The following is a 57,433-nucleotide window of genomic DNA, read 5'->3' as shown; positions in this document are numbered from 1 at the left end:
GAAACCTGCTCGACCAGCAGGCCGACAAGCTTGCCGCCGATGTCGGTGACGATGATCGCGGAACGCTCGGATGGTTCCGTCATCTTCATGCCGAGGCGGCAGGCCATGTCGATAACCGGTATAACCGCGCCGCGCAGGTTGATGAGGCCGAGGACATAAGGCGGGGTATGCGGCATCGGGGTCACCGGCGCCCAGCCGCGAATTTCGCGGATCGCCATGATGTCGATGCAGAATTCCTGGTCTCCGAGATGAAACGAGACGATCTCGAGATAGGCGCCGGACTGCTTTATCGCATTGCTCATATCAGAACTCTTCCGTTTGGCTGAAAAGCCCGGACATGCGGGGCTTCTGGAATCATGTTGAAATGATCATTGCCGCCCAGAAGTGAAAAACCGGTGAATCTTCTGGTGTAACCGGGTTAATTTCGATCTGCGACATAGGGCAGCAGGCTATCTGTTCAGTCCGTTCCCGTTCGTATAAAACGGCAGCATGCAAACAAGCGCCAGCCATCACTTTGCTCTGCCCGCGACGCTCCTTATCGGGATTGCCGTGCTTGGACTGTCGCTTGCCGGCTTTTGGGGCTGGATCAACTACGGTTCTTCCATCCTCCTTGCGGCGGGGGAGACAGCCCTTTCCTGGTGCCTTTGATCTTGTGGCTCCCTTGCTGGACTACGGGATGTTGAATTGCGCCGGTGAGCGGTTGTGTCTATGCCTGAGGCATTCTTCCTTTGAATTAAGAGACTAACCCATGAAAAGCCTTCGGATTGCCCTCTGGATTGCGGTCTTTGCTCTTGCGGGTGTTCTGGTGTGGTTGACGCTGGAGGTAACACGGCAAAAGCAGGATCTGGCCGAAGGGCCGTTTGGTGTCCCGTTCCGTCTGGTTGCGCAGAATGGCCAGCCGATTACCGAGCAGGCTTTTCGTGAAAAGCCCACCGCTTTGTTTTTCGGCTTTACACATTGCCCGGAAGTCTGCCCCACAACCTTGTTCGAGCTGAACGGCTGGATGCACAAGGTCGATCCCGACGGAACCAAGCTGAACGGCTATTTCGTCAGCGTCGACCCCGAGCGCGATACGCCGGAGGTGCTCGGCCTCTATGTCTCCAATGTTACCGATCGCATCAAGGGTATTTCAGGACCGCCCGCCGACGTTCTTGCTATGATCAAGGGCTACAAGGTCTATGCCAAGAAAGTGCCGGTCGACGCAGCCGATCCCAATGGTGACTACACGATGGATCACACGGCGTCGGTTTTCCTGCTGGATCAGGGGGGCCGGTTTGCGGGCACGATCGCCTATGGTGAAAATGCCGAAACGGCAGAAAAGAAGCTGGCAAATCTGATCAAGGGTTGATTGGCGGCGTTTGGGTGCGTTGCCGGTTGAATGGCGCAGGGCTTCTGTGGCAATGGTCTGCGCAACAATCAGCTGAGAGAGAAGACCGTGAGCGAGATCCGCCTCTACGTGACAGTCAATGAAGTAACGGCAGGCGAAGTTCTCGACCTCCTTTCGGATGTCTTCGGTGAAGAAGACTTCGCGATCGCCACCACGGAGGTGGATGAGAAGCGCGATATCTGGGAAGCCTCGGTCTATATGATGGCCGACGAGGAAGACGCAGTTCGCGAACGGATTGCGGATGCGCTTGCCGAGCCATTTCCCGATTTGTCCATTGCCCGTGAAATTATTCCCGATGTCGACTGGATCGCCAAATCGCTCGAGGGGTTGAAGCCGGTTCGTGCCGGCCGTTTCATCGTTCATGGCTCGCATGATCGCGACAAGGTTCGCGAAAACGATGTCGCAATCGAGATCGATGCGGGGCAGGCTTTCGGCACAGGTCATCACGGCACGACCGCTGGCTGCCTGGAAGTGATCGATAAGGTTCTGCGCGCAAGGCAGGTCAGGAATGCGCTCGATCTGGGAACCGGCAGCGGTGTGCTGGCGATCGCTGTGCGCAAGGTCAGGAAGATCCCGGTTCTTGCAACTGATATCGATCCGGTCGCGGTTCGCGTGGCGCGGGAAAACGTGAAGCGCAACGGTATTGCGTCGGGTATTCGGGTCGAGACTGCACCGGGCTTCCACTCTCCGGCTTTTCGTGAGGATGGGCCGTTCGATCTGATCATTGCCAATATTCTTGCTCGTCCGCTAATGAAAATGGCGCCGGAGCTTGGCCATCATCTGGCGCCGGGCGGATCGGTAATCCTTTCGGGAATTCTGGCCGCACAGCGCTGGAAGGTGATCGCCGCCTATAATGGTGCAGGCATGCGCCATCTCTCCACGATCTGGAAAAACGGCTGGGTGACGATGCATTTCACCAATCGGTGATATTGCGTCTCTGCATTGCGCTGAGCGCATGGCGTCAATCCGATATGCTGCAAAACAAAAGGCGACGCTTGCGCGCCGCCTTTTCAGGCTTTTCGGCCTGGATGCCCACGAGCGCAAGGGAGGAATTGCTGCTCAAGCGGGCTTTATTTTCGTCAGAGCCGTTTAGCTCCTCGCGATCCTCAGATCAAAAGAAGCAGGGGGTTGCGCCCTTGCGGCGAAGCTCTTCGCGGCTTGTGCCGAGGTTCTTCAAGGTTTCGTCATCAAGGCTCATGAGAGCGCCGTTAACGTAGCGGGAAACCTGCTTTTCGCGGGCCTGGGCCATACGGTTCATCGCATTGCGGAACATGGAGTTTGCCATTGATTTCGTCCTTCGCTGTGTTGTCTCATTTGGTATGGCTGGAATATATGCTTCATCGAGTTGCACAGTGAGTAGGCTTCGATCATTGGTGATATGCGCTCAATGCATGGTTGCGCGGTTTGATGCTTCAATATTTGGCATTTCGTTTAAGGCGATCCGCGTGCCGCCAGGAGGTTTCAATCTTCGACCTCTTGTTTTGCCGCATGTGTCTCTCGCAAAACCGCTGCACACTTTCGTTCGACATGCTTTAACGTGGATGTTCAACGGAATCGCAGCATTGGAATGGCAGCCATGTTTCAGTCTTTCGACAATAAGTCCTCTCCCCAATATGGTCGCGAGCGCGTCGCGGCGCTTCGCGCTCGCTTCGCGGATCTCGGTATTGATGGTTTTCTCGTGCCGCGCGCTGACGAATACCAGAGCGAGTATGTTCCTGAATCCGCCGAGCGGCTGTCCTGGCTTACCGGATTTACCGGTTCGGCGGGCATGGCGCTTGTCACGCAGAAAGAAGCAGTTGTTTTTGTCGACGGCCGTTATGTGACGCAGGTTGCCGAGCAGGTCGATGGCAGCGTGTTCACCCCCGGTGATCTCGTCAATGAGCCGCCGCATCTCTGGCTCCGCTCGCATGCTCAGCAAGGTTTTCGTCTCGGTATCGATCCCTGGCTGCATGGCGGCCAGGAGGTGAAGAGGCTTGAGAAGGCGCTGGAGGAGATTGGCGGATCGCTGGTGCTTCTTCCCGAAAACCCACTGGATACCGCCTGGGTCGATCGTCCGGCCGAGCCGCTTGGCGCAGTTGCCGTTCAGCAGGAGGCTCATGCTGGAAAATCGGCGGCGGAGAAGATCGCGGAGATTGCAGCCGGTCTGAAGGCGAAGAATATCGCTGCCGCCCTGATCGCCGATCCGTCTTCGGTCGCCTGGATCTTCAATATTCGCGGTGGCGATGTTGCGCATACGCCGCATCCGCTGTCGCGCGCGCTAATTGCCGCGGATGGCAAGGCAGAACTCTTCATCGATGAACGCAAGCTTGGCGATGAGGCCCGCACCCACCTGCAGCCGCTCACAAGCATCAAGCAGCCTGCAGCGCTGATCGAACGGATTGGCGCTTACGCCGCCGATGGCGGTCGTATCCTTGTCGATCCTGAGCTGACGGCACTCGCTTTGATCACCGCCATAGAGAGCGCGGGTGGCGTCGTGGTCGAGGGGACTGACCCCGCACGCCTGCCGCGCGCCATCAAGAATGCGGTGGAGCTGAAAGGCTCGGCCGACGCGCATGTGCAGGATGGCGTTGCCATGGTGGAGTTTCTTTATTGGCTGGATCAGGCCAAACCCGGATCACTCACCGAAATCCAGGCGGTCGAGGCTCTTGAAGCGGCGCGTGCGCGCGTTGGCCAGAACCTGCAGAACCCTCTGCGTGACGTCTCTTTCGACAGCATTGCAGGAGCCGGTGAACATGCGGCGATCATGCACTATCGCGTCACCCGCCAGAGCGACCGCGAGATTGAAGAAGGCGAACTTTTCCTGATTGATTCAGGTGCGCAGTATATCAACGGCACCACCGATATCACGCGCACGGTGGCGATCGGCAATGTGCCCGAGGACCGCAAGCGTTTCTTCACGCTGGTGCTGAAAGGCATGATCGGTATCAGCACGGCACGTTTTCCCAAGGGCACGCGTGGTTGTGACCTTGATCCTTTGGCGCGCATCGCGTTGTGGAAGGCGGGTGGCGATTTCGCCCATGGCACGGGCCATGGAGTTGGATCCTATCTCTCCGTGCATGAGGGGCCGCAGCGTATTTCGCGGCTTGCCACGCAGGAGTTGTTGCCCGGTATGATCCTATCGAACGAGCCGGGTTATTACCGTCCCGGTCATTACGGCATTCGTATCGAGAACCTGATCTTCGTTCGTGAAGCAGAGGAGATCGTTGGCGGCGACATGCCGATGCGCTCTTTCGAGACGCTGACCTGGTGCCCGATCGATCGTCGCCTGGTTGTCGCTTCGTTGCTGACGGAGGAGGAGCTGGAATGGCTGAACGCGTATCACGTCACTGTGCGCGAAAAGCTGCTGCCGCTGATCACCGATGCGGCGGTGCGGGCATGGCTTGAAGCCGCTACCGCACCGGTTGGTGCCTGATCAGATACCGAGATCGAACCCGTAACGGGCGGCCATCACGGCCGCCCAGCCAATGACCAGGATTGTGAGGCCGGGGAAACGCAGCCCTACGACCAGGGCAACAGCCATGGCAATCTTGATGTCCCAGCCGCCATAAACGAATGGCGGCGCGACCAGCGTCGTCAGTACCGCGGCCGGCACGGCGTTGAGTGCCGATTCCACCCGTGGCGGGATGCGCTTCATGCTACTCATCAGCACATAACCGCCGACACGCGTTAAATAGGTGGCGATTGCCGCGACCACGATCAGCATGGCCGTGCCCGAATTTATGGAAAAGGCGTTCATTTCGCTTTCCATGTCACATCGCCTCCCTTTCTATTTCCGAGACGTCCGGCTCCTCGTGCACTTTTGGTGGTGGCAGGATGGCGGCAATCAGGATGCCGAGTGCTGCGCCGACGCTGATATGCCAGGGCGAACCGACGACGTGGAAGGCGACGACCGAACCGAGAGCGCCGGCCAACATGACGGGAAAGAAGTTGTGACGGCCGCGGAACCCCATGGTCAGTCCGAGGAAATAGATCGGCAGGAGAACATCGATGCCAAGTGCTTTCGGATCACCGATCATGCGGCCGAAAAATGCGCCGATTATCGTTGTCAGTATCCAGGACACCCATACGACCGCGCCCATTGCGAAATACCAGCGAAACGTCGCCGGTTTTCCAGCATCTTCGCGTTTTACCGTCTCTGCGAATTGCGGATCGACGAGCAGGAAAAAAGCAAGCCAGCGCTGGATGTGCGGATAACGGCCGATGACAGAAGCGAGTGCCGCGGAATAGAGGATATGGCGAAAGTTTACTGCCAGAATGGACAATACGATGACCCATGCGGCGACGTGATGGCCAAACAACTCGATGCCGACCAACTGGCTGGCACCACCATAGACAAGACCGCTCATAAGGGCCGCTTCTGCAATGCTAAAACCGTTGTCGACCGCAATGGCGCCAAAAAGGATGCCGAAAGGGGCTGATGAAATCGCCACGACGGCGCCTTTCTTCAGCCCGTTAGTCAGTTGCTCTCGTTTGTCCATACTCTGTTCCGGCTGCATGACGGCTCCCGCATAGCTGACCGAGCAGAATGAGCACTCTCCAGTCTACTCCCTAGATCATGTGCGTGTAGAAGCAGCCGCAGTTACACGCAATTGAATTGCGTTTATTCAATTCATCGATTTTGTTGATAATGTCCGGGCAGGGCCATTCGCCATGCTTAGAGGCGAAAAAGTTACGCCTTAGTCGGCGAGGATAACTTTACTGGTGACGATATCGACGCCGCACTCACGCATTTCGGAGATTGCGTCTTTTATTGCCTGCGGATCGATACCGCGACTTGCGTCAGATATGAACCGGACGTTGACGTTCGGCAGCATATCACGGGCGTCGAGAGCCGAGAACTTGACGCAGTAGTCGGTCGCAAGGCCGCAGATGTCTAATTCGGTTATCTGCTGGGCTTTGAGATAACCGGCGAGCCCGGTCAAGGCGGCATGGTCATTGTCACGAAAGGCAGAATAGCTATCAACGGCCGGGTTTTCACCCTTCTGCTGTATGTAGTCGATCTCGCTTACTTCAAGATCAGGATGGAACTCCGCATCTGGGGTGCCCTGCACGCAATGATCCGGCCACATCACTTGAGGCTGGCCGGAGAGTTCACCCATCTCGAAAGGTTTTTTACCGAGGTGCTGTGAGGCAAAGCTGCCATGATTGGCGGGATGCCAATCCTGGGAGGCCACGACTACGTCATATCCGCCATCGCGAATCAGGCGATTGGCAATGGGGATCACCGAATCGCCGTCTGGTACGGCCAGGTTTCCGCCCGGGCAAAACCCGTTCTGCATGTCTATCAACAGCAGTGCTTTCATGACGCTCTCCCGCGTTTTCCGATAGCAGAATGCCAAGCCACAATTCCATGATCAAGAAAATTGTTCAAGAAATTCATGGTGATCGAATAAGTGTCTATAAGGAAGCTAAATTAGAAATAGCTTATTAAGCATGTTGCGAAATGATTGGTTATCCGAACTGGAGGGGTCGCCATGAAACGCCTTGTCTTTCCCGCAATTGCCTTGCCTATAACGCTTGTCTCAAGCCTCTACAGTACTGCGGCGCATTCCCAGTCGGCACCCCTCGTCAATGTGTGCTCGGGCCTCAGCGTCGATCTTCCGGTGCTTCAGCCAGTGACCACGGGCATACTGGACCCGTTGCTCAATCCGTTGGCATCTCTGATCGATCTCAATATTGCCGGGGCACTGAGTGGCCAGAATATCGGTCTCAGTGTTCTGGATACCAACGGCCAAGCTGTCAGCAGCGCGGACTGCGGTCTGGCTGCCGACTCGATCGATATCGATGACGCGCGGGGCATCTCGATGGGCGGCGGCAGCCTCAGTGGGCTTGGTGGAGCTGGAAATGCGGCATCTGTTGCGGGAGAGGTGAATTCGGTCGCCATCGGTAACGGTGCAACAACTAGTGCGGCTGCGGCGAATGCTATCGCACTCGGCCTGCGGGGCACGGTGACTGCCGCAAACGGCATGGCACTTGGTGCGGATGCGAATGTAAGCGCCGCCGGTGGTGTCGCACTTGGTTCCGGTTCGGTGGCATCACGTGCAGGCATGGGAGGCGCCACCGAACTCTTCTCGGGGACCGCAGTCTCGTCCACCGCCGGTGCCGTTTCTGTCGGTACAGCGGGTGGAGAGCGTCAGATCACCAATCTCGCGGGTGGTACGGCCGACACCGATGCTGTCAACGTTCGGCAGTTGCGCGCCGTGAGCGATACCGTCACCACCGGCCTTGGGGATGTTGCCATCGCTCTTGGTGGCGGATCTACCTACAACAGCAGCACCAATGTCTTTACCGGGCCGAGCTATACGTTGCGCGGCAACACCTATACCGATGTCAATTCGGCGCTCCAGGCGATCAACTCCTTTATCGGCGGCGCGGGCACCAACGGGGCTCTGGCTGCCAACAACACGAGTGGTCTGCCGAATGCAGTTGCAACCGGTGCCGACGCAACGGCCGTAGGCTACGGATCCAGCGCAGCTCATGCCAACAGCACTGCGATCGGACGTGGGGCGACCACCACCCGCGCAGGTCAGGTTATGATCGGAACCTCGACAAATACCTATACGATGCCGGGCGTGACCTCGGTCGCGAGCCGGGCGGCACAAAGTGGGCCGACGCAGGTTCTGACGACCGATGCAGCGGGCAATATCGCGTCGGCCAATATCGACGTTAACCGGATCAGTTCTGACATTTCCAATCTGCGCGGCGATGTGTCCAGCTTACGCCGGGAAACCCGCAAGGGCATCGCGGCTGCGATGTCGATGACGGCTGCACCGAAGCCCTCCGCACCGGGTAAGACATCCTGGTCGACGAATATTGCCGGATATCACGGCGAGATGGCCACCAGCTTTGCTGTCGCCCATATGTTCGACAGCAACTACCCGGTCATCTTTGATGCCTCGGTTGGTTATTCGCCCGGCGGTGGAGCACCCGGCGTCCGCGTCGGTCTTTCCGGCGAGTTTTGACAGCAGTTCTCAGAACCCCTGCCGAACTGGTATTCCCCCCGCCATTCGGCTCGTTCCACCCCGCGATCCCCTCGCGGGGTGGAATGCTTGGTAGTCTGATTTCGACTGCACACTTCGTCTGGTGTGGAAATATATTCTTCAGTGCGAAGCCGCGGTAAAAATGTCTACCTCGTAACATCCTGGCGATGCCGCTACCTACAGCGCAAAATCAGGAGCTTAATTTTATGACGATTTCCTCTTCGATGGGCTCGGGAGCGCCGACGGCGTCGCCTCTTGGAGCGCCAGGTCTCATTTCCCTCGTCGTGCTCGTTGCGGGTACGCTGGCGCTCGGCGCAGTTTATGGGCCGGCTCAGGGCGCGCTGTTTCTCGTCGGTGGCGCTCTGGGAATTTCTCTTTACCATGCCGCTTTCGGTTTTACCTCGGCCTGGCGGGTCTTCATCGCCGAGGGCAGGGGGCGCGGCCTGCGCGTCCAGATGATCCTGCTTGCACTTGCCGTCATTCTGTTCTTTCCGTTTCTGGCGAGCGGAACACTGTTCGGCAATGAAGTGCGCGGCAATATTTCCCCGGCCGGCATCGGTGTTATTGTCGGCGCCTTTATGTTCGGCGTGGGTATGCAGCTTGGCGGCGGTTGCGCTTCCGGCACTTTGTTCACCGCCGGTGGCGGCAATGCGCGCATGCTGGTCACGTTGTTTTTCTTTATCGTCGGTTCGCTGATCGCGACGCTGCATACCGCATGGTGGGCGGCGCTGCCTTCGTTGCCGCCGACAGCGTTATTTCAGACATTCGGTGCCGCCGGCGGTATCGCCGTGTCTCTCATCATTTTCGGCGCAATCGCCGCGATTACCGTGGTGGTGGAGAAGAAGTGGAACGGCGCGCTGGAACAGGCGCCGCCATCACCGCGGCAGGGCTTTGCACGATATCTGCGCGGACCCTGGCCGCTTGTGTTCGGTGCGGTCGCGCTGGTCACCCTCAATTTCGCGACGCTTGCGATCGCAGGGCGGCCCTGGGGTGTTACCTCGGCCTTCGCTCTGTGGGGTGCCAAGGGGGCACAGTTGATCGGTATAGATCCGGCTTCCTGGCCCTATTGGCAGCAGCCGGGTAATGCCAAGGCTCTGGCATCGAGTGTTTTTGCTGATGTCACCTCGGTCATGGATTTCGGCATCATTGCAGGCGCCATGCTGGCTGCAGCTCTTGCAGGCAAGTTTGCACCCAATCTCGATATTCCGTTGCGCTCGGTGCTGGCGGCGGTCATCGGTGGTCTGCTGCTGGGCTACGGTGCCCGGATTGCCTATGGCTGCAATATCGGTGCCTATTTTTCCGGGATCGCCTCTGGGAGCCTGCATGGCTACCTTTGGGCTGTCGCTGCGTTCGCGGGCAATGTTGCCGGCGTAAAGCTCAGGCCCTGGTTCTTTAACGAAGGTCGAGCGATCCGTCGGATCGACGGCTGATAAAATATCGCTGTTTCTGACAAGTGACGGCCACGTATATCGTGGCCGTTTTTCATCACGGGTCTTTTTTATTGTGCCGCTGCACAGCGTCGCATCCCCAGCGATTTATTCCCGTTGCCTTGTATAACCGGGTTTTTGTCGCTAAACAGCAACAGTCGTCAGCTTGACCGCCTTAATCGCCGAGGCCAGAAACACAGCCTTGCCGCATTTTGGCTAAACTTCCGACGGCATGCGCTTTTATGAGCGCCATCGAAACTGATCGGGGCGGCGTAAAGACATTGGTTACCATAATCGTTCATTCTCTCACCCATTCGCAGAGTGGCTTTGCGCGGAATCATTCCTCTTCGGAAGGCCACTCCAGTCTGGCAGGCGAGGCGCTTTTTGCGGCCTTTGCAGTGATGAGTAACGGTTCGGGTAACGAGTGATGGTGCGTAGGGTCGAAGCCTCCACGAAGCGGAACAAGGTCTCGAAGCGTCCGGCGAAGCGCAAGCACGGCCGTTCGATCTTTATGAATATGGCTATTGGCATCGGGCTCACCGCTTCGGCGTTGATCGGTGCTTCGGCGATTACCGTGGCAACTGCGGTAAAGCCTGCCCGGGATATGCATTTTCAAACCGCTCTTCTTTCGCCTGCTGTCGCGGGTGAGCATTTGACGCGTGATCGTGCCGACAGAACGCTTGACGTTGCGAAATTCTCCAGATTGCCCGGCCAGTCACTGGCTGAAGCCAAGGGGAGCCGTCTGGCCGGGGCAGAGGCTGCTGCCTTGGAAGCGCTGCGTCCTGAAGGTTCGACCGTCAGCCAGGCGCTCCATCATGCCATGGCGAAAGCGGCCCGCAAGGTTGAGAACGAGCAGCAATTTGCGGCTCTGACGACCAGGCGTCCGGCTGCCACCGCGATCAGGTCCGCGCTCGCCCAGGCAATGGAAGATACTGTACTGGTCGCACCGCGCGGCGATAGCGCGATGCCCGACATGATTCAGGATGCGGAAAACGTTACCAATGTTGCCGCGCTGAAAGACATGAAGCCCGTCGAAATGGCTTCGCTCGATACTTCGGACAGCGATGACGCCACCGTCAGTTCGCCATCGGTCGAAATCACACAGGACGTCGTGGCGCTCGCTGTTCCACCTGCAGCCGACATTTACGCACTTCCCAAGGCAGGTCCGTTGCCGGTAATCCGGCCTGCGGCTGGCATGCGCGGCGATGACGCCAAGCCTGCCGTTCGGGCTAATGCTCTGGCTGCCATCGCATCCGTTGCACCTCAAAAACCCAGCAAGCCTGCGGGGGATGACAAGCCGACGGTGCTTGCATTCGCCAAGCCCGACAACCCGATGCGCGAGGAGCCGGAAAGCCCAGCCGCGCCTTCGCCCAAATGGCCAGGTCTCGGCACCAAGGTTGCGATCTACGACATCACCAATGGTGTCGTGCACATGCCGAACGGAACCAAGCTTGAGGCGCATTCCGGCATCGGTAGCATGCGCGACAACCCGAAATTCACCCATGTGAAGATGCGCGGCCCAACCCCTCCGGGTACCTACAAGCTTTCGATGCGCGAATCTCTCTTCCATGGCGTCGCCGCAATTCGCCTTACGCCGACGGACGGAAAGCCGCCACAGGGCCGCACCGGGCTTTTGGCACATAGCTTCCTGCTTCGTGTTCGGGGCGATTCGCACGGCTGCGTCGCATTTGCCGACTACGATCGCTTCCTCAAGGCATTCCAGCGCGGTGAGATCACTCACATGATCATCGTGCCCAAATGGGATGGCAAGCGCCCCGGCTCGGGTTCTGGCGGCGGCTTCATGGCCAAGCTGTTCGGCAACAACGACGCATAAAAAACGGAGCCTTTTGGCTCCGTTTTCGTATTTAGCCAAGTGTATCGCGCACGGCACGGAGGAAGATTTTCGCGCCGATCGGGATAAGGTCATCCGGAAAATCATAGTTCGGATTATGCGGCGCGGGGTGATCTTCACCAGCGCCGAGAAACAGCATGGCCGACTTGGATACGCCGCCGAAACGGCCAAAATCTTCCGAAGCACGAAAACCTTCGCCGGGCTCATGGGTGACGCCTTCGGCATCCATTGCCGCACGCAGTATATCGGCAGCATTGGCATCGTTGACACAATGGCCGAACACTTCCTGGTATTCGATTTCAAGCTTCAGTCCTGCCGTCTCGGAAGCCTCACGCGCCATGGTTTCAGCTTTTCCGACAAGCGCCGCCATCTGGTCGTCCGTCGATGTGCGCAACGTTACCCAGATCTCGCCATAGCCCGGAGCGACGCCGACTGTCGGCTCTCCGATCGCCGCATGGGTGACGGTGGCGCGGACGAGATTGCCTTCCGATACCGTGCCCGTCGATAGGGCATTGAGTGCCGGCATCAGGGTTGCAACGGCAGTGACAGGCGAAGTGCCTGTTTCGGGATAGGCGGCATGGGCGGTCTTGCCAGACAGAATGATTTTCATGCCGCGCGAAGCGCAATTGGCCGGGCCGTCCTTCAGCCAGACATGGCCGAAAGGAACACCAGGCATATTATGCTGGGAGAGGCTGAAATCAGGCGTCAATGCGGCGAATTTCTCGTCGGCGATGACGGCTGCAGCACCGGCGCCGTTTTCTTCTGCCGGCTGAAACAGCAGGATGGCGCGGCCGCTTTTGGGGCGTTCACGGCCGAGCACGCGGCCAATGGCGGCAAGCGTCGCCATATGGCCGTCATGGCCGCACATGTGGCTCTTGCCGGGAATTCTCGATCTGTAATCCGGATCGCCGAGTTCCTCGATCGGCAGGGCGTCGAGTTCGGCGCGGATCATCATGGTCTTTCCAGGTTTGCCGCTGTCATAGATTACCGCCACGCCGGTTCCGCCAAGTCCTTCCACAATCGCGTCTGGCTCGGTCTGGCGCATGAAGCGGACGACTTCTCTCGCAGTCTCCACCTCTTCTCCGGAGACTTCCGGCATGGTGTGAAGATGGCGGCGCCAGGCCGTGGTTTCGATTATGTCGTGATTGGTGAGAGACATGAACGTGCTCCGTATTCTCGGCTGGGAAAGAGACCTAGCGAACAGTTTTGAAAGGAGCAATGCGGCGAGAAAACTTCGCGCCTGAAATCTTACAGCAATGATTGGAGCCTCAACTCGTATCTGCTCTATCTGTTTCTGAAGGAATGACATGTGACTGGCTTCGGTTTTTCAAGGTATCTGTCCACCGCCCGTGTGCTGTCGGGGGTGGCCTTGTTTACGGCTGCAATGGCGGCTTCCGCTCACGCACAGCAATTTGGGCGGCAGGTCGGGATGCTAGCGAACGGAGGAGGTGTGGAGCGCGATGTTGCCTATGGCTCCATGGCCGAGCAACGCATGGATGTCTATTTGCCACAGAACGCGCAGAGATCACCGATCATAGTGATGGTGCATGGCGGTGCCTGGGCGTTCGGCTCGAAATCCGCTCCGGGCGTAGTCGACAATAAAGTCGCACACTGGTTGCCGAAGGGATTTATCTTCGTTTCTGTGGAGACAAGGTTGGCCCCTGCCGCTGATCCGGTTGAGCAGGCGACTGACGTCGCGGCTGCAATGGCGATGGTCCAGCGCCGCGCTGCGTCATGGGGTGGCGATCCTTCGAAGATGGTTCTGATGGGACATTCGGCCGGTGCTCATCTTGTCGCACTCGTCTCTGTCGATCGTTCTATCGCCCAGAAGGCGAGCGTGAAGCCATGGGCAGGAACCATAGCGATCGATAGTGCAGCCTACGACGTTTCGTCCATCATGGAGCGGCCGAACCATCCCCGATTTTATGATCAGGCATTCGGAAGCGATCCCCGTTTCTGGAAAATAGCTTCTCCGACGTTTTATGCTGGCTCAAACATGCCGCGCATGTTGCTGGTATGCTCCAGTCTTCGGAGCGATTCTTGTCCTCAGGCAAATGCTTTTGCCAGAAAATCCGGCGGACAGGCGAGGGTTCTTCCGGTTTCCCTGCGCCACATGGCGATCAACCGTACGCTCGGGCTTGAAAGTGATTACACGCGCCAAGTCGATGCGTTCATAAATTCAATCGTCGCGAGATAAGCCTCGCCACTGCTTCACGCTGGCAGCAAGAGTACAAGCGGTAAGAGGCGTGGCGACTGCCGTCACGCTTTTTCCACAAAACCATCCAGAACGCGCTTTTGACCAGCTCGGTCAAATTCGATCGTCAGCTTGTTGCCTTCGATCGCCATGACATTGCCATTGCCGAACTTGATGTGGAAAACCCGATCGCCGATAGTGAATTTCGATGGCGTGTCGGCCACCGACTTGGCCACAAGCTCGCCGTCGATCGTGCGGCCGCGCGGGCCGCTTTCTCCGTAACCGATGCGTTCCACCGCATGGCCGGAGCGGTTGCCCCAATTGTCGCGAGTGGCGTCCGTCTTGTTGGCCTGGGCGCGTTTCCAGCCTGGCGTCGAGTAGTTGTTGGCGAACGGATCGGCCTTGTCGAAACGCGACTGGCCGTAACCGCCACGCCCGCCATACCCGCCGTAATTCGATGAATCGGAAGCTGCCACATCGACGTGGTTCTGCGGCAGTTCTTCCAGGAAGCGGGACGGCATGGTCGATTGCCATAGGCCGTGGATACGCCGGTTGGAGACGAACCAGATATGGCAGCGGTGCTTTGCGCGCGTGATCCCGACATAGGCGAGGCGGCGTTCTTCCTCGAGACCGGATCGACCGCCTTCATCAAGCGCCCGCTGATGCGGAAAGAGGCCTTCCTCCCAACCAGGCAGAAAGACCGTGTCGAATTCCAGCCCCTTGGCCGAATGGAGCGTCATGATCGAGACCGCGTCGAGGTTCTCGTTCTGCTCGGCATCCATGACGAGAGAGACGTGCTCAAGGAAGCCGCGCATGCTGTCGAACTGCTCCATCGAGCGGATCAGTTCCTTCAGGTTGTCGAGACGACCCGGTGCTTCCGCTGACTTGTCGTTCTTCCACATGTCGGTATAGCCCGACTCTTCGAGGATCTGCTCGGCAAGTTCGGTATGTTCCGTTCTTTCAAGCCGTTCCTGCCAGTTCCTGAAGTTCTGCACGACATCGAAAAGCGCCTTGCGCGCCTTCGGCTTCAGCTCATCCGTTTCGACCATCTCGGCCGCGGCCTGCAGCATCGGAATGTCGCGGGCACGGGCGGAATCGTGCAGATAACGCACGGTCGTATCGCCAAGCCCACGCTTCGGCGTATTGATGATACGCTCGAAGGCCAGATCATCCGCCGGCTGGCAGACGAGGCGGAAATAGGCCATGGCATCGCGGATTTCGAGCCGTTCGTAGAAACGTGGACCGCCGACGACGCGATAGTTCAGGCCGAGTGTGACAAAGCGATCTTCGAACTCGCGCATCTGGAAGGAGGCGCGCACGAGGATCGCCATATCGTTGAGTGCATGCTTCTTGCCGTCGCCGTCACCCCGCTGCAGCCGCTCGATCTCCTCGCCGACGGCACGGGCTTCTTCCTCCGAATCCCAGGCTGCATGAACGATGACTTTCTCATCGTCCGGATCGACGCGATCGGTGAACAGCGTCTTGCCGAGCCTGCCTTCATTATGGGCGATCAGGTGGCCGGCAGCGCCGAGAATGTGCTCGGTGGAACGATAATTGCGCTCCAGCTTGATGACCTTGGCGCCCGGAAAATCCTTTTCGAAGCGCAGGATGTTGTCGACTTCCGCACCTCGCCATCCATAGATCGACTGGTCGTCGTCGCCAACGCAGCAGACGTTCTGAGGCACGTTCTTAGGTCGCTGTGCCAGCAGGCGCAGCCACATATATTGTGCGGTATTGGTGTCCTGATACTCGTCGACCAGAATATAGCGGAATTTCTCGTGATATTCCTTCAGCAGGTCCGGCGTCTTGCGAAAGATCGCGATCGGATGCAGCAGAAGGTCGCCAAAGTCGCAGGCGTTGAGCGTTCTCAAGCGCGCCTGATAGGCAGCGTAAAGTTCGCGGCCCTTGCCATTGGCGAAGGCGCGCGCGTCTCCTTCGGGGATATCGTGTGGAAGCAGCCCCTTGTTCTTCCAGCCGTCGATCATGCCGGCGAATTGTTTTGCCGGCCAGCGCTTGTCGTCCAGGCCCTCGGCCTGGATCAGCTGCTTGATCAGTCGAACCACGTCATCGGTATCGAGAATGGTGAAGTCCGAACGAAGTCCGACGAGTTCGGCATGGCGACGCAGGATCTTCACCCCGATCGAGTGGAATGTACCAAGCCACGGCATGCCTTCGACTGCACCGCCGACGAGGACGCCGATACGCTCCTTCATCTCGCGCGCCGCCTTATTGGTAAAGGTGACGGCGAGAATCTGGCTTGGCCAGGCTTTACCGGTCGCCAGAATATGAGCGATACGAGTGGTCAGGACACGCGTCTTTCCGGTACCGGCTCCTGCAAGAACAAGAACCGGGCCGTCCACGGTTTCCACGGCCTCGCGCTGTTCAGGGTTCAGGCCGGATAGATAATCCGCGGCAGGGCGTGCGCCATCGCGCGCTGCCATGGCGCGAGCCGCTATGCCCAATCCACCTGATGCCCCGCTCTGGAGTTGCTGGCGATCAGATGGGGCTTGCTGCCTGCGCGGCGCGGGTTCCGGCTCTTCATCGAAGAACGGAATATCGTCGAAACTGTTACTCATGCGGCCAATGTAGTGATTCGAGCCGGAAAGGCCAGTCGATGTTCTCTTTTCATTCCCGTTTTGGTGGATGAAATAGTCCATCACGGTGCGAATTGAACTACGACACGCGAAAATCGTTCAAGCTGACAAAGCTGTCGATAACGACGTTTTTTGCAACCAAAGGGATGATCTCATTCTGACATAAGCGTGAAATCCCGTGATGTTACAAATCGGTAAGGCAGTGGTGCAGCCATTGCTTGTTAATAGGGAAACGAGGATACTCCTCATACCCATAAGATACTTCACGAGGACATGAATGCGGATCTGGAACCAGCTTCTTCTGTCGGCTGCGGTTTTACTCGGAGGCCTCTGTTTCTGGGTTTATCTGTCGGCGGATGCTGGCCGCACGCTGGTCTCGATGGGAGTGCCTGAGGCAATCGTCTCGACGATCAATCCTAAAGCGAGGGAACCGGCTTCGGCGACCGTGGCCGGAAGCGGCCAACGCTCGACAGGCGCGGGCGGCAACCGGCAGAATTCGTCGGGCGGGCAGGCCGTGCTGGTTGCAACACGTCCGGTCGGAACTGGCATCGTCAACGACAGCCTTTCCGCAATCGGTGATGGTGAGGCGATCCAGTCGGTTATCGTCATGCCGCAGGCGGCGGGCACGATCAACGAGATCCTGGTAAAATCCGGTGATCAGGTGAAGAAGGGGCAGGTTCTCGCCCAGCTAGACGATGACGAACAGATCATCCTGCGCGATCAGGCACAGGTGCTTCTTCGCAGCGCAAAGGAAAAGTCGGAGAGCTACCAAAACCTGAAAAGCTTTTCACGGCTCGAAGTGCTCGATGCGCAAATTGCCGAAGAGACGGCTCAGCTTGCGCTAACCAATGCGCAGCTCTCGCTGAAGCGCCGGTCCGTTGTGGCGCCGATCGATGGCATCGTCGGTATCGTCGCCATCAATATCGGCGATAACGTCACGACGTCGAGCAATGTGGTGACCATCGACAACCGATCCGAACTGCTCGTCGATTTCTGGGCGCCAGAGCGGTTTGCCGTGCAAGTGAAGACTGGCATGCCGGTGGAGGCCGCGTCGATCTCCCGTCCCGGACAGACATTCAAGGGGTCTGTCGAGGCGGTGGATAACCGCGTCGATCCCGCCAGCCGCACGATCCGCATCCGCGCAAAAATTCCGAATGGCGAAGATGAATTGAGGGCTGGGATGTCCTTCGGCGTTACCATGCGTTTCCCCGGCGAAACCTATCCCGCTGTCGATCCACTTGCGATCCAATGGGATACGCAGGGCTCCTTCGTCTGGCGGATCGAAGACCACAAGTCGGTAAAGGCGAGGGTCAGGATCATCCAGCGCAATCCGGACGCCATTCTTGTTGCGGCAGACCTGAACGAAGGCGATGCGATTGCAACGGAAGGCCTGCAGCGGGTTCGCGAAGGTGGTGCAGTGCGCATTGCCGGTGAAAAGCCGCCGGAGGTTGCCAGCCGATGAGCGAGGATAAAGGCGGACAATCGCACGAGGTCGCGCAGGGCGGATCAAACGGCCAATCCGGCAAGCAGGGTTTCACCGCGCTTTTCGTACGGCGTCCTATCCTCGCCGCGGTCATCAACACGTTGCTGGTGGTCGCCGGTCTTGCCGCGCTTGTCGGTGTCGAAGTCCGCGAGCTGCCGGATGTCGATCAGCCGGTGATCAGCGTTCGCACCACCTATGATGGTGCATCGGCGCAGACGATGGACCAGGAGGTGACCGATGTCATCGAGGGTGCCGTTGCGCGAGTCAGCGGCCTGAAAACGATCTCATCGATTTCCGACTTCGGCCAGAGCCGGGTCACACTCGAATTCAGCGATACTGCGGATCTGGCTGTGGCGGCGAACGACGTGCGCGATGCGCTCGGCCGCGTGACCGGGCAATTGCCGGAGGATGCCGACGAGCCACGCATCATCAAGGCGGATAGCGACAGCCAGCCGATCATGCGTCTTGCCGTGACCTCGTTCACGATGTCGATGGAAGAGCTGACGCTTCTCGTCGATAACGAGGTTTCCGACCGGCTGGCCGCCGTCGATGGTGTTGCCGATGTCGAGCTTTACGGCGATCAGGAGAAAATCTTTCGCGTTGACGTGAACCAGACGGCGCTGGCGAGCCGCGGGTTGACGATTGCGGACCTTTCGAATGCATTGTCCACCGCTGCCATGGATGTGCCGGCGGGATCACTGGAATCCTCGACACAGGACATCGTCGTCCGTGCCACGGCCAATCTCACCAAGCCGGAAGACTTCGAAAATATCCTTATCAACGACAATGTCCGGCTTCGCGATGTCGCGACCGTAATGCTCGGGCCGGATGATGGGACGACGGCGCTTCGGTCGAACGGCATCCAGGGCGTCGGTCTCGGCGTGCTCCGACAGGCTCAGTCGAATACGCTCAGTATTTCCGAAGGTGTTCGCGCCGCCGTTGCAGAATTGTCGAAGAGCCTGCCGGAAGGCACGCGGATCGCGATCACCAGCGATGACGCCGTGTTCATTCAGGGCGCGCTGCACGAGGTAGAGATTGCCCTTGCCCTCTCGGGTACGATCGTGGTTCTGGTCATCTTCCTGTTCCTGCGCGACTGGAAGGCGACGCTCATTCCTGCGCTGACCATGCCGGTTGCGCTGATCGGCACGCTGGTCGCGATCTATATGGTCGGGTTCTCCATCAATATTCTCACACTTTTGGCCATCGTTCTGGCGACCGGACTTGTCGTCGATGATGCGATCGTCGTTCTGGAAAATATCGTGCGGCGGAGAGCTGAAGGCATGGGGCCGCGTGCTGCGGCCGTGATCGGGACGCAGGAAGTGTTCTTCGCGGTTCTTGCGACGACGGCCACGCTCGCCGCAGTCTTCATCCCACTTTCCTTCCTGCCCGGCCAGATGGGCGGTCTGTTCCGCGAATTTGGTTTCGTTCTCGCTTTCGCTGTGGCGCTTTCATCGATCACGGCGTTGACGCTCTGCCCGATGCTTGCCTCGCGGATGCTGACCAAGCCGATCAAGGAGAAGCATGACGGGCTGCTCGGTAGATTCGGCACGTTGTTTGCCAATGTCTATCGAACGACGCTCCATGCCTGCCTCAACGTGCCGGCTGCAGTCGTTGTGGTCGCGCTACTGTTTGGTGGTGCTGGCTACATGGCCTTCAAGACGGTCAAGAGCGAACTGACACCGCCGGAAGACCGGGCGATGGTGTTCCTGCGTGCCACCGCGCCGGAGGGCGTCAGCCTGAAATATATGCGGGACAAGCTGCAGCAAGTTGAAGAAAAACTTCAGCCGCTCGTCGACGCGGGAGAGATTCAGAACATCTATTCGATCTCGGGGCAGGGCGGAGCGAAGAACAACGGCTTCATGGTGCTGACGCTCGCTCCCTGGTCGGAGCGCGAGCGCAGCCAGGCGGACATCGTCAAGGATATCAACGCGGCGACGGCGACTGTGCCGGCACTCAGAGCCTTCGCCCAGCAGCAAAATAGCCTGCGTATCCGCGGCGCCGGCAACGGGTTGCAGATGGCGCTGGTCGGTACCAGCCACGAACAATTGACGGCGGCTGCGGCAAAGCTGGTGGATTCGCTGCGTGAGACCAATCTGTTCGATACGCCACGCCTGAACGATGAGCCTAATCAGGCGCAAATTTTCATAACGGTCAATCGCGAACGTGCGTCTGACCTCGGTATCGACATCAAGGCTCTCGGTACGGCGGTGCAATCGCTTCTCGAAGGGCGTTCTGTCGTCGATGTGTTCGTCGATGGCGAGGCGATCCCGGTCAAGCTCAAGTCAACCACGAGGCCGATCGACGATCCAACCGATCTCGAAAGCATCTTCCTGAAGACCAAGGACGGACGAATGGTGCCGATGTCGACCGTCGCGACATTGGAGGAACGCGCGGTGTCTCCGACGTTGCGGCGGGAGCAGCAGCTTGCTTCGGTTTCCTTCTCCGCGGGTCTCAAGGAAGGCGTATCGCTCGGCCAGGCGGTTCAGGTGGCGACCGAACTGGCTCAGCCGCTGTTGCCACAGGGATCGCGTCTGATCCCGCTTGCGGAAGCGGCGACGCTCAAGGAAAATTCCAGCGGCATGGCGCTGACCTTCGGCTTTGCCATCGCCATCATCTTCCTGGTGCTGGCAGCCCAGTTCGAAAGCGTGCTGTCGTCTATCATCATCATGTCGACGGTGCCGCTGGGGCTTGCCTGCGCCGCGTTTGCACTGGTGCTGACGGGGTCCAGCCTGAATGTCTACTCGCAGATCGGTCTCGTCCTGCTTGTCGGGGTGATGGCCAAGAACGGCATTCTGATCGTTGAGTTTGCCAATCACCTGCGAAACGAGGGCGCCAATTGCCGGGAGGCGATCGAACGGGCCTGCAGCCTGCGTCTGCGGCCAGTGATGATGACGATGATCGCAACCGTGATCGGTGGTCTGCCCCTGGTTCTGGCTCAAGGGGCCGGTGCCGAGGCCCGTATCGCGCTTGGTTGGGTGATCGTCGGCGGCCTCGGCTTTGCCACGCTGGTGACGCTCTACATTACGCCGGTTGCCTATCTCCTGCTTGCCCGCTTCGCCAAGCCGCACGCGCATGAGGAAGCCCGTTTCCATGACGAGCTGGAGAATGCGAAAAAGAGCCGGGCGAACGACAGCAAGCAGCCTCCTTTGATGGCAGCCGAATAGGATCTGTCATCACGTACCGGGTCGACCGCCTTTCGGCTGGACAAACAAGGCCCTGTCTCCTAACCAATCTCCTGCTCAGCATGCAGGAGAATTCGACATGGCAATTCGGGACGTTCAGTCTGGCGCGCGCAACGAGGACGGTATCAGCACTGTCCTCGGGATTTTGAAGCAGGCGTTCGGGGATCGTTTCCAGACCGGCCAGTCGTTTCGCGAACAGCATGCCCACACCACCACCTATTTGCCGGCGCAGCTGCCGGATGGCGTCGTCTTCGTTGAGACTAGCGAAGACGTAAAATTGATCGTCGGGATCTGTGCCGAACATCGCGTCCCCGTCATCCCGTTCGGTGTCGGCTCCTCGCTCGAAGGTCAGGTGAATGCGCCGTCCGGCGGCATTTCGGTTGATTTTTCGCGTATGAACAAGGTGCTGAGCATCAGTCCGGAAGACCTCGATGTCACGGTTGAGCCCGGCATTACCCGTGAAGAGCTTAATCGTGAACTGCGCGATACGGGGCTTTTCTTCCCGATCGATCCCGGTGCCAATGCCACCATCGGCGGTATGGCTTCGACCCGCGCTTCGGGCACGAACGCGGTGCGTTACGGCACTATGAAGGACAATGTTCTTGCGCTCACCGTGGTGACTGCCAACGGTGAGGAAATCCGCACCGCGCGCCGTGCCAAGAAGTCTTCGGCGGGTTATGACCTGACCCGACTTTTCGTCGGTGCAGAAGGCACGCTCGGCGTCATCACTTCGGTGACGCTGAAGCTGCAGGGTATCCCTGAAAAGATCGGTGGCGGCGTCTGCGCGTTTCCGACGATCGAAGATGCCTGCAATGCAGTCATCATGACGATCCAGATGGGCATACCTGTTGCGCGCATCGAGCTTCTGGACGACGTGCAGATCAAGGCCTGCAACGCCTATTCCAATCTTTCCTATCCCGAGAAGCCGACGCTTTTTCTGGAATTTCATGGCACCGAGGATACGGTCCGTATCCAGTCGGAGCAGTTTGCCGAGATCGCTGCCGAATGCGGCGGCGACGAATTCCACTGGACTGCCAATGCCGAGGAGCGAACCAAGCTCTGGAATGCGCGGCACAATGCCTATTGGGCGGGGCGCGCGCTCGACCCGTCGCTAAACGGTCTTTCGACGGATGTCTGCGTGCCAATTTCGCGGCTCGCCGAATGCGTTGCCGAAACTCAGGCAGATATCCGCAATTCCGGTCTTCTCGCGCCCATCGTCGGCCATGCAGGAGACGGGAATTTCCATGTTCTGGTGCTCTTCGACGACAAGGACCCAGCATCGGTTGCTAATGTCGAGGCATTCACGGAACGGCTCAGTCGCCGCGCGCTTGCCATGGATGGCACCTGCACCGGCGAGCACGGCGTGGGGCAGGGCAAGATGTCCTATCTCGACGAAGAGTTGGGTGGCGCACTTGATGTCATGCGGTCTGTCAAAAAGGGGCTCGATCCCGAAAATATCTTCAATCCCGGCAAGATCTTCCGTATGGCGCAGGCGTGACTTGAACGCGACTGCCGATCCGGTAGTGTGAGTGAAACAGGAGAATTGGGACGGTGTTTGGACGCGTGATGGTGGCAATCGGCGGCTCGATCGTCGTGGTTCTTTTTGCCGCGCTGCTCGCGCCGTTCGTGCTTGACTGGTCGAGCTTCCGCGTCGAATTCGAGCAGCAGGCGAGCCGTATGCTCGGCAAGAAAGTATCGGTACACGGCGAGGTCGATGCCCGCCTACTCCCGTTTCCATCGATCACCTTGCATGACGTCCGCGTCGGGCAGGATGTTGACGGCAAGCCGTTGGCACAGATCGCCAGCTTTTCCATGGATATGGAGCTGGCACCGTTTCTTTCCGGTGAGGCGCGTATCTTCGATATGCGTATCGAGGATCCAACGGTACGCGTCCGCGTCCTGAAGGATGGGACGCTCGACTGGATGCGCGGAAGCCGGCCGGCCATTCCGACGCGTGTCGTGGTGATCGAGGATGTTCACATCAGCAATGCGGCGGTCGCCGTGATTGATGAGCAGTCCGGGCGGTCCCGAAATATCACCGGGCTGACTGCGGAAATGTCGGCGGCGTCGCTTGCCGGCCCGTGGCGCGGTGAGGGGAATGCTATCCTTGACGGTGAAGAGGGGCGCTTCAGCCTCGTTACCGGCGCCGCAGATGTCGAAACGAAACGTCTGCCGCTCAGGCTGCGGCTCTGGCCTGAGGACGAACCTCTCGAGGTCAATCTCGACGGTGAACTGACCCTGGCTGAAAACGTGCCGACCTATAGCGGCAGCTTTACCGTGAATGTGCTGCAGGAAGAGGACGAGACAGAGCCGGTTAGCGCTCCACTGCCCGGGCCTCGGGTTAAGGGCGGTTTCGAAATAACCAATGACCGGATACGGGTCGCCGACTATCGGCTTGAGGTTGGTGCGCTCAACGAACCTTACGTAGTGACCGGTGAGGCCACGCTCGATACCGGCAGCAGACCCGAATTTCTGCTGACTGCCGAAGGACAGCAGATCGACGTCAATAAGCTCGGACAGCAGGGAATGCGTGGCAAGACGGGCCGCGATGCCGCTGCATCCGCGCAGCGCCGGCTGCAGGCGTTTGTCGAGATGGCCGCATCCATTCCCATTCCGCAGGTTCCCGGTCGCGCCAGCCTCAAGCTGCCGGCCGTTGTTTTGAACGATACGACGATCCGCGATATCCAGCTCGACGTGCGTCCGGCGGATGGCGGCTGGACGGTTGACAAGGCGATTGCGACCTTGCCGGGACGGACCCGGATGGAAGCGACCGGTGCGCTGGTGCTGGAGGGCCTTCCGTCTTTCAAGGGCGACATGCTGCTTGCCTCCACCCAGCCGTCCGGCCTTGCCGACTGGCTTTCCGGCCGCGTCGATCCGGCAATCCGCCAACTCCGCACGGCAGGTTTTTCGGCCAAGGTCGATCTGACCACCAACGTCCAACGTTTCGACGGACTGGAACTGGCGATAGGTCCGGCAACGCTCAAGGGCAGTATGGAGCGGCGGTCTCAGGGCACCCAATCGCCCGGATTGTCTGTGGACCTTGCAGGCGATGAAATTGATCTCGATGCGATGCGGGCGCTTGCCTCGCTGGTCACAGGCGAGGATGCCGGTCACAGCGTGCTGGATCACCGGCTGGAGGCAAAGCTCAAGGCCGAGAAATTGACCGTATCCGGAGTCGTCGCGAAGAATGTCGATACCGCCTTCACCATGGCGGGTGGCGTTCTGGCGCTTGGGCATCTGTCCGCGGGCGATATTGCAGGTGCTCGCGTGTCTGCCGAGGGCGAAGTGCAGGGCTCGCTGCTCGATTATCGCGGGACCGCAAAGGTGCATTTCCAGTCGGCAGACCCGACGGCATTCATGGCGATGCTCAAGCAGCAATTGCCGGCGCATCCGGTTCTTGACCGTCTGAGCGCCAATGCATCCTACTATTCCGAAGCGGACCTGACCGCGGACCTGAGCATCGGAGAGCAGTCGGATGGGGCGTCGGTGAAGGTTGCCGGCTCCATTAACGGCAGTGCGGTCAAGGTGGACATAGAGCTGCCGACTCTGTTCAATCTGACAGGCGGAAACGCAATGGCGATTGCGGCGTCACTGGATAATCCAAAGTCGGAAATCCTGCTCGGTCAGGCCGGCCTTAACATTCTGCCGTTTGGCGGCGATGGGCCGGGCAAGCTGGCGCTAAATGTTGATAAGTCTTCCGATGGACCCGCCCGCGCGACGCTTGCCTTCAATACGGATCGGACATCGCTTGCCGCCAGTGGTGACATATCGCTGATGGCGGATGATTTCGCTGAGGGGCGGGGATATGTCGAGCTGAAGAGCCAAAACATCGAACCCTATCTGCTTCTGACCGGTATCGGAATTCCGCAGTTCGGCGGCGGTTTGCCGGTCGATCTCAAGGCCGATCTGGCGCTGACCGACAAGTCAATCGATGTAACAGCGCTGCGCGGGAATGCGGATGGCAACGCTTTCGATGGGAAGCTTTCAGTCGATCGTGGCTCCGCCAGCCTCAAAGCCGATGGTGCGCTTGCCGTCGATATGCTGGATCTCGCCTGGCTTGGCGATGCTGTCTTCGGTCCGGTGACAAATCCCGAGAATGGAGAGCCGCTGGCAGAACCATTCTCGCTGCCTGTTTTCGGCGACAGTGAAGTTTCGCTGGATGTGAAGGCCAAGGACTTTCATGCGGGCGAGATCGGGCGGGTCGCGAACTTCTCGACGAAGCTTCTGCATCGGGGAGGCGGCATTTCTCTCGATGATGCTTCCGGCGAATGGCAGGGCGGAAAAATTGCAGGCAAGCTTCTGATCTCCAATGGAAACGGCACCGGCATCATGCAGACGAAACTGCATGTGGAAAATGCCGATCTGTCATCCATCGTCTGGCGCAATGGAGATCGCACTGTTGCGGATGGCAGGGTCAGTTTCGATGCCTCGGCCGAGGCAAGCGGCGGCAATATGCGCGATCTTGCTGCTGCTCTGAGCGGATCAGGCGAGGTTCAGCTTTCTGATGTGACTGTTCACGGCATCAATCCGGACCTGCTCAAGACCGTGATGGCGTCGACCGATGCCGCGAAGGGCGAGGTGAAGGAAGCGAGTGTCGGTGGCAAAGTGGCGGCCCTCGTCCATCAGGGCGAAGTGGCTTTTGGGCAGGTGCATATCCCGTTTTCGATCAGTGGCGGTGAATTGCGCGTCCAGGAAATCAGGTTGCCATCGAGAAGTCTCAACCTTGCGGCGGAAGGAACTGCTGGCATTTTCGAGCGCGGCATGAATGCCTCTGTCGCTATCTCCTACAATGCCGGTGACGATGCGGTTGCCGGTGGAGACCCGACTGTGCGCCTGCTTTATTCGGGCGATCGGACGAAGCCCAAGGAACGCATAGATATTGCTGCCCTGACGAACTTCCTGTCGATGCGCGCCTATGAGCAGGAGCGTCGACGGGTGGAAATGCTTCAGTCAAGCGTACTGGAAAAGCAGCGTCTTCGCCGCGAGGTCTCGCTTTACAACTTCAATGCGACGGAGCGTGCGGCAGAAAAAGCCCGTGTTGAGGCCGCGCAGCGGCAGCGTCAAGCGATGGTCGAGGCGGCGAAAGCTGCGGAAGAGGAGCGGCAACGCAAGGCGAACGAACTTCAGCTTACAGTGCCGCCGACCAATGAGAACCTGCAACCCGGCAATCAGGTTGGCAGGCCTTTCGGCGAAGGAAATTTGCCGGGTCTCGGCCAGTAGCGATTCAGGCGCGCGCTTTTGCCGAAGGCAGCGGTTCATTCGCCATGTCGTTACCTATAACCGGGTCAGTTCCCTTCAGATAGCGGAGAACGTAGAGGCGCAAAGAGGATGAGAGGTTGCCTAGGCCACCGCGTTCGTCATCGACTTCGGTGATGAGGCTGGCGAGGCTCATGCCTCTTTCCTTGGCGATCGCCTTCAATTCGCACCAGAATTCGTCCTCCAGGGAAAAGCTCGTTCGGTGACCGTGAAGGGTGGCGGAATGCTTGTGAATCAAGAGTGGCTCCGTGATCGTCATGACCAGAGGCCCCTATAAATTTGGCGGAACGGTGTGGGTCAAGCGACCCAAATGGGCACAGCTAACAGGCCGTTAATGTCCACTTATTCTGGATTTTTTTGAGACTTTTCCAGCTTTCCCTGATTTAGGGATTTCTCAGCCTTGTCGTTTAGCGCTGTCGTCAGTGATTTCTCAGCCTTGGTGCGGCCATGGCTGATACGGCTTTGCTCGGCGTGATTCTCTTTCTCGGAGCGCGCCTTGGTCTTCTTGAATTGCCGGAGATTGACGACGTCACCCATGGAACGATCTCCCGTCGATCTGGCCTACTGCTTCTTCCGGAAGGAATCGAGGGACACGACCGAGCCTTCCTTCTTCTCTTCGCCGTCTTCTTTTGCAGGTTCTGAAGTCTTGGCGATTGCCTCCACCGGAATGGCGGTGATTTCCGCGGAAGTTTCATCTTCCTCGGTCAACGGCACCTCGAATTCCAGTTCGAAATTCACCGAGGGATCGTAGAAGCCGCGAATGGCATTGAACGGGATGACCAGGCGTTCAGGAGTATCGGAGAAAGAAAGACCGATTTCGAACTGCGTATCGGTTACCTTCAGATCCCAGAACTGGTGCTGTACGACAATCGTCATCTGTTCGTTGTACTTCGCCTTCAGGTGCTGCGAGATGCGCACACCGGGCGCGCCTGTAAGGAAGGTAATGAAGAAATGGTGGTCGCCGGGCAGGCGGCCTGTAGCCGCGACCTCTGTCAGAACCTTGCGAATAACGCCACGCAGCGCATCCTGTGCCAGAATATCGTAACGGATATGATCCTGAGCCATGCGGTCCTGTCTTTCCCTGTTAACGTCTTTTAGTAAGACGCGTTATGCCATGCCATTTCAACGGACGGAAGTCCCGAGCCGCCGAGTCAGTTTACGATTGTATTCCAGTGTTAGGGGAAGGTGAAGGCTTCTGTTGCCAGGTGCCTTCGGACCCCGCCTTACGGGGCTAACCGTAAGGACTTAGTTCGGATTTCCCGCACCGCCATTAGGCAGCGAGAGCATAACCCTTAGCGTTGTTGTCATTTGCAACTACACTTGTGACCCGATAACGGCGGTATCATGCCGAGCAAAAGTTCGATCTTTACACCCTTGTCGATCCTATTTCGCCCCCATCATAAAGTGGCCATCGGAGGCCACCTTGTGGTGGAGGCGCCGGGTACTGAAGCATAGGTGAGGGGAACGGTATGGAGTCTACTTAAATTAGACAAATAATATAATAGGTTAGGAAATTTGTAATGTGGACGCTGTGAGTTCACGTTGATCCGGGAGGCGATCGCTTAGATCGTGTTTCTCCCCGGCCGCGACGATAAGCGGGCCCGGTATCAAATACGAGCATAGTGGAAAGTGGAGGTTTCTGTTGCCAGGTACCTCCGAACCCCGCCTTAGAGCGCTAACAATAAGGACTTAGGTCGGATTTCCCGCACCGCCATTAGGCAGCGAGAGCATAACCCTTAGCGTTGTTGTCGTTTGCAACTACACTTTTTGACCCGATAACGGTGGTATCATGCCGAGTACAGCTTTTGTCTTTCAACACCAGTCGATCCCATGTCGCCCCCATAAACCGATGAAACGATCATCAAGTTGGCTGGTGGAGGCGGCGGCGTCGAAGCCGCGTCCTGCATGTCTATTGCACAAAAGGTTTAGCACCATGTCTCCTCGCGGAGCACATCAAAGATAGAATTGCGTGACGAACTTTACAAGATCGGTTTCTGCGATTTCTTGGGGTTGAGATACGTCACCTCTCCCCCTGAGCGAGCCTGGATATTCGCTACAATCCGCTGAAGGTGTCGAATGCGGGTGGCATAGCAGTGAACTCGGTCGGCGAGTCGCGCATTATGCAGCCGCAATTGCGCGATCTCTTCTTTGAGGGCGGGTGTTAGATCTTTGATTGGCGTGGGGAGGATCTCGGCACTCTTCGAGAGGTCCATGCGCCATTGCTCTACCGTCTTTTTAGTTTCTTTATGGTTTTTGCCGTCCAGAAACCTCTCACCAAGGTCCGCTCTCTCTTTAAGAAGCAGCTTCAACGTAACCTCGTTGGCCGACAGCACTCCTGCAGCCACCTCGGCTTCTATCGAACGTTGTGCTTCCTTAAGCTTCTTAAGCGCTTCCAATGTTCTGTTTGAAGAAGCTTTTCTCAGCCCAATCGGAATTCTTCCTCTTGAAAGGCTTTTAGCCATTGCCGTAATCTCTCGTTTTGACTAAATTTCTCTAGCAAGATAGGCTTGAGGTCAGGCCAAGCGGCGACTTGATCAACAAGCTGGTTGATCCAATACGATATTTGGAGACTCGACGCGCCGGGCTTAGACAGTCGTTGGTCGATGTATTCAATCTCCCACAACAATGTCTCTTTCGCGGTGTCCAGTTGGATCTGATAGCTGCACCTGCCAGTACATTTCGAAGTGTCGGGCAGGCTATCCCCGGAGGACACCGAGCATAGTCCGGCAGTATTTTTGCCTTTTACGCAGAACACGCCCGGTCGTACCACGATCGGCGTCACGCCTTGTTTCAGCATGTCCTCGATAAATTCGTCCACTGACATTCGCAGGTCGCGCTCGGTAAGGTCCCGTGGAAAAAAATCCTGGAGGTTTTGCTCTAGCATAAGCCCTTGTTTTCCGCCCAAGCCTGGTCCCCCAAAGAAGGTCGCGCCTTCAAATATCGTTTGGAATCGTGAACGAATGACGCGCGTGTACTCCTCTTCAAAATCTTGCATCACGAAAGGTGACGATTGGGCGTAGCCAAACGAGGTCCTTCGGCTCTTGTGGTTGACCAGAGCTCCAACCTCTGTAGCCGGGTTAGTAAAGACTTTCACCATCACGCCAATTAACGTTTTCCGCCACGAAGCACCAGTGAAGTTGAATTCGAGTTGGTGCAGCTCGCAGAATCGCGCTAGGCGATAATTCCAATTATTCACACTTAGTTCGTGGTCCGACGACGGCTCAGCGAACAAAAACTCTGATGGCCATTCAATTGTGTCCAGCAGTTCCTCGAATCCTTTAATGATCTCGGCGAGGATGCTGGAAATCCCTAGAGTGCGTTTTTCTCCGCCAATGGCGTCTATGGCCTTGAATGTCTGGAAATCTATAGTCATCCTTGACAGATCAAGCTTCGGTTCCGTCTGATTGGAATGCAGGAGATTGCGCTTCATAGAAAGCAATTCCGAGGGACGAACCCCTAGATGATATGAGATCAGGTTTCCGACGGAGACTTGTACTAGCGCAATCAATGTGAATTCAACTGAAGTGCTTGGCCCGAGTAAAAGCGAAGGAAATGTTTGGCTAGCCCAGAACCTCGCCAACGATTGAGAAAATTTGGCATCTCTCAGGTCGATTATGACAGCGGCGATTGTCTTGAATTCTCCGTAGTAGTTCAGAGAGATTGCGAGTGTCTGGGCGATCTGATCATCGTTTAAGACCTTCGCCCCAGCGGCCGTGGTTGTATCGACCTCGACCGGTGGATGGCTCAGATCGGGGCTTTGCATTTCTGTCTTGGTAGAAATGAGCTTCCGATCGGCAAGCAGCTTGAGGTAGTCAATATGCTGGATAAAATTTACCCGGCCTGATTCACCGAGGTCCAAAATTCGAAGCATCTCTTCGAGTTCAGAATCTAAGATTTGCGATACGCAGATCAAACTCAGGCTGGACGAGGCGGCGAAAATCCGCCGGAAGTTTTGATGGTGCTCTAGCCACGTGATGGGTTTGATCACCTTGAATGGATGCCTCAATTCGAGAGCATAGCGATGAAATTTGACCCCGACCATCGCCTCCTTGAATTGGCGTATAAGGTTCCCGTTTTCTGGTGACATTTGGATGTTGCCTAAAGGAGTCTTTACGTCGCCGAAAAAGTTGTACTTCCCGCGTCCTTTGTAGCCAGAAGGGAGGTGGTCAGGGTTTTCGACCCACTCGTTGTCTCCAAAACGAGACAATTCGGTTACGGCCATATCTCGGGGATAAGGCGGACCATTTGCAGTCTCGACCTTCAGCGATAGGTACGCAATCCGATAATTGGTTCTTTGAGCGTGGCTTGTCACCATCAGTTTATACCGAGTGACAGGGTGACTTCTTCAACCTTATCCGCAGGCCAAAGCGCGACGAGAGTCTTCAGTCGCTTAATCCGGCTGGGCAACGTACTGAGCAAATGGCTGTCTGGCGGAGTGTTTGCTAATTGCTCTTCCGACCTTTTCAACTCCGTGATGATGGATGGTAGCGAAGCCTCGAACCATCGCGCACTGGGGCATCCATCTATGCAGTTTTGTGACCAGCAGGGACTTCCATGCAAATTCCCATCGTCGAAGCCCTCAGGAGGGGCCGTTGGGGTGGCGCAGCCATTCCCATACCGCGTCGTATTGTCCTCGCTCAATAGGCTTTCTGTCTCGTCGCCGTTAAAACCCTGAGCGGTCAACTCTGCTCTCAGCGCCGCCGACGAAAAATTGCGGCTACGAATTAGAGCGACGGAGTTTTCGAAACATGATGAAGCCATTGCCTCTTGCTTCAGGATTAGCTTCTGCCTTCTCGCGTATATTTCAGCAGAAGATCTGTTCGTGTGTTGCGCCACTAAGCGCATCATGAGGAGGTCGATTCCCGAGCCACTGAACGCAGCATTGGCGAGACCAACGTCCCTCAAGTACCGCGTATCTGTTGGCAGACCGTAACGTTCTAATGCGTCCCGGATCGGCTTTGGCATTTTCCCGGCGTTGGTCATCCTTGCCAGAGATGTAATCTGTTGTTCGGTCTTGAAGATGAATAAGTCGTCCTTGATTTCTACCAGCGTCGAAAGTTCTGCTTCATCTACCTCGCTGAGACGCGACATCCCTTGCAGTTCGCGTATGCGACGTCGGATCTCTGACCTAAGTGGTTGCGTCAGCACTTTGAGAAATTCGAGTAACTGGAATGGATGCGACCAATTCGTCTTGGAAGATATTATTCGGATCACCTTTGGACGTTTCTTTGCTTTTTGCCTGCCTCTTGTCTTGTTGAACAGGATGTAGACAAACTCATCTGAAGCATTGGCCCCAAGGTTGAGAGGGCAGGGAACATGCCAGGGTTTCGATACCACCAGGCTAGCTAGTGTCGAGGCATTGATTGTTCCGCGAAGGAGTATTGCTATGAAGAAGGGAGCGATATCGCCCGCAAACGGGTACCGCCAGCGCAGGTGACCGAGCCATCCGGTCTGGCGGGTCACTGAACCATCGGCTTTGGTTATTTCAGCCGCTGGCTGGTTTTCGAGGCGGCGCAACTCGCTATTTAACCCGCGTTCGAAGCGCAGCTCGTCATAATTTCGAATCTCAAAGCGAAAAACGTTCTCCATAATCCAGTAGCGACAAACAGGTTTCTGCCAATCTCCAAGTTTTCCTCCACTATCACGCCTCGGATCGTGTCCCGTTTTGCTAAGCGTTGCTGCTTCCTTCAACCGGCGATGAATCACACGGATCTCATTTTTCGCAGCTGACATCGCCTTCCTTGCGATAGCGGGGTCAATCAGTTCCCGTGCATCTGGCTGCTGTTCATCCCATGGGACTATTGGAAGTAATTTTTGATCAACTCCGATCGATCGCATAAGCCTTCGAAATCCACGGAGGCGATTTACCCGACCGCGTTTCCCTTCAAAAAAATCGACTGCTAGATGACAGAAGATCAACTCGATTTGCTTCGCAGAGCTTACGTAGGAACCGGTCAAGGCATGGTAGTAATTAATATAGTCGGAAAGATCGCGCAGGTGACTTGATGCCGCCTTGAGAGTTAAAGGCGTTTTCGATTGGAGTAGATCTCGCCAGATTTGAGTGGTACTCTCCATTATCAGTGGCACGTCTTCAAACGGCTGGAACGAAAACTTCCGTTCGGACGTCCGCTTCTCACCGTGTTGCGCAACAATGGAGAGTTCGGAAGTTTTGATTTCGCGCAACATTGCTGGCGGCTTAGCCGATAGCCGTGCTGTTCCGAGCTTCGCGTTGCGCCGCATCAATCTAAATCCGCGTCAAGAATTGAGTTCCACTCCAATTGATGACGGTACCCAGCTAGGCTCAATTTAAGCTGTTCAACGTAAATCATTGTGGTTTCAAAATGCCGATGCCCCAGTCGCATCTGTAAAACGGCAGCGCAGAATTCGCCGTGCCTCTCGATCAGATCCAAATTCAATTTTCTCTGGTCCGAACCGTCAAATAGCTTAGCTCTCGCTAGGATAGCTGAATGGAGGTAGTCGCACGCGAACGCATGGCGTAGGGCGTGAGGCGTAAAGCTGTAACCACATTTCAAACGGTCGCTTGTAACTCTAAAGGCTTCCTGAATTGCGTGGACAGAGATTGGGGCACCGTACTTGTTCAGAAAAAGCTGCGCTGGCGCATCATTCGGTCTGATCCCATTTCGACGAAGAATGGCGGCTCGGGTACCGTCGTGATAGTGCCAAAGCGATTGCAATAGCCTACGCGGTAAATCCACACGGCGAATCACAAGGAATTTTCCTACAACTCGGTAGGCGCAATCGGCTTGTTCATTGGCTTCCAACCTCCATGCATGGTCTCGGGGAGGTAAGACTCCGATCATCCTGGAATCGTTAGCTGACCATTCCAGCTGGTAAGGACTTGTTGGGAAACTGCTGAGATGAAATGCTGCTGATGGGCTCCGTCGATGGACGGATCCTGGAACAAGCGTCCCATCGACCAGCTCGCTAACCCGTAGGCCCGTTTCGTATAAAAACATAGCGATGGGACGATAGGTATTAGATTGAAGTGCGGCAAAGAACGAGCGTTTTTGATCTAGCGTAGGCGGGATCAAAGACCCTGGCGTTTGTCGAACTCTGTAGGCTGGACTTACGATCTCATCGGCTGCTTTTTGTACGGAAAGCTTTCTACCCAAGCTTATTGGACGATAGGCGTGTTCCATCGCAGAGATTGGTGGTTCTTCGTTAAAGTTCGAAATGTACCCCTCTTGCTCAAGCCAGCCGTAACAAAGCAGCACTTCGTTTACTCTTGCCTCGATAGTTTCAGCAGCGAGGGGTGACGGAGACCCTGTGGCGTAAAACTCTTGCGTCCAAACTCCAGTCCTGAGCGCATTTTCATAGAGATGCCGCACGTGCCACTCTTTCGAATGTTTCCAATCCAGCCCCGGCAAAGTGGGATGGGCATCGTCTGTCTCTACAAAAGTCAAATAATTGCACAAGCGTTCTGCGGCCGCAGCTTCTGTTTTTGGCCGCAACCGCCTCCGTGACCGCCGGCGGCTGAAGCCTCCGTTGCGTCGATGCTGTAAGAAAGCGTTGATCCCCTCCGGATACTCACCACTGTCGAGCAAGATGTATTTCGAACCGAAGATGTCACTATAGCGACTTGACTGGTTAGGCAGGTGCTTAAGTGTTCGAACCTGTGCCACGCGGACCCCTTGCGAAATCTCACCCAGCCTTGATGGGAAGATCTCTCATGAAAAAATAATGCTACAGCATGTTCCTTTCTCGGCATTGTTTTGTCAAACTTCGATAAAAAGGAAAATATATTCTATACTAGAGGTGTCTCGCAGGAGGCGTCCAAAGGCTGGACAATTAAGCGCCTGAAACTTCCTAGCTTGACGAGAGCAAAAGTTTCGTTGCAATAATTAGTACATTTTCTTTTACAATAGCCGACAACCATACATTACATGTACTATCCTAAAATTTTTTTCTACATTTAAGATGAATTTAGATTTCAAAATAAATACGTATATTATAGAATAAATAATTATCTTTTTCATATTATATTTCATTTTGCGAAATTTTACCTAAAGTTCTCGTTGGCTCACGCCAGTCCGTTCGGCACGGGTCAGAGCTGTTAGGTAGCGGAATCCGCAAACTGAACATTGCTGAAATTTTGTTCCAACTTATTCATTCCCTGATCGTGATCTGCACTTCCTGTGTAGAGGTTCCCGGTTGAGAGCGCCCGCGGCATTGGGCGGAGCGTCTGCGCGGTAACGACCGGACGCCCTCGTGCACAAATGGGTCGACTATCGTTTGATCGTGGGAGCTAGAGAGAGGAGAGCCGGGCGTAACCTGATGCCTCCAAGTCCGTACGCCAGCACTAGCCAGGCACGGGGATTTGGACGCATCGACTCCGTCTACTTCTAATCGTCGAAGCCGACAGCAATGAGCTTGCCGCTGGCATCTTTCATGAAACGTACGCCTGCTCGCTCGAGACCAAGCCGGACACGGTCGATTGAATCCAGGCTGACGGATGCCTCATTTCTTTCAAGACGCGCGATGACAGATCGGCTCACGCCGACCTTCGTTGCAAGCTCGTCTTGGCTCAAATTGAGCAAAGCCCGCCCAGCCCGAATTAAAGGGATTATTTCGTCGCGCGGATACATGATCTCGCATGAGTTGCCATCTCGCGCCAGAGTCAAGGGCAAGGATAATCGAGATTTTTAAAAAATCAAATTGACTTTCTGATGCGTCAAAATGTATTCGTTTGTTACGCGAAGCCATCAGCGGCTTTTTCCGGTGTTTTCCTGAGTCGCGTGCGCTTGGACCGGAATATTGATGCGCTGACATCCATGACGATCGGAGTTTATGGCGTGATTATCATCGGCAAAGGTCGAGACGATTTTCCATCGCAAGATGATCTGCACGAAATCTCAAAATACGATCGTCTCGTTGACGATCTGAAATTCGTGATTTCCAATCCTCTGTCCACGGTAGGTGACAGCGGACAATTCCCGCTGCTCGAGGATTGGTCGATATCTACACGCCAAGCTCCTTGCCTTCAGGGTGCCGCGTACGGACATCCAGGATTTCCTGGGCGTGAGTTCCCGTTTACGAGTTCAGAGCTCGTGCTCTTTGCTCCTGACGTCGGATTGGCCAGGACGAGATCGCGCTGGTTTCGCTTGGGCACTCAGTTGAAGACTGGTGACGTCTGATGACGACCTCAGCGAGATCACAGCCATCTGTCGGACAGAAGCTTTCCGAGCACTTCCTCAGGCGTCTCCGTCACGCGCATGCTGCGGACCTGATCGCAGCTTCGATCGAAAACGGCTTCATCGACGCGACCCGATTTGAGTTCGGGGCCAAATCGTGTGTTCGGTTGCGATCCACGGAGTCCGCGTCGGCCAAGACGAAGCAGGAGCTCCTCCGAGCTATTCGTGACTTCGAGCAATTGGGTCTGGGGCTGGGGCCGCGTCACCGTTTCATCTATTCAGACGGTGAGATTGTCGTCGATGAATTTTTCCAGCCGACAAAAATCAAGAGGAGCGGGGCTCGAGAAATATCTATCGGCCAGAAGCCGAAGTGCGATAAAATCGGAGCCGAAGACGTGTCGCCCCGACCGACGTCACCCCCGGTCGATCTCCTCCACCTCATCCATAGAGACGTGGTCAGGCTTCTTCCAAGCGACGTTGCGGCCGTACTTCTTCTATCTGACGGCCTTGACGACACGGGGCTGTCCCTGGCAGAAATCTTAGACCGCATTACCAAGCCGCGATCAATTTCCACGATCCTCTGCGAAGTCGATGGGTTCGAGGAGCGTATTGTGCAACTTCTGGAGCGCGGTCTTCTCCTGCCAGGTGAATCCGTCATCACAAAAGTTGGCCAAACCAGCTCGCGTGGCGAAGTTCGGTCGGCAGCCAAGCGTGGGGTTCGGCGTAACATCCTGACGATTGTCGGATCTCTTTACGGGGCAGATACTGACAGAGAATGGATTGCCGAGGCCACCAGAGGCCATCTACCCATGCTGGCCATCTCCGAGTTCAAGACCGGTATCCCGAAGCCATTTCGAGAAGTTGCGGACCTGAAGAGTACGTGCCCAGGACTGAGCCCGGATCTTTTAAACCGGACGATTGAGATAATCACTGGCGAGGTCCTGAGGGCGTCATTCGATGACATCGATCTCCGTTACGTTTGTCTCGACGATCTGGACCTCGCTGTCCGCCACGGAAACTCAGCCGCCCTGGCGGCAGACCGTCTCGCCGCGATCGCTAAGGAACGAGCCGCAGCGTTTCCCACTGTGAGCCGCGCCGAGCGGGAAGCTGGGACAGTAAAATCCAAGGGGGCGACTGCAGTTTTGCGCTCGGCATCGCATGAAATATCATCCGCGCTTGAGGTCAACGCCATCACTGGCTATCCGGAGCAGCTTTACGAGTGGACGGAAGATCTGAAGAGCGACCTTAAGCTATGGCGAGAAGGACGTCTTCAATGGGAAGACGTTGGGGCCACATTGTTGCTTTCCGGTCAGCCCGGAACTGGAAAAACAATCTTCGCTTGCAGCTTGGCAAAAACGCTCGATCTCCCGCTGCTCCAGACATCCGTTTCTAGTTGGCTCCAGCCTTCGTACCTTGGGTCGGTTTTGAAGGCCATGAGGAAATCCTTCACAGAAATAGCCGCCCACCTGCCTGCGATAATTTTTGTCGATGAGATCGACTCCATCGGCAGCCGAGCAAACTCGGAGCATGAATACTCTGACTACTGGAAGAGCGTCGTAAACAACATGCTTGAGATGCTTAATCCTGCACTGCGGCCGGAAGGTTTGGTTTTTGTGGGCGCTACGAATCGACCCGACGACATCGACCCAGCTTTAAGGCGAGCTGGGCGTTTAAAGCCGCACATTGAGGTAGGGCTGCCTGATGCAAACGCGCTTGAAGGCATATTTCGGCAATATCTGAGCACCGATCTTGCGAGCGTTGTCAAAACCGCACCCTCAACATTCTCCAGCCAATCGTAAACGAGCGAGTTAGTGATGGTCTTGATGATACCAACGGTGCACCCGCAGACAGCGGAGAAGCGCATTCTTGCGAGCTTTGCTCAGAGGGCTAGGGGAATGACTGGTGCAGACGTTGAGGCTGTAGTCCGGCAGGCCAAAAGGACTGCGAGAAGGGAAGGGCGGCCGCTTGCGCACGCAGATGTCGAAAGAGCCCTTGATTCTATTCGGCCAATGCCTCCAGAAGCGTTTCGATGGCGATTTGCTCATCATGAGGCTGGACACGTAATTATAGGGATGGTTTTCGGCTTCACGGACTTTGATCAGATCACGTTGAACGACGGTAATGGCAATCCGTCGGTCACGGCCGCGTTCTTTGTTGATGGCGTAGCAACGGAAGAACGCATCAAGCACCTAATAATTGTCGGGCTCGCAGGAAGAGCGGCTGAAGAGCTCATATTTGGCGATCCTTCTGTGTATGCTGGTGGTGGGCGGAGCAGCGATTTGGCTAGGGTAACGAAGTTGGCCTACTTGCTTGAGACGTCTTTTGGTTTCGGCAAAGAGCACAAACTGGTCTACCGAGAGTGCGATGATTTTGTCGCCGGGATTGCGGCGGAACCTGGACTGATTGACCGGATCAGCCGGAGGCTTGAGCTAAGCTTTCCGGTGGCCTTTCATCTCCTTGACCTCCACCGAGATGCCGTCGAATACCTGGCGAAGGAGCTGATGAAAGCTGGAACTCTCGACGGTGCTCATTTGAAAAGCGTTCTCAACGAAGTGCAAGCCATCATCGATCGGAAAATCGCCGCCCGTCTGCAGGTGCAAGACTGACATCACCAACCGGGTTCACCCTTCGGCGGCAGATCAGCTGGAGCCGAGCCAAATCGCTCCACGACATCCTTTCGAAGGGCTTCCTTCCATTCGTCGAGCGGGATGCCGCAATAGTCGGCCTGAGTTTCCGTAGATGGTTGGGCTGAACCTTGCTTCTTATGTTTCGCGTCACTATCGGCTGCCCTTTCAACCATCTTACTCTCCCCGATATGCTTGATCCGTTTCTATGGTCGCCATCGCCATCGCAATCGATCCGAGCTGAGACGGGATTCCACGGACGCCATTGGAAGCTTTGTCAGAAGGGGGCAAACTTTGACGGCCCTTACAATGTTGACGGGGGGACTAATCCGGTCAACCCTGATGTTAGGGATCGATAAATAAAGGCGTCTATGTCCATCAGAGCACCAGAATTTTTAGCAGAAGATTTCGAAGCTATGCTTGTCACCGAATGGCGACCTGGTGGACTTTGTGCCGATGTCAAAGATAGCGAGAATGGTGCCTACGCTTTGGATCTACTGCGAGAGCACGTTTCCTGGCTCGCGACAGATGAGAGGACGCTGGGTCCATCTTCAGCTCTGAGAGACTATGGACGCGTTTTCGAACCAGCGAAAGCGGATCCGGGTTGGCTTATCAGAGGGCCGATTAAGAGCTGCTACGAGAACTCAACCGCCTATGCGGTAGTGCGAACGGACATCTACTACGCTGAGGGCTATGCAATTGATCCGAGCTTGCCGATACCTATCGAACATGCCTGGTTGGTCAACCACGCTGGAGAGGTGATTGATCCGACGTGGTACTGTGTCGGAGACCGAGTTTATTTTGGAATTGCCTTCCAGAGTGTCTCGCTAAGACAAATACTGGCGGCTAATGGCAGCGAGGCGGGCATCTTGACCAATTGGCATCGGTTCCGGTCGCCGGATAGAAGGCACTCCGCGATTGCGCTTTGCCCGTTGTAGGGTAGGACATGTCGCAGTCCTGAATATCTCATTTTAGAATGGTGCCACTGAGGAGGAACCTCGAGGGTCGCTTCGGTCAAGGCGGTGATGCGTCCGTTACGAGTTGGAGCATCGGTCCGGATTTCTTTCTTTTGCGGCCATTATGACTTTTCCCCCAGATATCTCAGATCTTCAACGACGTTTCGTATCAGCCTACCCACGGCGGTCACCTTGGCATCCTGGATGCTGCTTCGTATTGCAATGTAAAGACGGCCGTTCTCGATTGGTGGCACTGAGGAGATCAATCGCATTCGGCCTTGCTCAATATACCGTTCCGCCATTCTGACTGGCAGAACGGCGGCCCCCAATCCTCCTGTGACAAGTTCCGCTATGACGCCGACACTCGTGCAGACGCTCAGTTGGCTCGGTGACAGGCCGTCGGCAGCAAACCAGCCCGTTACCTGACGGTACATCGCTGACGGTGCAGGGTTCGACACCACAGGTTTGAGCCAGAGATCCTTAGGCGTGATCGGCTCCGGCAAGTTCCAGGTCGACGGGATGACCCATGTGGTCGGTTGGGTGCCCAGAGCCTCCAGCGTCATCTTTTCGTGACCGACCGGATTTAGGATCACTGCCATGTCGAGGTGGTCGTCCAAGATAGCAGCTTCCAGGTTGGCACTCGTCGATACATTCCATTCGGGTTGGAGATGTGGGTGCTGGTTTCGAAGCGCTTCGAGCAGTGGGGGCAGGCAGTTCACGGCGAACCCTTCTGCCAAGCCTAGCGGCAACGATCCGAACCCATGTGGACCAGTCCGGTAATCCAATAGAGCGCTGCACCGTTATAGTGAGACCGCGCAGTGCCATTCCTTGGGACATGCCAGATAGTCGCTGGCCCTCCGCCGCTGGCGCTGCGAAATTGCTAGCGCTCGGTGCGTTGGCAGAGCAGAGGTTTCTCGGCAGCCATGTATTCCACGGGCATATGAATTCGACGATGTTCCGGCCCGTGAACCATGTCGCGATGGCCGCATCGCCATATTTTTCGATGCTATACTCACGCAGGGGCAGCAGCTTAAGGGTCGGTGGACGTAAAGTGACCGAAACCGTGTTTCAGCAGCCCTACCAGATCGAGGCTACTCGTTGCGATGTCGTCAACACCGGTCTGATAAAAGCGGTCATAAAGGCAAAGAGGAAGTCTCCAGAGCTATGGTCGGCTATCGGTGCCGCTCTGGACATGTTCCTACTCGGACATAGCGAAGCGCCTGAACTGGACGACCAAACTTGTATCATGCTGTCGGCAATGGCGTTCGAACGGCTGCTCGGATCGTCGCAGACAAGTGGCATTGCTGTTCAACTATCCAAGGCGTTGGTTGAACTCTTCTTGGAATTTCCCTGCCGCCGGATGTCGCAGTCGTTGTGGCTCAAGTGCGATGCCAAATGGCAATCGGAACAAGGCAGGTGGCCGATACGCCAGAAGTGGATGAAGGAGCTGTACGAGGCGAGATCGGCACAAGCCCATAGGGGAACTCGAGACCAATTCAGTTCTAACTTCGAGCCAGAGAAACATATGGTGATCTCGGCCTTCGTCTTCCCATTGGCGATAAAGCTCAAACTCGCGCACGCTGATCTCTACAGGTTGTCGTGTGACGATGTTGCGTCCTGTGAGGTGCTAGACGAGCTCATCGACAGCAATTGGGGAGGGGGCTTCGAAGATCCGCCCGAGTGGCCAACAATTCTCGATACGGCTCAGGCTATGCGTGGACGGAGAGATGCCATCGTAAAGGCGATACGGAAGGTTGGACTGTAACCTCGGTGGGGTGCCTCACTTAGGTTGAGAAAGCCGCCATGCTCGCGTCGAAAGCTCAAGCTCTACAAGCCTCATGCTACGCATTCGGACAAGGGCGTCGTGTAAGATCAGGCTGAATCAGCTACAGCGTTATGGGGGAACGCGCTGCTTCAGCCTGATCTACGAGATGTCGAGATGACTGTGGACTCACTCAGGTCGCGCCTCACCTATCGCCCCCGGGTCCAATAGGTTTATTACACCGACCGTTTATCGCCATATCCGAACCGAAGTCCGGCACGGCTGATATAGGTGTTTGCGTGACCGTTGAAAAGAGGTCTTGTCATATTGGTGTGACGATAGTGAAAAGCCGGGGAAAGCGGATTTGCGTCACCGGCAGGTGATTGGTGTGCGGCCGGCATGCTATTATGTAAGTCCTGAAACTCAGGAATCGGCTAGACACCCATGAAACAGTATCTCGACTTTCTCCGGCATGTGATGGAAACCGGAAGCGATCGTGGTGACCGCACCGGCACCGGCACGCGCTCCGTCTTCGGATACCAGATGCGTTTTGATCTGTCGGACGGCTTTCCGGTTCTGACGACGAAGAAACTGCATCTGAAGTCGATCATCCATGAACTTCTGTGGTTCCTGCAGGGTGACACGAATATTGCCTACCTGAAGGAAAACGGCGTTCGAATCTGGGACGAATGGGCTGATGAGAACGGCGATCTCGGCCCGGTCTATGGATATCAATGGCGTTCCTGGCCCAAGCCTGATGGCGGGCATGTGGATCAGATCGCTCAATTGATCGAGGGGTTGAAGACCAATCCCAATTCCCGCCGCCATATCGTCTCAGCATGGAACCCGGCTCAGGTGGACGACATGGCGCTGCCGCCGTGCCATTGCCTGTTCCAGTTTTATGTCGCCGACGGCAAGCTCTCCTGCCAGCTCTACCAGCGATCTGCCGATATTTTTCTGGGCGTACCCTTCAACATTGCCTCCTACGCACTGCTGACGATGATGGTGGCACAGGTCGTGGGGCTGAAGCCTGGCGAATTCATCCATACGTTCGGTGATGCACATATCTATGCCAATCATATGGAACAGGCGCGGCTGCAGATGACGCGTGATCCCAAGCCGCTGCCGACAATGAAGATCAATCCTGACATCAAGGATATCTTCGGGTTCAGGTTCGAGGATTTCGAACTCGAGAATTATGTCGCCGACGCGCATATCAAGGCCGTGGTAGCAGTGTAATGGCGAAAGCTCCGCTTTCCATAGTCGTTGCCGTTTCCCGCAACGGCGTGATCGGTCGCGATGGCGATATGCCATGGAAGCTTTCGACCGACCTCAAACGTTTCAAGGCCATGACGCTTGGAAAGCCGATAATCGTCGGGCGCAAGACGCTCGATTCGTTCGGCGGCAAGCCTTTGCCCGGCCGCCCACATATCGTGGTAACGCGTGACGTGTCGCGTATCATCGAAGGCGTGCAGTTGGCCGGCTCCGTAGAAGAGGCGGTAAATACCGCGCAGGCGATCGCCGCTGCGACCGGTGCCGACGAAATCGGCATTATCGGGGGAGGCGAAATATACCGACAGTCTATGAATTTCGTTGATCGGCTTTATGTGACGCATGTCGAAGCAGATATTCCGGATGGCGACACGTTCTTCCCTGACATTGATCCCGATATCTTCGAGAAAGTGTCCGAAGAGGCAATTCCTGCCGGAGACAAGGACAATTATCCCACGCGTTTTTCCGTCTACCGGCGGAAAAACGCGGCAAACTGAAACATTTCGTTACCGTTGACTTGGAAGTTATTGAAGTCGCGTTGAAAGCTGAGCTTCTGATACCTATAACGGGCAGGAACCCTTGCTGCTCTTCGATCAGTTGCGGCGCGAGGGAAGGGAGACACTTACAAAGAGGTTTTGATGCCCTGGAGCAATCAGAATGGCGGCGGCGGCCCATGGGGCGGCGGCGGCGGTGGCGGTAACAATCAAGGTCCATGGGGACAAGGACCAAACCGTCCGCGCGGTAATGGCGGCGGTGGCAATGGCGGTCCGCCCGATATCGAGGACATCATACGCCGCAGTCAGGATCGGCTGAAGGGGATCGTACCCGGCGGCTTCAACGGCGGTGCGGTGGTTATCGTGCTGCTCGTGGTTGCAGCATTCCTGGTTTTCCAGTCGATCTACACGGTGCAGCCGGACGAGCGAGGCGTCGAACTGCGGTTCGGAAAGCCCAAGGAAGAAGTTTCCATGCCGGGCCTGCATTTCCACATGTGGCCGTTTGAAACTGTCGAAATCGTCAAGGTTACCGAGCAGCAGCAGAATATCGGTGCAGCCAGGGGATCGAGCTCGAATGCCGGCTGGATGCTGACGGGCGATCAGAACATCGTCAACGTTCAATTCTCAGTTCTGTTTACGGTCACTGACCCCAAGTCCTATCTTTTCAACCTTGAGACGCCGGCTGCGACGCTTCAGCAGGTTGCCGATAGCGCGATGCGCGAAGTGGTTGGACGCCGCCCGGCGCAGGATATCTTCCGCGGCGGTCGTGAATCCATGTCGACCCAGGTGCGCGACATCATTCAAGGGACCATGGACCGCTACGGTTCGGGTATTGCGATCAATGCCGTGTCCATCGAGGATGCTTCGCCGCCACGTGAAGTTGCTGATGCTTTCGAGGAAGTTCAGCGCGCAACGCAGGATGAGGACCGAGCGAAGGAGGAAGCGAACCGATACGCCAACCAGAAGCTTGGTGGAGCACGCGGTCAAGCGGCCCAGGTACGCGAAGAGGCTTCCGCTTATCGCGACCGTGTCGTGAACGAAGCACAGGGTGAGGCTCAGCGTTTCATTTCCATCTACGACCAGTATGCCAATGCACCGGAAGTGACGCGTCGCCGTATTTTCATCGAAACGATGGAAGCGGTGCTGAAATCCTCGAACAAGATCATCATGGATGGTCAGCAGCAGGGAGCAGTTCCTTATCTTCCGCTCAACGAGATGATGCGTAATCCGGCCGCACAGCCGCAGGGAGGAAGCCGATGAATTCCAACCGTCTTCCAGCCTTCCTCGTTGGATTGGCCGTTATTCTGTTTCTCGCTTATTCGTCGCTTTTTGTCGTCAACGAGCGCGAGCAGGCACTTGTCATCCGGTTCGGTGAAATCCAGTCGGTCAAGAGCGAACCCGGCCTCTATTTCAAGCTGCCCTTTGCTTTCATGGATGCAGATCGTGTTCAGTATGTCGAGAAGCGCGCGTTGCGACTTGATCTGGACAATATTCGTGTTCAGGTGAATGACGGCAAATTCTACGATGTGGATGCATTCGTCGTATACCGCATCGCTGATCCGAGACTTTTCCGTGAGACCGTCTCGGGCGATAGGGAATCCGCTGAATCGCGTCTCAGGACGCGTCTCGATTCCGGTCTTCGCCGTGTCTACGGTCTTCGCGGTTTTGAAGCAGCGTTGTCGGAAGAACGGGCATCGATGATGACCGAGGTCCATCGCGATCTTAATACTGCGGCTGAAACGCTGGGCGTCAGGATCGAGGATGTTCGCATCCGCCGTACCGATCTTACGCCGGACGTTTCCGAACAGACTTTCAAGCTCATGGAGTCCGAGCGTCTGGCCGAGGCCGAACTGATCCGTGCTCGCGGTAACGAAGAAGGTCAGCGACGCCGAGCGATAGCTGATCGTCAGGTCGTCGAGCTGGTTTCCGAGGCTCAGAGGGATTCTGAAATCCTACGCGGTCAGGGCGATGCAGAGCGTAACCGGATCTTTGCCGAAGCGTTTCAGCGTGATCCGAGCTTCTTCGAGTTCTATCGCTCGATGCGGGCTTATGTTTCGGCCCTCGGTGACAATAACACGACGATGGTTCTTTCGCCGGATTCGGATTTCTTCAAATACTTCGAGACACCGGATGGAAACCGCACTCCGCGGGCGGGAACTACGGCTCCTGCTCCGGCAAACTGAACTGGTAGAGAAGGGCGGCTTTGGCCGCCCTTTTCACGTTTTATGTGCAGAGTGGCCGCTTCCTCACGAAAAGGTAATTTCCTGCCGGGCCATTCCACCCTATTCTTTGCCGAAACTCTGCCCGATTCAGTCGTTCCTATAAGCGGATCGATAAAGCCCACATTCCTGAGGGCAATGCAGACAGTCCACAATGTGAGGAGGCCAGATGGCTCAGCAGGTTCGATCGTCCTGGAAGCGCTTTGCCGCGGGAGGTATTGCTCTGGCCGTCGCCGTCGCGCCCATACCCGGCTGGGCACAGACGCAGCCCGATGCTCCGGCTCCAGCCCAGGCACCTTCGACGCCTTCGCAGTCGCGGCCGGGCGCGCCTGGCGCGATGCTGCCCGCGCCTGCGCCGCCGTCGACATCTTTCAATCCGCCACCTTCGCCGCCGGCCAACATGACCCCGGGGGGACCTGCATCGATTGCGGATCTTTCCGAAGGCTTGCTCGATGCTGTGGTCAATATTTCGACCTCGCAGAGTGTAAAGAGCTCCGGTAACGGCCCTCAGCCGCCGCAAATCCAGGAGGGATCACCGTTTCAGGAGTTCTTCGACGATTTTTTTGATGGTGAGGGCGGACAGCGCGGCAACCGGAAAGTCTCTTCGCTTGGTTCCGGCTTCGTCATCGATCCCGCTGGATATGTGGTGACGAACAATCACGTCATCGAAGGCGCAGACGATATCGAGGTTGTCTTTGCCAATGGCTCCAAGCTCAAGGCAACCCTGATCGGAACCGACACCAAGACTGACCTATCCGTATTGAAGGTCGAACCCAAAACGCCTCTGAAGGCGGTTCCCTTTGGAAATTCGCACCGTATGCGTATTGGCGATTGGGTCATGGCGATCGGCAACCCGTTCGGGCTTGGCGGGTCTGTGACGCTGGGTATCATTTCGGCGCGTGGCCGCAATATCAATGCAGGCCCTTATGACAACTTCATTCAGACGGATGCGGCAATCAACAAGGGTAATTCCGGTGGTCCGCTGTTCAACATGCGTGGCGAAGTCATAGGGATCAACACGGCTATCATTTCGCCTTCGGGCGGTTCGATCGGCATCGGTTTCGCCGTGCCGACGGAGATCGCCGAGAATGTGGTGCGTCAGCTTATCGAATTCGGCGAGACAAGACGCGGATGGCTCGGTGTGCGTATTCAGCCGGTGACAGATGAAGTCTCCGAGAGTCTCGGTCTCGACCGGGCGAGAGGTGCGCTGGTTTCCGGCATCATCAATGATGGACCGATCAAGAACGGCGAGATCAAGGCCGGCGATGTGATCGTCAGCTTTGATGGCGAGCCGATCAACGAGATGCGGGATCTGCCCCGTATTGTTGCTGAAAGCCCTGTCGGCAAGGAGGTTGATGTCGTCATCCTTCGCGATGGCAAGCAGCAGACCGTCAAGGTAACACCGGGTCGGCTGGAAGACAGCGTTCAATCTGCAGATGCTGACGGCGAGGATCCCCAGGCCGACGATGCGCCGGAAACGAATGACGGCAGCGATCAGGGCGCAGAGCAGAGCAAGGAGCCGGTAAAAGCCTATGGCATGACGATTGCCGTGCTCGATGAAGAGCGCCGCAAGAGCTTCGATATCGCTGAAAGCGTTGAGGGCGTGGTGGTGACTGAAGTTGCCGCCGGCTCGCTTGCTGCCGATAAAGGCGTGAAGCCGGGCGAGGTCATTGTCGAGGTGGCGCAGGATTTCGTCGAGCAGCCAAGTGATGTCACCAGCCGGATGGATGCGCTGAAGGCGGAGGGACGCAGAAACGCTCACATCATGATCGCGGACAAGGCGGGTAATCTGCGTTTCGTCGCGATCCCTCTCGATTGAGATCGAAATCAGGCAGGCCTTCGGGCCTGCCATTCGTCTTTTGAAATGGTGTAAACGACATGCCGTTTCAGGTGGGGATATGTATCGGGAATACGCGGATGGCTGAAGTCCATCTCCTGGCGTCTGCGCATTCCAAGGCGTTTCATCACGTTGGTCGAGCGATGGTTCTTCTCAACCGCGAAGGAGACGACGCAATCTACATTTCGGCGAGCGAAGGTTTGATCCAAAAGCGCGCTTGCCGCTTCGGTGACGTAACCGTTTCCCCAAAACCGTGTCGCGAGACGCCAACCGATCTCGATTGTATCATCTGAGAATATCCCTGGAAGATTGGGATGAGACAGGCCACAGAAACCAACCGGTTCCTGTGTCTCCTTCAGTACGACGGCAAAGAACCCCCGTCCATCTTCAGTTATCATCCCGTTGAGCTTGTCCAGGAACGCGTCGGCTTCCTCGTAGCTTCGCCGGAACGGAAAAAACTCCATGACCTTAGGATCGGCGTTGATTTCACGGAAAAGGTCGCGATCGGCTTTGATCCAGGTGCCCAGGATCAGACGGGGCGTCTCGATGATGGCGACCCGCCGGCTCATTCGGTGACGAAGTCGCTTTTCCGATAACCCTGGATATAGAGCAGGGCCGTCAGGTCGCCGTGGTGGATGCGCATCTTTGCCTGTGCGGCGACGGTGGGCTTGGCGTGGAGTGCGACGCCGGAACCGGCAATGCTCAGCATGCCGAGGTCGTTAGCGCCATCGCCAACCGCGATTACGTCATCGGGCGAGATGCCAAGTCTGGCTGAAATCTCCTCCAGTGCATCGACCTTGGCCTGCTTGCCGAGGATGGGTTCGGCAACCTCGCCAGTAAGAATGCCGTCCTTTTCGATCAGGACGTTGGCGCGGTTCTCGTCGAAGCCGAGCGTGGCCGCGATCCGGCTGGTAAATACCGTGAAGCCGCCAGACACAAGGGCAGCGTAATATCCCTTCGATTTCATCGTCGCAATCAGCTCGCGGCCACCGGATGTCAGTGTGATGCGTTTGGCAATTACGTCATCGACCACCGTGATCGGAAGGCCCTTGAGCAGGGCGACACGCTCGCGTAGGGCAGGTTCGAAGGCGATTTCGCCGTTCATGGCACGGGCGGTAATCGTTGCTACCTTGTCTTTCAGGCCGACGACGTCGGCGAGTTCGTCGATACATTCCTGGCCGATCATGGTGGAATCCATGTCGGCGATCAGAAACTGCTTGCGTCGTGTTTCCGCTTGCTGGACGACGACATCGACCGGTGCATCTGCTATCAGCTTGCGCAACCTGGATTCCGCGGTCGTTACGTCTTCGTCGTCATGCAGGGCAATGTCGCAGGCTATGCCGTCCGCAAGCCAGTAAAGACCCGAAGTCCTGACGGCTCCGGCTGCCTGCTCTGCAAGAGCCGAGTTGAGAACCGGATTTGACGGATGGGCAATGAGCGTGGCAACGAAAGCCATATGGAAAACCTTGTGCAAGACATCGACGCGATCCTGATAACCGGGCCGACGGCCAGCGGCAAGTCGGCACTGGCCGTCCGGCTGGCCGAGAAGCAAAATGGTGTGGTCATCAATACCGACAGCATGCAGGTCTATGATACGCTACGTATGCTGACCGCACGGCCATTGGACGAGGAGATGGAGGGAATAACTCATCATCTCTATGGTCATGTCGCTGCGACAAAGGCTTATTCGACAGGGGAATGGCTGCGCGACGTAGCCTCTCTTCTGCCAGACATTCGCGCTCGCGGTCAGCTGCCCATCTTCGTCGGCGGCACCGGTCTCTACTTCAAGGCGCTGACCGGCGGTCTTTCGGACATGCCGGAAATTCCCCAGGAGATACGTTGCGAGGTTCGGCTGAGGCTGAAGCATGAAGGGCCGGAGGCGCTTCACTCGGAGCTGGCGCAGAAAGATGCGGCGGTGGCCGATGCTCTGGACGTTCGGGATGGACAGAGGATTGTCAGAGCGCTTGAGGTCCTGCAGACCACAGGGCGGTCGATCGTGGAGTTTCAGGGCAAGCAAGGGCCGGTGATTATCGATCCTGCCCGCGCACAGAAATTTGTCGTACTGCCGGATCGTGCCGTTCTTCACGATCGCATCAATCGCCGTTTCGAGAAGATGCTTGATCAAGGAGCGATCGATGAAGTTAAAGCGCTTCTTGCGCAAAATCCGTCTGACGAACTGCCTGCAATGAAAGCAATCGGAGTGCGCGAGATCGCCGGAATGCTCAATGGCGAGATGTCGAGAGCAGGCGTGATCGAACGCAGTTCGGCCCTGACACGGCAATATGCAAAACGGCAGATGACTTGGTTCCGCAATCAGATGGATGAAGACTGGCGCCGTATTGAAGGTTTGCCCGCGTCGGTTCAGTCCTTGTCGTAAAGACTGCTCAAAGGCTTCTTCAGCAGGCTATCCCGGAAGGAACCTTCCCGTTTCAGGAACGGATTGGGTCGTGCAACCGGATCGGGCGAGGGTGCCAGCGTGCGGCCACGCCCGCCGCTCCGGTTATCCAGTGGCGTTGCTTGCTCGACCCTTGCCGGCCTCGGTAACATGTCCGGGCGATAGGGTTCTGTAGACTGGCTGGATCTGGTTTCTGCAGCGCTGTGAGACCCGATCTCCCGCTTCCAGCGATCAAGTTCGGCATCACTTGCCGGGGGGAAGTCGACGTTGGTTTCGGGGATGAAGGGAGCAGCAGGCATTGCGCCAGCCGCTTCGGCGGCGAGATAACTTTGCTGGAAAGTGCTGATATCAGGCCCGCTGACAGAGCGCATACGCGAGACAATGGCACGCAAGTCGACCGTGTCGGGTGTTTCCTCGTGATTCTTGTCAGCGATTCCGTGAGCCTTGGGCAGGTGCTGAGAATCGACGTGGGTGAACCTCATTCTCATCGGGACGGCAATTGCTTCGCCAAATGCGATCGCCTCGCCATTGCCGATCGAGGAGAGAAAGCTCGTGGTAGAGACCGATGAATTCGGAATGGCCGACTTGATGATCTCCTGATCCCGGTCGTTGGAGAGCCGCATGGCAAACAGCGTCGAACACTGTGAGAGAATGGTCTGATCGAGTTCGCCCGGACGCTGGGTGATCACGCCGAGGGAGACGCCGTATTTGCGGCCTTCCTTGGCAATTCGCGCAATTGCCTGGCGGGTCGGAATGAAACCGAGAGTGGGATCGGCCGGCACGTAGCGATGTGCTTCTTCGCAGACCACCAGCATGTGGATGGCGCCATTGCTCCACAGGGCAAGCTCGAAGGCCATACGGCAGAGGATCGACGCGACGGAGTTGACCACTTCCGACGGTATGCCGGCGAGCTGGAAGGTCGAGATCGGACGGTCGTTGCCGGGAATGCGGAATATGTGCGCGATCGTCTCCATGATCGTGTCGTGGATCGTGTTGTTGGAGAACATGAAATGATAGCGCGGATCGTTGATGGCGGAAACGATCCGCATTTTCAGCGACCGGAGGAATGGTTTTTCAGCGCGGCCTTCGAGGCGGCCGATGCGGTCATCGATCAGTGCGAGAAGATCGGCCATGCGGTAGGGAACCGGCGTGTCCGCCGTAACGGAGCTTTTCTCTGCGGATCTTTTGGTCAGGCTGGATTCGCTGCCGCGGAAAGCTCGCTTGGCTTCCGGGATGAGGTCGCGAAGCATATCCAGTTCTTCGGGAACCCCCGGGCGTCCGCGAAACACCACTTCGGCAAATTCTTCAAGCCGCATGAGCCAAAAAGGCAGATCCAGCGTGTCGGTGTCGATTGTTACCGCGTGTTCGGGAAAGGCTGCCGCGAACTCGTTGTGCGGATCGAGGATAAGAACCCTGAGTTTCGGGTCTGACTCGATAGCCTTGTGTAACAGCAGAGAAACCGCAGTCGACTTGCCGACGCCGGTTGAGCCGACGATAGCGAAATGTTTCGACAACATCGTCGGCACATGGATCGCAGCATCGATGCTTTCGTCCTGGGTCAATTTGCCGACGACACATGTTTCGCTCTTGCCGGGGTCGTAGATCTTTACGAGATCCGACGAGCGTATCCGGTGGGCAATAGCTCCAAGATAGGGGTATCGCGATATGCCTCTGGAAAACTGCTCTCGTCCATCCGGCCCAACACGAACCTCGCCGAGAAGCTCGACTTCGATCTGAAATTTGGTGTCATCGGTTTCCGACCACTCGCGTATGCCGGTCTGCATCGAATAGGCCAATGCCACGACGCGGTTCTTGCCAACGGTAATCGAAATGAGGCGCCCTACAGACCAAAGCTCGGTGAGCTCGGTTTCGCCAGCCTCTGCTACGGCTGCGATGGTTGCGTGCGCTCCATTGCAAGAAACAACCCTTCCCAGGAAGCGGTTTCCCGGCTTCATAGGATCCCGGCGATCTTGCTCTCCTGGTGTGGGAGAGCGATGGGATTCGTCATTCAGCAAAAGGCGCCCCTGTCATTGGGGTGGAAACTCAAGCAGTGTCCGGGCGGCGTACTGGAAATGCAAATTATGGCGTGCCGCTTAACAACTGGTGTAGGTTCTGCCAACGAAATGATCAGGTTGATTGAAAACAGGGCCTCCGAGAGGCTTTTTGATTAATCGCCGCGTTGACGAATGTGTATTATGCGGCTAACACTCCCGGCCATGAAGATTTCGAAGGCACTTATTGTGGTGGGAACGCGCATGGGCAGGACGGTGTAACCGTCCGGCGTTAGCCACCCATGCGCGGAAAGACAGGCTCCTAAGGGGCCTTTTTTTATGCCTTGTTTCCGGTCGATCATCTCAATCCAAAGGACCAGAAACAAATCTCCAGCAGCAATCCAGGCCATTGCAGATAAAAGGCCAGACATCAGGAGGACAGGACATGACGGACACGGCGGATAACGGCAACCGGATGACAGGCGCCGAAATCGTGCTTCGCGCTTTGAAGGACAATGGCGTCGAACATCTCTTCGGTTACCCAGGCGGCGCCGTTCTTCCGATCTATGACGAGATTTTCCAGCAGGATGACATCCAGCATATTCTCGTCCGTCATGAACAGGGCGCCGGCCATGCGGCCGAAGGTTACGCTCGCTCCACCGGCAAGGTTGGCGTCATGCTGGTGACCTCCGGTCCGGGTGCAACAAATGCGGTCACGCCGCTGCAGGACGCGCTGATGGATTCGATCCCGCTGGTCTGCCTGACCGGCCAGGTTCCGACCACGCTGATCGGTTCGGATGCGTTTCAGGAAGCCGATACCGTGGGCATCACGCGCCCCTGCACCAAGCACAACTGGCTGGTGAAGGATGTCAACGAACTGGCAGGCATCATCCATGAGGCGTTCCGTATCGCACAGACTGGTCGCCCCGGCCCGGTCGTTGTCGATATCCCAAAGGACGTACAGTTCGCCACCGGCACCTATGTTCCGCCTTCGGAAGCGTCGGCAAGCAAGAGCTACAAGCCGAAGGTCAATGGTGATCTGAAGGCGATCCAGGCTGCAGTCGAACTGATGGCAACAGCTCGTCGTCCGATCCTCTATACCGGCGGCGGCGTCATCAATGCCGGCCCGGAAGCCTCCAAGCTGCTGCGCGAACTGGTCGAATTGACCGATTTCCCGATCACCTCGACGCTGATGGGCCTGGGCGCCTATCCGGCTTCGGGCAAGAACTGGCTCGGCATGCTCGGCATGCACGGTTCCTACGAAGCCAACATGGCGATGCATGACTGTGACGTCATGGTCTGTATCGGCGCCCGTTTCGACGACCGTATCACCGGCCGCCTGAACGCGTTTTCGCCGAATTCGCGCAAGGTCCATGTCGATATCGATCCGTCGTCGATCAACAAGAACGTTCGGGTCGATATTCCGATCATCGGCGATGTCGGTCATGTTCTGGAAGACATGGTCCGCCTATGGCGGGCGCTGCCGAAGAAGCCGGAAAAGGCCCAGGCTGCCGAATGGCGCTCTTCAATCGAGACCTGGCGCGCACGCAAGTCGTTCTCCTACAAGAACTCCAACGACGTCATCATGCCGCAATATGCGCTGGAGCGTCTTGCTGAAGCGACAAAGGGCCGGGAGACCTTCATCACCACCGAAGTCGGCCAGCACCAGATGTGGGCAGCCCAGTTCTTCGGCTTCGAGGAGCCAAATCACTGGATGACATCAGGCGGTCTCGGCACGATGGGATACGGCCTGCCGGCAGCGCTCGGCGTTCAGGTTGCACATCCGGATGCGCTTGTTATCGATATTGCCGGTGACGCGTCTATCCAGATGTGCATCCAGGAAATGTCCTGCGCCATCCAGCATAACCTGCCGGTGAAGATCTTCATTCTGAACAACCAGTATATGGGCATGGTGCGCCAGTGGCAGCAGCTGCTGCACGGCAACCGCCTGTCGAATTCCTACACCGAAGCCATGCCCGATTTCGTCAAGCTGGCGGAAGCCTATGGCGCTGTCGGCATGTATTGCGACGATCCCAAGGAACTGGATGGCAAGATTGCCGAGATGATCGCGGTAAAGGCGCCGGTTATCTTTGATTGCCGGGTTGCCAATCTCGCCAACTGCTTCCCGATGATCCCATCTGGCAAGGCACATAACGAGATGCTGTTGCCGGATGAGGCTTCGGACGAAGCTGTTGCGACGGCCATCGATGCAAAGGGCCGCCAGCTCGTTTGATACGAGTTGGCATTCCTGACAAGATTTTAAGGAACGGACCCAGATCATGAACGCACATCAGCAGCCGACCGGTTCTGCCTATTTCATCAGCCCGGAAACCGCCAAGGTCGAGAGCCATACGCTATCGGTTCTTGTCACCAACGAACCGGGCGTGCTTGCCCGCGTCATCGGCCTTTTCTCCGGCCGTGGCTACAATATCGAAAGTCTCACCGTCTCGGAGACTGAACACGAATCCCACCTATCGCGAATTACGATCGTGACCAACGGTACGCCGACCGTTCTTGAGCAGATCAAGGCGCAGCTTGAGCGGATCGTTCCGGTGCATCGGGTCGTCGACCTGACAGTGCGTGCGGGCCAGCTTGGTCAGGAACGCCCGATCGAGCGCGAAGTGGCGCTGATCAAGGTGGCCGGAACCGGTGAAAGCCGGGCCGAAGTTTTGCGCCTTGCCGATGCCTTCCAGGCGAAGGTTGTGGATGCGACGGTCGGTCACTTCATTTTCGAGATCACCGGAAAATCCTCGAAGATCGACCAGTTCGTGGCGGTGGTGAAGCCGCTCGGACTGATTGAAGTCTGCCGCACGGGCATCGCGGCGATGAATCGCGGCCCACAGGGCATGTAACGCGATTGGACAAAGCCGACCGTCCGGAGTAGGCGATAACAATTCGCCTCAAACGTGGACGGTCGTTGCCTTGAAATATGATGATCCCGGCAGGATCGGGGGAAAGCCCTGGCTCCCCCCGGTCGGAACGTCGCTCGGAGCCATGCGGTGGCTTCGCAAAGACATGCCGTGGGTGAAGGATTATCTCGGATTGCCTGAGGTCCGGACCTGCCTTGCTCCTGGCATTGGCGGAACCATCGCCTGGGGTGGCCGCATCGTCGCGAAGATGACGGAGACGATAGCAGCGGCGCGCAATCTGCCGCATTGGCGGCTTGAGGATGGATTTCTCCGTTCCGTTCAACTCGGAAAATCCGGCGTTTTGCCATTTTCTATCGTCGCGGACGATCTGGCCTTGTCAACGGATGCGTCGAAGGCGTCGCGCCTGGAGCGAATTATCGCTGAAATGTCAGACGATGGCGGGCAGGAGGCGAGGGACGTGCGCGACGCGATCGTTCGGCATGGCCTTTCCAAATACAACCATCTTCCGCATCAGGAACCGAAGTTCGAGCCAAGCGGCAAACGCAGAATTCTTCTGATCGACCAAGTAAAGGGAGACGTCTCCGTTCCGCTTTCGCTCGGCTCATCGGCATCCTTCGTCGCCATGCTCGACGATGCGCTGGCGAGTGGTGCCCAGTGTATCGTTCGTACTCATCCGGACGTTATTGCCGGCTACAGGAAGGGCTATCTTACCGAGATGGCGGCAGGCAGGGCGGGGGTCACGCTGTCGGCTGAACCTGTCTCGGCTGCGTCGATCCTGAAGGTGGTCGACGAGGTCTGGACGGTTGCCAGCCAGTTCGGTTTCGACGCCCTTTTGCGCGGTGTGCCGGTACGCTGTTACGCCGCGCCCTTCTATAGCAGTTGGGGCCTGACCGATGACCACATGAGCGAGCATGCCCGAGCGATCGTCTCGAAGCGCCGAGGCGTAACGCGCAGCATCGACCAGCTTACCGCTGCTGCCTTCATCGATTATCCGATCTATCGAGATTCCGAGACCCGGCGGGCGTCGAATGTGTTTAAAGCGATCGATGCGATCGTTGCCGGGCGGGCGCACCTTTAGCTCACAGCATTTCCAGCGGCTGTTTCCTGAACGGCGGCGGGAAGACTGTGTCGAGTGCCGCCCAATCCTCCCTGCTGATCTCCAGCCCTGCCGCGCCAGCATTTTCCTCAACGCGGTGAGGATCGCTGGATTTCGGGATGGCGATCGTGTTTCGCGCTCGCATGACAAAGGCCAGCGCCAGTTGGGCTGGTGTTGCCTGATAGGCCTTGGCGATGCGGATCAATTCAGTGTTGCGCAATATCCGGCCCTGTTCGATGGGCGAATAGGCCATGATAGGAATGCCGCGTTCCTGACACCAGGGCAGGAGGTCGTGTTCGATACCCCGGCGGGAGAGATTGTAGAGGACCTGATTGGCGGCGCAGTTTTCTCCGTCTTCCACCTCCATCAGGTCTTCCATGTCCTCGACATCGAAATTCGAGACGCCCCATTCGCGGATCTTGCCTGCTCTGCGCAGCTCCTCAAAACCGGCCACGGTTTCCTCAAGATCATGCTCGCCACGCCAATGAAGAAGATAGAGGTCCAGCTGATCGGTTTTCAACCTTTGAAGGCTTCTCTCACAGGCGTCTATGACGCCCTGGCGGCTGGCATTGAAGGGATAGACCTTGCTGACGAGGAAGACCTCGTCACGCCGCCCCTCGATTGCCTTTCCTGTAATAAGTTCGGCTCCGCCTTCGCCATACATTTCAGCCGTATCGATCAGCGTCATGCCGAGATTGAGGCCGCGTTTCAGGCTCTCGACCTCCTGACTGGCGGTCCGGGCATTCTCGCCCAACTTCCATGTTCCGAGTCCGAGCGAGGGCAAAAGCGTTCCTGAGGGAAGAGTGGCGGCGGCAATATCGTGCATGATGCAAAACCTCGGTTCGGCCTTTAAAGGGCTAACCTAAGACTTTCTTTTCCGATGCCAAGCGTCGGTCAGGATGGAAACTGGCGATAACATTCCTCCGCGACTTTCTGCAGCGTTGCGCGCGAGATTTCGCCGGTGACGGCATAACCCAGGTCACCGTCGATCCAGTAGAACGTCTCGATATCGCCGGCAGAGGCAAAGCGGAAGCTTGTAGTCTGGTTTTGCGGATTGCGCCCGACGATCACGGTCAGGCGCTGACCGCCTGCATCCTCATACATGAACATGGCGCCCGCCGTACCAACGACTGGCAGCAATCTTCCTCCGACAAGGCGAAAGCCAAGCGATTGCAGGTTGGGCACCTTGAGGTCGGGGATCGACAGCCGTTTGCCGAGCCATGTGGCAAGATGTGCTTCCTGATCGGCAAAAACCTCGACCGGGTGGCGGACTTCGCTTGCATAGACGAGGAAGGCGTTGTGGGCCTCCTGCGGAAGCGCATCGGCATAGGCCTGCGCGAGTTCGGATTTCTCAAACAGGGCAGGGGCGTAATGCCCGCCCAGCGCGCCAAGCGCGAAGATCGCAACCGAGGCTGCGACGAGCGACAGGCGGCTTGCACGCAGGCTCCTCGTCCGGTTGCCGCTCATGGTAACCAGTTGAAGGTCTGCGGCTGACGATTTCCGGTAACCGGCAAAGGCTGAGCGGAGGCCGTCGTTTTGCGACTGCCAGTCGGCGATCATTTCTGCCGCCTCGGGATTTTCACTGAGAAATTCTTCCACGCGCCGGCGATCCGCTTCGTCGAGGAGATCATCGACATAGGCGTGCAGCTGTTCCTCGGAGATGGAGCGGCGCTCTGTCATCGGGGTCTCCGCAGTGGAATGATCTTGGCTTCGCGCATCTTTTCCCTGAGGGCATGGCGTGCGCGCGATAGCCGCGACATGACCGTCCCGATGGGAATGTCCAGCATGTCGGCTACCTCCTGATAGGTATACCCCTCGACGACAACCAATGTCAGAACGACCCGAAATTCAGCCGGAAGGCTCGCCAGTGACTGCATGAGCTTTCGGCTTTCGAGCGGATCTGCGGATGTCATGACGAGATCCTCGATCTCGCTGCCATCGGTTGTCGCCGATGGGTGACGTATGCGAAATCGGTGCGCGTTGAGATGAAGATTAGTCATGATCCGGTAGGCCCATGCCTTGAAATTTGTGCCGCGCCACTGGCTGCGGCTGACGAGGGCCTTTTCGACACAGTCCTGCAGCAAATCCTCACTCTCCGTGTCCGATCGCGTCAGGCTGCGTGAATAGCGCCTGAGCTGCGGCAGGAGAGCGAGGATTCTTGCTTCAAAGGCAACCGGTGCGAGGTCTTCGGTCTCGCCTCCGGTCGCCCTTTCCGAGTTGGGAAGATCAGGGCTTGGCGACATCCCAGACACCGTTCATGCCATCACCGGTCGTGTCGCCCTGCTTGGTGTCCTTCACCCAGTAATAGAGCGGCATGCCGTCCTTGGCCCATTGTTTTGCCCCGTCCTTGCGGGTGACGAGCGAGTATGCACCATCAGGCTTGGCATCGGAAGCGGCCATGACCGGCGGC

49 protein-coding genes and 2 other RNA genes (2 of these 51 cut by a window edge) are annotated in these 57,433 nt (G+C 56.9%); 25 read left to right on the top strand and 26 right to left on the bottom strand.

Annotated elements, in window-relative coordinates:
• Positions 1-302 carry the 5' portion of a chemotaxis protein CheW gene (locus tag ACI3K0_RS01615; RefSeq protein ID WP_112503741.1) on the bottom strand. It extends 166 nt beyond the left edge of the window, so 302 of the gene's 468 nt are visible here — the first part of the coding sequence; its start codon is at positions 300-302; the stop codon falls past the left edge of the window.
• Between the two features lie 187 nt (positions 303-489).
• Between ACI3K0_RS01615 and ACI3K0_RS01610 the strand changes: the two genes are divergently transcribed.
• The 3 genes from ACI3K0_RS01610 (at position 490) to ACI3K0_RS01600 (ending at position 2,314) form a co-directional block, all read left to right on the top strand.
• Positions 490-648 carry a hypothetical protein gene (locus tag ACI3K0_RS01610; RefSeq protein ID WP_183685872.1) on the top strand — a complete coding sequence of 53 codons (159 nt, stop codon included), beginning with the start codon at positions 490-492 and terminating at the stop codon, positions 646-648.
• Positions 649-748: 100 nt separating this feature from the next.
• Positions 749-1,348 (top strand): SCO family protein, encoded by a 600-nt coding sequence (locus ACI3K0_RS01605; RefSeq protein ID WP_148147628.1) that lies wholly within the window; start codon positions 749-751, stop codon positions 1,346-1,348.
• Between the two features lie 87 nt (positions 1,349-1,435).
• Positions 1,436-2,314, top strand: a complete 879-nt coding sequence (locus tag ACI3K0_RS01600) for a 50S ribosomal protein L11 methyltransferase (RefSeq protein ID WP_183821489.1) — start codon at positions 1,436-1,438, stop codon at positions 2,312-2,314.
• Positions 2,315-2,498: 184 nt separating this feature from the next.
• On the opposite strand, the gene ACI3K0_RS01595 is transcribed toward ACI3K0_RS01600, so the two are convergent.
• Entirely contained in the window at positions 2,499-2,672 is a 174-nt protein-coding gene (locus ACI3K0_RS01595; RefSeq protein ID WP_183821490.1) for a hypothetical protein, read from the bottom strand.
• Positions 2,673-2,963: 291 nt separating this feature from the next.
• Here ACI3K0_RS01595 and ACI3K0_RS01590 point away from each other — a divergent pair, with 291 nt between their 5' ends.
• On the top strand, positions 2,964-4,799 hold the full coding sequence (locus ACI3K0_RS01590; protein ID WP_183821491.1) for an aminopeptidase P family protein: 1,836 nt from the start codon (positions 2,964-2,966) through the stop codon (positions 4,797-4,799).
• Here the strand turns inward: ACI3K0_RS01590 and ACI3K0_RS01585 are convergent, their stop codons facing one another.
• From ACI3K0_RS01585 to pncA, 3 genes are all read right to left on the bottom strand, one after another.
• Positions 4,800-5,123 (bottom strand): AzlD family protein, encoded by a 324-nt coding sequence (locus tag ACI3K0_RS01585; protein ID WP_183821492.1) that lies wholly within the window; start codon positions 5,121-5,123, stop codon positions 4,800-4,802.
• Between the two features lie 13 nt (positions 5,124-5,136).
• A complete protein-coding gene (locus ACI3K0_RS01580) occupies positions 5,137-5,865 on the bottom strand; it encodes an AzlC family ABC transporter permease (protein ID WP_148147632.1) in 729 nt (242 codons plus the stop codon).
• Between the two features lie 198 nt (positions 5,866-6,063).
• Positions 6,064-6,690: a bifunctional nicotinamidase/pyrazinamidase gene (pncA, locus tag ACI3K0_RS01575; RefSeq protein ID WP_183821493.1), complete on the bottom strand. Its 627-nt coding sequence runs from the start codon at positions 6,688-6,690 to the stop codon at positions 6,064-6,066.
• A 171-nt stretch (positions 6,691-6,861) separates the two neighbouring features.
• On the opposite strand from pncA, the gene ACI3K0_RS01570 reads away from it, so the two are divergent.
• From ACI3K0_RS01570 to ACI3K0_RS01560, 3 genes are all read left to right on the top strand, one after another.
• Positions 6,862-8,349 (top strand): hypothetical protein, encoded by a 1,488-nt coding sequence (locus ACI3K0_RS01570; protein ID WP_183821494.1) that lies wholly within the window; start codon positions 6,862-6,864, stop codon positions 8,347-8,349.
• A 224-nt stretch (positions 8,350-8,573) separates the two neighbouring features.
• The gene (locus tag ACI3K0_RS01565) at positions 8,574-9,797 is read left to right on the top strand and encodes a YeeE/YedE family protein (protein WP_404944832.1); all 1,224 of its coding nucleotides are present in this window, start codon (positions 8,574-8,576) and stop codon (positions 9,795-9,797) included.
• 424 nt (positions 9,798-10,221) lie between these two features.
• Positions 10,222-11,628, top strand: a complete 1,407-nt coding sequence (locus tag ACI3K0_RS01560; RefSeq protein WP_246435741.1) for a DUF2778 domain-containing protein — start codon at positions 10,222-10,224, stop codon at positions 11,626-11,628.
• 31 nt (positions 11,629-11,659) lie between these two features.
• Here ACI3K0_RS01560 and ACI3K0_RS01555 read toward each other — a convergent pair whose 3' ends face one another.
• A complete protein-coding gene (locus ACI3K0_RS01555) occupies positions 11,660-12,805 on the bottom strand; it encodes an amidohydrolase (RefSeq protein WP_183821496.1) in 1,146 nt (381 codons plus the stop codon).
• Between the two features lie 291 nt (positions 12,806-13,096).
• Here ACI3K0_RS01555 and ACI3K0_RS01550 point away from each other — a divergent pair, with 291 nt between their 5' ends.
• Positions 13,097-13,843: an alpha/beta hydrolase gene (locus ACI3K0_RS01550; protein WP_183821497.1), complete on the top strand. Its 747-nt coding sequence runs from the start codon at positions 13,097-13,099 to the stop codon at positions 13,841-13,843.
• A gap of 62 nt (positions 13,844-13,905) precedes the next feature.
• Here ACI3K0_RS01550 and ACI3K0_RS01545 read toward each other — a convergent pair whose 3' ends face one another.
• Complete coding sequence (locus ACI3K0_RS01545) at positions 13,906-16,416, bottom strand: ATP-dependent helicase (RefSeq protein WP_183685877.1); 2,511 nt, start codon at positions 16,414-16,416, stop codon at positions 13,906-13,908.
• Between the two features lie 295 nt (positions 16,417-16,711).
• Here ACI3K0_RS01545 and ACI3K0_RS01540 point away from each other — a divergent pair, with 295 nt between their 5' ends.
• The 4 genes from ACI3K0_RS01540 to ACI3K0_RS01525 all read left to right on the top strand — a co-directional run bounded on the left by ACI3K0_RS01540 (position 16,712) and on the right by ACI3K0_RS01525 (position 26,319).
• Positions 16,712-17,896, top strand: a complete 1,185-nt coding sequence (locus tag ACI3K0_RS01540; protein WP_183821498.1) for an efflux RND transporter periplasmic adaptor subunit — start codon at positions 16,712-16,714, stop codon at positions 17,894-17,896.
• The gene (locus ACI3K0_RS01535; protein ID WP_404944831.1) at positions 17,893-21,081 is read left to right on the top strand and encodes an efflux RND transporter permease subunit; all 3,189 of its coding nucleotides are present in this window, start codon (positions 17,893-17,895) and stop codon (positions 21,079-21,081) included. Before ACI3K0_RS01540 ends, ACI3K0_RS01535 begins: the two co-directional genes overlap by 4 nt.
• Before the next feature lie 97 nt (positions 21,082-21,178).
• Entirely contained in the window at positions 21,179-22,597 is a 1,419-nt protein-coding gene (locus ACI3K0_RS01530; RefSeq protein ID WP_183821500.1) for an FAD-binding oxidoreductase, read from the top strand.
• Between the two features lie 53 nt (positions 22,598-22,650).
• On the top strand, positions 22,651-26,319 hold the full coding sequence (locus ACI3K0_RS01525) for an AsmA-like C-terminal region-containing protein (RefSeq protein WP_183821501.1): 3,669 nt from the start codon (positions 22,651-22,653) through the stop codon (positions 26,317-26,319).
• Between the two features lie 4 nt (positions 26,320-26,323).
• Here ACI3K0_RS01525 and ACI3K0_RS01520 read toward each other — a convergent pair whose 3' ends face one another.
• The 10 genes from ACI3K0_RS01520 to ACI3K0_RS01475 all read right to left on the bottom strand — a co-directional run bounded on the left by ACI3K0_RS01520 (position 26,324) and on the right by ACI3K0_RS01475 (position 34,961).
• Positions 26,324-26,593 (bottom strand): ribbon-helix-helix domain-containing protein, encoded by a 270-nt coding sequence (locus ACI3K0_RS01520; protein WP_148147643.1) that lies wholly within the window; start codon positions 26,591-26,593, stop codon positions 26,324-26,326.
• A 104-nt stretch (positions 26,594-26,697) separates the two neighbouring features.
• On the bottom strand, positions 26,698-26,892 hold the full coding sequence (locus ACI3K0_RS01515; protein ID WP_404944830.1) for a DUF4169 family protein: 195 nt from the start codon (positions 26,890-26,892) through the stop codon (positions 26,698-26,700).
• A gap of 24 nt (positions 26,893-26,916) precedes the next feature.
• The gene (locus tag ACI3K0_RS01510) at positions 26,917-27,420 is read right to left on the bottom strand and encodes an SspB family protein (RefSeq protein ID WP_148147645.1); all 504 of its coding nucleotides are present in this window, start codon (positions 27,418-27,420) and stop codon (positions 26,917-26,919) included.
• A 119-nt stretch (positions 27,421-27,539) separates the two neighbouring features.
• Positions 27,540-27,886: a transfer-messenger RNA gene (gene ssrA, locus ACI3K0_RS01505) on the bottom strand.
• A 97-nt stretch (positions 27,887-27,983) separates the two neighbouring features.
• Positions 27,984-28,344: a transfer-messenger RNA gene (gene ssrA / locus ACI3K0_RS01500) on the bottom strand.
• The gene (locus tag ACI3K0_RS01495) at positions 28,335-28,817 is read right to left on the bottom strand and encodes a hypothetical protein (protein ID WP_404944829.1); all 483 of its coding nucleotides are present in this window, start codon (positions 28,815-28,817) and stop codon (positions 28,335-28,337) included. Before ACI3K0_RS01495 ends, ssrA (ACI3K0_RS01500) begins: the two co-directional genes overlap by 10 nt.
• The gene (locus tag ACI3K0_RS01490) at positions 28,775-30,670 is read right to left on the bottom strand and encodes a hypothetical protein (RefSeq protein ID WP_404944828.1); all 1,896 of its coding nucleotides are present in this window, start codon (positions 30,668-30,670) and stop codon (positions 28,775-28,777) included. Before ACI3K0_RS01490 ends, ACI3K0_RS01495 begins: the two co-directional genes overlap by 43 nt.
• Positions 30,670-32,595 carry a hypothetical protein gene (locus tag ACI3K0_RS01485; protein ID WP_404944827.1) on the bottom strand — a complete coding sequence of 642 codons (1,926 nt, stop codon included), beginning with the start codon at positions 32,593-32,595 and terminating at the stop codon, positions 30,670-30,672. Before ACI3K0_RS01485 ends, ACI3K0_RS01490 begins: the two co-directional genes overlap by 1 nt.
• Positions 32,595-33,998 (bottom strand): hypothetical protein, encoded by a 1,404-nt coding sequence (locus ACI3K0_RS01480; RefSeq protein ID WP_404944826.1) that lies wholly within the window; start codon positions 33,996-33,998, stop codon positions 32,595-32,597. Before ACI3K0_RS01480 ends, ACI3K0_RS01485 begins: the two co-directional genes overlap by 1 nt.
• A gap of 720 nt (positions 33,999-34,718) precedes the next feature.
• Positions 34,719-34,961: a helix-turn-helix domain-containing protein gene (locus ACI3K0_RS01475; RefSeq protein ID WP_404944825.1), complete on the bottom strand. Its 243-nt coding sequence runs from the start codon at positions 34,959-34,961 to the stop codon at positions 34,719-34,721.
• Positions 34,962-35,042: 81 nt separating this feature from the next.
• On the opposite strand from ACI3K0_RS01475, the gene ACI3K0_RS01470 reads away from it, so the two are divergent.
• Genes ACI3K0_RS01470 through ACI3K0_RS01460 form a run of 3 tightly spaced genes read left to right on the top strand, consistent with a single transcriptional unit; the run spans position 35,043 to position 38,113 of the window.
• Positions 35,043-35,510 (top strand): hypothetical protein, encoded by a 468-nt coding sequence (locus ACI3K0_RS01470; RefSeq protein ID WP_404944824.1) that lies wholly within the window; start codon positions 35,043-35,045, stop codon positions 35,508-35,510.
• Positions 35,510-37,306 (top strand): ATP-binding protein, encoded by a 1,797-nt coding sequence (locus ACI3K0_RS01465; protein ID WP_404944823.1) that lies wholly within the window; start codon positions 35,510-35,512, stop codon positions 37,304-37,306. The genes ACI3K0_RS01470 and ACI3K0_RS01465 overlap by 1 nt, the downstream gene beginning before the upstream one ends.
• A gap of 15 nt (positions 37,307-37,321) precedes the next feature.
• Complete coding sequence (locus ACI3K0_RS01460) at positions 37,322-38,113, top strand: hypothetical protein (protein WP_404944822.1); 792 nt, start codon at positions 37,322-37,324, stop codon at positions 38,111-38,113.
• 2 nt (positions 38,114-38,115) lie between these two features.
• Here ACI3K0_RS01460 and ACI3K0_RS01455 read toward each other — a convergent pair whose 3' ends face one another.
• Both ACI3K0_RS01455 and ACI3K0_RS01450 read right to left on the bottom strand, forming a co-directional pair.
• Positions 38,116-38,307 (bottom strand): hypothetical protein, encoded by a 192-nt coding sequence (locus ACI3K0_RS01455; RefSeq protein ID WP_404944821.1) that lies wholly within the window; start codon positions 38,305-38,307, stop codon positions 38,116-38,118.
• Positions 38,308-39,209: 902 nt separating this feature from the next.
• The gene (locus ACI3K0_RS01450) at positions 39,210-39,836 is read right to left on the bottom strand and encodes a substrate-binding domain-containing protein (protein WP_404945106.1); all 627 of its coding nucleotides are present in this window, start codon (positions 39,834-39,836) and stop codon (positions 39,210-39,212) included.
• 302 nt (positions 39,837-40,138) lie between these two features.
• On the opposite strand from ACI3K0_RS01450, the gene ACI3K0_RS01445 reads away from it, so the two are divergent.
• The 6 genes from ACI3K0_RS01445 to ACI3K0_RS01420 all read left to right on the top strand — a co-directional run bounded on the left by ACI3K0_RS01445 (position 40,139) and on the right by ACI3K0_RS01420 (position 46,653).
• A complete protein-coding gene (locus ACI3K0_RS01445) occupies positions 40,139-40,852 on the top strand; it encodes a hypothetical protein (RefSeq protein ID WP_404944820.1) in 714 nt (237 codons plus the stop codon).
• 441 nt (positions 40,853-41,293) lie between these two features.
• A complete protein-coding gene (locus tag ACI3K0_RS01440; protein WP_183821502.1) occupies positions 41,294-42,088 on the top strand; it encodes a thymidylate synthase in 795 nt (264 codons plus the stop codon).
• The gene (locus tag ACI3K0_RS01435) at positions 42,088-42,618 is read left to right on the top strand and encodes a dihydrofolate reductase (protein WP_183821503.1); all 531 of its coding nucleotides are present in this window, start codon (positions 42,088-42,090) and stop codon (positions 42,616-42,618) included. The genes ACI3K0_RS01440 and ACI3K0_RS01435 overlap by 1 nt, the downstream gene beginning before the upstream one ends.
• A gap of 141 nt (positions 42,619-42,759) precedes the next feature.
• A complete protein-coding gene (hflK, locus tag ACI3K0_RS01430; protein ID WP_148147648.1) occupies positions 42,760-43,875 on the top strand; it encodes an FtsH protease activity modulator HflK in 1,116 nt (371 codons plus the stop codon).
• Positions 43,872-44,798, top strand: coding sequence for a protease modulator HflC (gene hflC, locus ACI3K0_RS01425; protein ID WP_148147649.1), 927 nt, complete (start codon positions 43,872-43,874; stop codon positions 44,796-44,798). Before hflK ends, hflC begins: the two co-directional genes overlap by 4 nt.
• 205 nt (positions 44,799-45,003) lie before the next feature.
• Positions 45,004-46,653 carry a Do family serine endopeptidase gene (locus ACI3K0_RS01420; RefSeq protein WP_183821504.1) on the top strand — a complete coding sequence of 550 codons (1,650 nt, stop codon included), beginning with the start codon at positions 45,004-45,006 and terminating at the stop codon, positions 46,651-46,653.
• Positions 46,654-46,661: 8 nt separating this feature from the next.
• Here the strand turns inward: ACI3K0_RS01420 and ACI3K0_RS01415 are convergent, their stop codons facing one another.
• On the bottom strand, positions 46,662-47,240 hold the full coding sequence (locus ACI3K0_RS01415) for a GNAT family N-acetyltransferase (protein WP_183821505.1): 579 nt from the start codon (positions 47,238-47,240) through the stop codon (positions 46,662-46,664).
• On the bottom strand, positions 47,237-48,127 hold the full coding sequence (gene serB / locus ACI3K0_RS01410; protein WP_183821506.1) for a phosphoserine phosphatase SerB: 891 nt from the start codon (positions 48,125-48,127) through the stop codon (positions 47,237-47,239). The genes ACI3K0_RS01415 and serB overlap by 4 nt, the downstream gene beginning before the upstream one ends.
• Here serB and miaA point away from each other — a divergent pair, their 5' ends adjacent.
• Positions 48,128-49,048 carry a tRNA (adenosine(37)-N6)-dimethylallyltransferase MiaA gene (gene miaA / locus ACI3K0_RS01405; protein WP_183821507.1) on the top strand — a complete coding sequence of 307 codons (921 nt, stop codon included), beginning with the start codon at positions 48,128-48,130 and terminating at the stop codon, positions 49,046-49,048. It begins immediately after the preceding gene.
• Here miaA and ACI3K0_RS01400 read toward each other — a convergent pair.
• Positions 49,033-51,081 carry an ATP-binding protein gene (locus ACI3K0_RS01400; protein ID WP_404944819.1) on the bottom strand — a complete coding sequence of 683 codons (2,049 nt, stop codon included), beginning with the start codon at positions 51,079-51,081 and terminating at the stop codon, positions 49,033-49,035. The genes miaA and ACI3K0_RS01400 overlap by 16 nt on opposite strands.
• 421 nt (positions 51,082-51,502) lie before the next feature.
• Between ACI3K0_RS01400 and ACI3K0_RS01395 the strand changes: the two genes are divergently transcribed.
• The 3 genes from ACI3K0_RS01395 (at position 51,503) to ACI3K0_RS01385 (ending at position 55,005) form a co-directional block, all read left to right on the top strand.
• Positions 51,503-53,290, top strand: coding sequence for an acetolactate synthase 3 large subunit (locus ACI3K0_RS01395; RefSeq protein ID WP_148147655.1), 1,788 nt, complete (start codon positions 51,503-51,505; stop codon positions 53,288-53,290).
• Positions 53,291-53,336: 46 nt separating this feature from the next.
• Positions 53,337-53,909: an acetolactate synthase small subunit gene (ilvN, locus tag ACI3K0_RS01390; protein WP_112503697.1), complete on the top strand. Its 573-nt coding sequence runs from the start codon at positions 53,337-53,339 to the stop codon at positions 53,907-53,909.
• Positions 53,910-53,979: 70 nt separating this feature from the next.
• Complete coding sequence (locus tag ACI3K0_RS01385; protein ID WP_404944818.1) at positions 53,980-55,005, top strand: capsular biosynthesis protein; 1,026 nt, start codon at positions 53,980-53,982, stop codon at positions 55,003-55,005.
• A gap of 1 nt (position 55,006) precedes the next feature.
• Here the strand turns inward: ACI3K0_RS01385 and ACI3K0_RS01380 are convergent, their stop codons facing one another.
• The 4 genes from ACI3K0_RS01380 to ACI3K0_RS01365 form a co-directional block, all read right to left on the bottom strand.
• Complete coding sequence (locus ACI3K0_RS01380) at positions 55,007-55,849, bottom strand: aldo/keto reductase (RefSeq protein ID WP_404944817.1); 843 nt, start codon at positions 55,847-55,849, stop codon at positions 55,007-55,009.
• A gap of 68 nt (positions 55,850-55,917) precedes the next feature.
• Positions 55,918-56,703, bottom strand: coding sequence for an anti-sigma factor (locus tag ACI3K0_RS01375; protein WP_183821511.1), 786 nt, complete (start codon positions 56,701-56,703; stop codon positions 55,918-55,920).
• Complete coding sequence (locus tag ACI3K0_RS01370) at positions 56,700-57,266, bottom strand: RNA polymerase sigma factor (protein ID WP_404944816.1); 567 nt, start codon at positions 57,264-57,266, stop codon at positions 56,700-56,702. Before ACI3K0_RS01370 ends, ACI3K0_RS01375 begins: the two co-directional genes overlap by 4 nt.
• On the bottom strand, positions 57,250-57,433 hold the 3' portion of the coding sequence (locus ACI3K0_RS01365) for a hypothetical protein (protein WP_404944815.1). It continues 191 nt past the right edge of the window; 184 of the gene's 375 nt are visible here — the last part of the coding sequence; its start codon lies off the right edge, out of view; it ends in the stop codon at positions 57,250-57,252. The genes ACI3K0_RS01370 and ACI3K0_RS01365 overlap by 17 nt, the downstream gene beginning before the upstream one ends.

Origin of the sequence: Rhizobium sp. ZW T2_16 (assembly GCF_044987325.1) — a bacterium.
In the GTDB taxonomy this organism is placed as follows: domain Bacteria; phylum Pseudomonadota; class Alphaproteobacteria; order Rhizobiales; family Rhizobiaceae; genus Neorhizobium; species Neorhizobium cellulosilyticum.
This window is presented reverse-complemented; position numbering and strand designations above follow the sequence as displayed.

What these genes read in the sequence shown, in the direction of transcription:
- ACI3K0_RS01565 (WP_404944832.1), top strand. Translation starts at nt 8,574, where the DNA reads ATGACGATTTCCTCTTCGATGGGCTCGGGAGCGCCGACGGCGTCGCCT.
- pncA (WP_183821493.1), bottom strand. Translation starts at nt 6,690, where the DNA reads ATGAAAGCACTGCTGTTGATAGACATGCAGAACGGGTTTTGCCCGGGC.
- hflC (WP_148147649.1), top strand. Translation starts at nt 43,872, where the DNA reads ATGAATTCCAACCGTCTTCCAGCCTTCCTCGTTGGATTGGCCGTTATT.
- ACI3K0_RS01570 (WP_183821494.1), top strand. Translation starts at nt 6,862, where the DNA reads ATGAAACGCCTTGTCTTTCCCGCAATTGCCTTGCCTATAACGCTTGTC.
- ACI3K0_RS01440 (WP_183821502.1), top strand. Translation starts at nt 41,294, where the DNA reads ATGAAACAGTATCTCGACTTTCTCCGGCATGTGATGGAAACCGGAAGC.
- ACI3K0_RS01515 (WP_404944830.1), bottom strand. Translation starts at nt 26,892, where the DNA reads ATGGGTGACGTCGTCAATCTCCGGCAATTCAAGAAGACCAAGGCGCGC.
- ACI3K0_RS01530 (WP_183821500.1), top strand. Translation starts at nt 21,179, where the DNA reads ATGGCAATTCGGGACGTTCAGTCTGGCGCGCGCAACGAGGACGGTATC.
- ACI3K0_RS01555 (WP_183821496.1), bottom strand. Translation starts at nt 12,805, where the DNA reads ATGTCTCTCACCAATCACGACATAATCGAAACCACGGCCTGGCGCCGC.
- serB (WP_183821506.1), bottom strand. Translation starts at nt 48,127, where the DNA reads ATGGCTTTCGTTGCCACGCTCATTGCCCATCCGTCAAATCCGGTTCTC.
- ACI3K0_RS01375 (WP_183821511.1), bottom strand. Translation starts at nt 56,703, where the DNA reads ATGACAGAGCGCCGCTCCATCTCCGAGGAACAGCTGCACGCCTATGTC.
- ACI3K0_RS01460 (WP_404944822.1), top strand. Translation starts at nt 37,322, where the DNA reads ATGGTCTTGATGATACCAACGGTGCACCCGCAGACAGCGGAGAAGCGC.
- ACI3K0_RS01580 (WP_148147632.1), bottom strand. Translation starts at nt 5,865, where the DNA reads ATGGACAAACGAGAGCAACTGACTAACGGGCTGAAGAAAGGCGCCGTC.
- ACI3K0_RS01510 (WP_148147645.1), bottom strand. Translation starts at nt 27,420, where the DNA reads ATGGCTCAGGATCATATCCGTTACGATATTCTGGCACAGGATGCGCTG.
- ACI3K0_RS01370 (WP_404944816.1), bottom strand. Translation starts at nt 57,266, where the DNA reads ATGTCGCCAAGCCCTGATCTTCCCAACTCGGAAAGGGCGACCGGAGGC.
- ACI3K0_RS01420 (WP_183821504.1), top strand. Translation starts at nt 45,004, where the DNA reads ATGGCTCAGCAGGTTCGATCGTCCTGGAAGCGCTTTGCCGCGGGAGGT.
- ACI3K0_RS01545 (WP_183685877.1), bottom strand. Translation starts at nt 16,416, where the DNA reads ATGAGTAACAGTTTCGACGATATTCCGTTCTTCGATGAAGAGCCGGAA.
- ACI3K0_RS01560 (WP_246435741.1), top strand. Translation starts at nt 10,222, where the DNA reads ATGGTGCGTAGGGTCGAAGCCTCCACGAAGCGGAACAAGGTCTCGAAG.
- ilvN (WP_112503697.1), top strand. Translation starts at nt 53,337, where the DNA reads ATGAACGCACATCAGCAGCCGACCGGTTCTGCCTATTTCATCAGCCCG.
- ACI3K0_RS01495 (WP_404944829.1), bottom strand. Translation starts at nt 28,817, where the DNA reads ATGGCTAAAAGCCTTTCAAGAGGAAGAATTCCGATTGGGCTGAGAAAA.
- ACI3K0_RS01470 (WP_404944824.1), top strand. Translation starts at nt 35,043, where the DNA reads ATGCGTCAAAATGTATTCGTTTGTTACGCGAAGCCATCAGCGGCTTTT.
- ACI3K0_RS01415 (WP_183821505.1), bottom strand. Translation starts at nt 47,240, where the DNA reads ATGAGCCGGCGGGTCGCCATCATCGAGACGCCCCGTCTGATCCTGGGC.
- ACI3K0_RS01535 (WP_404944831.1), top strand. Translation starts at nt 17,893, where the DNA reads ATGAGCGAGGATAAAGGCGGACAATCGCACGAGGTCGCGCAGGGCGGA.
- ACI3K0_RS01455 (WP_404944821.1), bottom strand. Translation starts at nt 38,307, where the DNA reads ATGGTTGAAAGGGCAGCCGATAGTGACGCGAAACATAAGAAGCAAGGT.
- ACI3K0_RS01595 (WP_183821490.1), bottom strand. Translation starts at nt 2,672, where the DNA reads ATGGCAAACTCCATGTTCCGCAATGCGATGAACCGTATGGCCCAGGCC.
- hflK (WP_148147648.1), top strand. Translation starts at nt 42,760, where the DNA reads ATGCCCTGGAGCAATCAGAATGGCGGCGGCGGCCCATGGGGCGGCGGC.
- ACI3K0_RS01605 (WP_148147628.1), top strand. Translation starts at nt 749, where the DNA reads ATGAAAAGCCTTCGGATTGCCCTCTGGATTGCGGTCTTTGCTCTTGCG.
- ACI3K0_RS01610 (WP_183685872.1), top strand. Translation starts at nt 490, where the DNA reads ATGCAAACAAGCGCCAGCCATCACTTTGCTCTGCCCGCGACGCTCCTT.
- ACI3K0_RS01435 (WP_183821503.1), top strand. Translation starts at nt 42,088, where the DNA reads ATGGCGAAAGCTCCGCTTTCCATAGTCGTTGCCGTTTCCCGCAACGGC.
- ACI3K0_RS01590 (WP_183821491.1), top strand. Translation starts at nt 2,964, where the DNA reads ATGTTTCAGTCTTTCGACAATAAGTCCTCTCCCCAATATGGTCGCGAG.
- ACI3K0_RS01380 (WP_404944817.1), bottom strand. Translation starts at nt 55,849, where the DNA reads ATGCACGATATTGCCGCCGCCACTCTTCCCTCAGGAACGCTTTTGCCC.
- miaA (WP_183821507.1), top strand. Translation starts at nt 48,128, where the DNA reads ATGGAAAACCTTGTGCAAGACATCGACGCGATCCTGATAACCGGGCCG.
- ACI3K0_RS01490 (WP_404944828.1), bottom strand. Translation starts at nt 30,670, where the DNA reads ATGGTGACAAGCCACGCTCAAAGAACCAATTATCGGATTGCGTACCTA.
- ACI3K0_RS01485 (WP_404944827.1), bottom strand. Translation starts at nt 32,595, where the DNA reads ATGCGGCGCAACGCGAAGCTCGGAACAGCACGGCTATCGGCTAAGCCG.
- ACI3K0_RS01465 (WP_404944823.1), top strand. Translation starts at nt 35,510, where the DNA reads ATGACGACCTCAGCGAGATCACAGCCATCTGTCGGACAGAAGCTTTCC.
- ACI3K0_RS01540 (WP_183821498.1), top strand. Translation starts at nt 16,712, where the DNA reads ATGCGGATCTGGAACCAGCTTCTTCTGTCGGCTGCGGTTTTACTCGGA.
- ACI3K0_RS01395 (WP_148147655.1), top strand. Translation starts at nt 51,503, where the DNA reads ATGACGGACACGGCGGATAACGGCAACCGGATGACAGGCGCCGAAATC.
- ACI3K0_RS01585 (WP_183821492.1), bottom strand. Translation starts at nt 5,123, where the DNA reads ATGAACGCCTTTTCCATAAATTCGGGCACGGCCATGCTGATCGTGGTC.
- ACI3K0_RS01475 (WP_404944825.1), bottom strand. Translation starts at nt 34,961, where the DNA reads ATGTATCCGCGCGACGAAATAATCCCTTTAATTCGGGCTGGGCGGGCT.